Annotated in this window: 51 protein-coding genes, 1 tRNA gene and 1 pseudogene (2 of these 53 running past the window's edge); 11 read left to right on the top strand and 42 right to left on the bottom strand. The window is 47.6% G+C overall.

Annotated elements, in window-relative coordinates:
• From O9X78_RS11375 to O9X78_RS11360, 4 genes are all read right to left on the bottom strand, one after another.
• On the bottom strand, positions 1-3,288 hold part of the coding region annotated (locus O9X78_RS11375) for a cadherin-like domain-containing protein (RefSeq protein ID WP_269619803.1) (this coding region is incomplete at its 3' end). The annotated region extends 73 nt beyond the left edge of the window; 3,288 of 3,361 annotated nt are visible.
• Between the two features lie 60 nt (positions 3,289-3,348).
• On the bottom strand, positions 3,349-4,812 hold the full coding sequence (locus tag O9X78_RS11370) for an HlyD family type I secretion periplasmic adaptor subunit (protein ID WP_269619802.1): 1,464 nt from the start codon (positions 4,810-4,812) through the stop codon (positions 3,349-3,351).
• Entirely contained in the window at positions 4,809-6,941 is a 2,133-nt protein-coding gene (locus tag O9X78_RS11365; protein ID WP_269619801.1) for a type I secretion system permease/ATPase, read from the bottom strand. The genes O9X78_RS11370 and O9X78_RS11365 overlap by 4 nt, the downstream gene beginning before the upstream one ends.
• Before the next feature lie 66 nt (positions 6,942-7,007).
• Complete coding sequence (locus O9X78_RS11360) at positions 7,008-8,792, bottom strand: TolC family outer membrane protein (RefSeq protein ID WP_269619800.1); 1,785 nt, start codon at positions 8,790-8,792, stop codon at positions 7,008-7,010.
• 314 nt (positions 8,793-9,106) lie between these two features.
• Here O9X78_RS11360 and O9X78_RS11355 point away from each other — a divergent pair.
• Positions 9,107-9,343: pseudogene (locus O9X78_RS11355) on the top strand (DnaB-like helicase C-terminal domain-containing protein); the annotation flags it as partial.
• Between the two features lie 392 nt (positions 9,344-9,735).
• Here O9X78_RS11355 and O9X78_RS11350 read toward each other — a convergent pair.
• Genes O9X78_RS11350 through O9X78_RS11340 form a run of 3 tightly spaced genes read right to left on the bottom strand, consistent with a single transcriptional unit; the run spans position 9,736 to position 11,754 of the window.
• The gene (locus tag O9X78_RS11350; RefSeq protein WP_269619799.1) at positions 9,736-10,284 is read right to left on the bottom strand and encodes a hypothetical protein; all 549 of its coding nucleotides are present in this window, start codon (positions 10,282-10,284) and stop codon (positions 9,736-9,738) included.
• Positions 10,284-11,525: a site-specific integrase gene (locus tag O9X78_RS11345; protein ID WP_269619798.1), complete on the bottom strand. Its 1,242-nt coding sequence runs from the start codon at positions 11,523-11,525 to the stop codon at positions 10,284-10,286. The genes O9X78_RS11350 and O9X78_RS11345 overlap by 1 nt, the downstream gene beginning before the upstream one ends.
• On the bottom strand, positions 11,518-11,754 hold the full coding sequence (locus O9X78_RS11340) for a hypothetical protein (protein ID WP_269619797.1): 237 nt from the start codon (positions 11,752-11,754) through the stop codon (positions 11,518-11,520). Before O9X78_RS11340 ends, O9X78_RS11345 begins: the two co-directional genes overlap by 8 nt.
• A 123-nt stretch (positions 11,755-11,877) precedes the next feature.
• Here O9X78_RS11340 and O9X78_RS11335 point away from each other — a divergent pair, with 123 nt between their 5' ends.
• Entirely contained in the window at positions 11,878-12,117 is a 240-nt protein-coding gene (locus O9X78_RS11335; protein ID WP_269619796.1) for a helix-turn-helix domain-containing protein, read from the top strand.
• Positions 12,118-12,280: 163 nt separating this feature from the next.
• On the opposite strand, the gene O9X78_RS11330 is transcribed toward O9X78_RS11335, so the two are convergent.
• The 18 genes from O9X78_RS11330 to O9X78_RS11245 form a co-directional block, all read right to left on the bottom strand.
• Positions 12,281-12,355, bottom strand: a tRNA-Lys gene (locus O9X78_RS11330).
• 70 nt (positions 12,356-12,425) lie between these two features.
• Positions 12,426-13,103, bottom strand: a complete 678-nt coding sequence (gene queC / locus O9X78_RS11325) for a 7-cyano-7-deazaguanine synthase QueC (protein ID WP_269619795.1) — start codon at positions 13,101-13,103, stop codon at positions 12,426-12,428.
• 45 nt (positions 13,104-13,148) lie between these two features.
• Positions 13,149-13,799, bottom strand: a complete 651-nt coding sequence (gene queE / locus O9X78_RS11320) for a 7-carboxy-7-deazaguanine synthase QueE (RefSeq protein WP_269619794.1) — start codon at positions 13,797-13,799, stop codon at positions 13,149-13,151.
• 67 nt (positions 13,800-13,866) lie between these two features.
• The gene (ybgF, locus tag O9X78_RS11315) at positions 13,867-14,673 is read right to left on the bottom strand and encodes a tol-pal system protein YbgF (protein ID WP_269619793.1); all 807 of its coding nucleotides are present in this window, start codon (positions 14,671-14,673) and stop codon (positions 13,867-13,869) included.
• Positions 14,674-14,689: 16 nt separating this feature from the next.
• Entirely contained in the window at positions 14,690-15,184 is a 495-nt protein-coding gene (locus O9X78_RS11310) for an OmpA family protein (protein ID WP_269619792.1), read from the bottom strand.
• Between the two features lie 85 nt (positions 15,185-15,269).
• Positions 15,270-16,562, bottom strand: coding sequence for a Tol-Pal system beta propeller repeat protein TolB (gene tolB, locus O9X78_RS11305; protein WP_269619791.1), 1,293 nt, complete (start codon positions 16,560-16,562; stop codon positions 15,270-15,272).
• Positions 16,562-17,323: an energy transducer TonB gene (locus tag O9X78_RS11300; protein WP_269619790.1), complete on the bottom strand. Its 762-nt coding sequence runs from the start codon at positions 17,321-17,323 to the stop codon at positions 16,562-16,564. The genes tolB and O9X78_RS11300 overlap by 1 nt, the downstream gene beginning before the upstream one ends.
• A gap of 5 nt (positions 17,324-17,328) precedes the next feature.
• Positions 17,329-17,772, bottom strand: a complete 444-nt coding sequence (gene tolR / locus O9X78_RS11295) for a protein TolR (RefSeq protein WP_269619789.1) — start codon at positions 17,770-17,772, stop codon at positions 17,329-17,331.
• 11 nt (positions 17,773-17,783) lie between these two features.
• Complete coding sequence (tolQ, locus tag O9X78_RS11290; RefSeq protein WP_269619788.1) at positions 17,784-18,458, bottom strand: protein TolQ; 675 nt, start codon at positions 18,456-18,458, stop codon at positions 17,784-17,786.
• 39 nt (positions 18,459-18,497) lie between these two features.
• A complete protein-coding gene (gene ybgC, locus O9X78_RS11285; RefSeq protein WP_269619787.1) occupies positions 18,498-18,890 on the bottom strand; it encodes a tol-pal system-associated acyl-CoA thioesterase in 393 nt (130 codons plus the stop codon).
• Positions 18,890-19,930, bottom strand: coding sequence for a Holliday junction branch migration DNA helicase RuvB (gene ruvB / locus O9X78_RS11280; protein WP_269619786.1), 1,041 nt, complete (start codon positions 19,928-19,930; stop codon positions 18,890-18,892). Before ruvB ends, ybgC begins: the two co-directional genes overlap by 1 nt.
• Before the next feature lie 15 nt (positions 19,931-19,945).
• The gene (ruvA, locus tag O9X78_RS11275; RefSeq protein WP_269619785.1) at positions 19,946-20,545 is read right to left on the bottom strand and encodes a Holliday junction branch migration protein RuvA; all 600 of its coding nucleotides are present in this window, start codon (positions 20,543-20,545) and stop codon (positions 19,946-19,948) included.
• Between the two features lie 12 nt (positions 20,546-20,557).
• A complete protein-coding gene (gene ruvC, locus O9X78_RS11270; protein WP_269619784.1) occupies positions 20,558-21,082 on the bottom strand; it encodes a crossover junction endodeoxyribonuclease RuvC in 525 nt (174 codons plus the stop codon).
• A gap of 234 nt (positions 21,083-21,316) precedes the next feature.
• A complete protein-coding gene (locus tag O9X78_RS11265; protein ID WP_269619783.1) occupies positions 21,317-22,081 on the bottom strand; it encodes a YebC/PmpR family DNA-binding transcriptional regulator in 765 nt (254 codons plus the stop codon).
• Between the two features lie 115 nt (positions 22,082-22,196).
• Positions 22,197-23,972, bottom strand: coding sequence for an aspartate--tRNA ligase (gene aspS / locus O9X78_RS11260; RefSeq protein ID WP_269619782.1), 1,776 nt, complete (start codon positions 23,970-23,972; stop codon positions 22,197-22,199).
• A gap of 90 nt (positions 23,973-24,062) precedes the next feature.
• Entirely contained in the window at positions 24,063-24,314 is a 252-nt protein-coding gene (locus O9X78_RS11255; RefSeq protein WP_269619781.1) for an FmdB family zinc ribbon protein, read from the bottom strand.
• A 193-nt stretch (positions 24,315-24,507) separates the two neighbouring features.
• Complete coding sequence (locus O9X78_RS11250) at positions 24,508-24,939, bottom strand: HU family DNA-binding protein (protein WP_269619780.1); 432 nt, start codon at positions 24,937-24,939, stop codon at positions 24,508-24,510.
• A 293-nt stretch (positions 24,940-25,232) separates the two neighbouring features.
• Positions 25,233-25,661 carry an HIT domain-containing protein gene (locus O9X78_RS11245; protein WP_269619779.1) on the bottom strand — a complete coding sequence of 143 codons (429 nt, stop codon included), beginning with the start codon at positions 25,659-25,661 and terminating at the stop codon, positions 25,233-25,235.
• Positions 25,662-25,740: 79 nt separating this feature from the next.
• Here O9X78_RS11245 and O9X78_RS11240 point away from each other — a divergent pair, with 79 nt between their 5' ends.
• Positions 25,741-27,465: a proline--tRNA ligase gene (locus O9X78_RS11240; RefSeq protein WP_269619778.1), complete on the top strand. Its 1,725-nt coding sequence runs from the start codon at positions 25,741-25,743 to the stop codon at positions 27,463-27,465.
• A gap of 132 nt (positions 27,466-27,597) precedes the next feature.
• Positions 27,598-28,125, top strand: coding sequence for a lytic transglycosylase domain-containing protein (locus O9X78_RS11235; protein ID WP_269619808.1), 528 nt, complete (start codon positions 27,598-27,600; stop codon positions 28,123-28,125).
• A gap of 1 nt (position 28,126) precedes the next feature.
• Here the strand turns inward: O9X78_RS11235 and O9X78_RS11230 are convergent, their stop codons facing one another.
• The 6 genes from O9X78_RS11230 to O9X78_RS11205 all read right to left on the bottom strand — a co-directional run bounded on the left by O9X78_RS11230 (position 28,127) and on the right by O9X78_RS11205 (position 31,722).
• Positions 28,127-28,612 carry a periplasmic heavy metal sensor gene (locus tag O9X78_RS11230; protein WP_269619777.1) on the bottom strand — a complete coding sequence of 162 codons (486 nt, stop codon included), beginning with the start codon at positions 28,610-28,612 and terminating at the stop codon, positions 28,127-28,129.
• On the bottom strand, positions 28,609-29,043 hold the full coding sequence (locus tag O9X78_RS11225; protein WP_269619776.1) for a hypothetical protein: 435 nt from the start codon (positions 29,041-29,043) through the stop codon (positions 28,609-28,611). Before O9X78_RS11225 ends, O9X78_RS11230 begins: the two co-directional genes overlap by 4 nt.
• Positions 29,040-29,576, bottom strand: a complete 537-nt coding sequence (locus tag O9X78_RS11220) for an RNA polymerase sigma factor (RefSeq protein ID WP_269619775.1) — start codon at positions 29,574-29,576, stop codon at positions 29,040-29,042. The genes O9X78_RS11225 and O9X78_RS11220 overlap by 4 nt, the downstream gene beginning before the upstream one ends.
• Positions 29,577-29,613: 37 nt before the next feature.
• Positions 29,614-30,060 (bottom strand): EF-hand domain-containing protein, encoded by a 447-nt coding sequence (locus O9X78_RS11215; protein ID WP_269619774.1) that lies wholly within the window; start codon positions 30,058-30,060, stop codon positions 29,614-29,616.
• A 125-nt stretch (positions 30,061-30,185) separates the two neighbouring features.
• On the bottom strand, positions 30,186-30,854 hold the full coding sequence (locus O9X78_RS11210) for an NUDIX hydrolase (RefSeq protein ID WP_269619773.1): 669 nt from the start codon (positions 30,852-30,854) through the stop codon (positions 30,186-30,188).
• Positions 30,855-30,873: 19 nt separating this feature from the next.
• Positions 30,874-31,722 (bottom strand): peroxiredoxin family protein, encoded by an 849-nt coding sequence (locus O9X78_RS11205; protein WP_269619772.1) that lies wholly within the window; start codon positions 31,720-31,722, stop codon positions 30,874-30,876.
• 263 nt (positions 31,723-31,985) lie between these two features.
• Here O9X78_RS11205 and O9X78_RS11200 point away from each other — a divergent pair, with 263 nt between their 5' ends.
• From O9X78_RS11200 to O9X78_RS11190, 3 genes are all read left to right on the top strand, one after another.
• Entirely contained in the window at positions 31,986-33,395 is a 1,410-nt protein-coding gene (locus O9X78_RS11200) for a wax ester/triacylglycerol synthase family O-acyltransferase (protein ID WP_269619771.1), read from the top strand.
• Positions 33,396-33,439: 44 nt separating this feature from the next.
• Positions 33,440-35,428 carry an SDR family oxidoreductase gene (locus tag O9X78_RS11195; RefSeq protein ID WP_269619770.1) on the top strand — a complete coding sequence of 663 codons (1,989 nt, stop codon included), beginning with the start codon at positions 33,440-33,442 and terminating at the stop codon, positions 35,426-35,428.
• A gap of 246 nt (positions 35,429-35,674) precedes the next feature.
• Positions 35,675-36,976: a GntP family permease gene (locus tag O9X78_RS11190; RefSeq protein ID WP_269619769.1), complete on the top strand. Its 1,302-nt coding sequence runs from the start codon at positions 35,675-35,677 to the stop codon at positions 36,974-36,976.
• A gap of 69 nt (positions 36,977-37,045) precedes the next feature.
• Here the strand turns inward: O9X78_RS11190 and O9X78_RS11185 are convergent, their stop codons facing one another.
• From O9X78_RS11185 to bioB, 11 genes are all read right to left on the bottom strand, one after another.
• On the bottom strand, positions 37,046-37,234 hold the full coding sequence (locus O9X78_RS11185) for a DUF3094 family protein (RefSeq protein WP_269619768.1): 189 nt from the start codon (positions 37,232-37,234) through the stop codon (positions 37,046-37,048).
• A gap of 117 nt (positions 37,235-37,351) precedes the next feature.
• Complete coding sequence (locus tag O9X78_RS11180; RefSeq protein WP_269619767.1) at positions 37,352-39,142, bottom strand: acyl-CoA dehydrogenase C-terminal domain-containing protein; 1,791 nt, start codon at positions 39,140-39,142, stop codon at positions 37,352-37,354.
• Between the two features lie 64 nt (positions 39,143-39,206).
• A complete protein-coding gene (locus O9X78_RS11175; RefSeq protein WP_269619766.1) occupies positions 39,207-40,994 on the bottom strand; it encodes an acyl-CoA dehydrogenase C-terminal domain-containing protein in 1,788 nt (595 codons plus the stop codon).
• A gap of 245 nt (positions 40,995-41,239) precedes the next feature.
• On the bottom strand, positions 41,240-44,731 hold the full coding sequence (locus tag O9X78_RS11170) for a thrombospondin type 3 repeat-containing protein (RefSeq protein ID WP_269619765.1): 3,492 nt from the start codon (positions 44,729-44,731) through the stop codon (positions 41,240-41,242).
• 29 nt (positions 44,732-44,760) lie between these two features.
• Positions 44,761-45,816, bottom strand: a complete 1,056-nt coding sequence (locus O9X78_RS11165) for an OmpA family protein (protein ID WP_269619764.1) — start codon at positions 45,814-45,816, stop codon at positions 44,761-44,763.
• A gap of 367 nt (positions 45,817-46,183) precedes the next feature.
• Positions 46,184-46,873, bottom strand: a complete 690-nt coding sequence (gene bioD / locus O9X78_RS11160) for a dethiobiotin synthase (protein ID WP_269619763.1) — start codon at positions 46,871-46,873, stop codon at positions 46,184-46,186.
• A 35-nt stretch (positions 46,874-46,908) separates the two neighbouring features.
• Positions 46,909-49,032, bottom strand: coding sequence for a YjbH domain-containing protein (locus O9X78_RS11155; protein ID WP_269619762.1), 2,124 nt, complete (start codon positions 49,030-49,032; stop codon positions 46,909-46,911).
• A gap of 117 nt (positions 49,033-49,149) precedes the next feature.
• On the bottom strand, positions 49,150-50,061 hold the full coding sequence (locus O9X78_RS11150) for a hypothetical protein (RefSeq protein ID WP_269619761.1): 912 nt from the start codon (positions 50,059-50,061) through the stop codon (positions 49,150-49,152).
• A 535-nt stretch (positions 50,062-50,596) separates the two neighbouring features.
• Positions 50,597-52,177 (bottom strand): malonyl-ACP O-methyltransferase BioC, encoded by a 1,581-nt coding sequence (gene bioC / locus O9X78_RS11145; RefSeq protein WP_269619760.1) that lies wholly within the window; start codon positions 52,175-52,177, stop codon positions 50,597-50,599.
• Positions 52,174-53,364 (bottom strand): 8-amino-7-oxononanoate synthase, encoded by a 1,191-nt coding sequence (bioF, locus tag O9X78_RS11140; RefSeq protein WP_269619759.1) that lies wholly within the window; start codon positions 53,362-53,364, stop codon positions 52,174-52,176. Before bioF ends, bioC begins: the two co-directional genes overlap by 4 nt.
• A gap of 20 nt (positions 53,365-53,384) precedes the next feature.
• Positions 53,385-54,443: a biotin synthase BioB gene (gene bioB / locus O9X78_RS11135; RefSeq protein WP_269619758.1), complete on the bottom strand. Its 1,059-nt coding sequence runs from the start codon at positions 54,441-54,443 to the stop codon at positions 53,385-53,387.
• A gap of 84 nt (positions 54,444-54,527) precedes the next feature.
• Here bioB and O9X78_RS11130 point away from each other — a divergent pair, with 84 nt between their 5' ends.
• From O9X78_RS11130 to O9X78_RS11115, 4 genes are all read left to right on the top strand, one after another.
• Positions 54,528-55,247, top strand: coding sequence for a ComF family protein (locus tag O9X78_RS11130; protein WP_269619757.1), 720 nt, complete (start codon positions 54,528-54,530; stop codon positions 55,245-55,247).
• Positions 55,248-55,332: 85 nt separating this feature from the next.
• Positions 55,333-56,034 carry a molybdate ABC transporter permease subunit gene (gene modB, locus O9X78_RS11125; protein ID WP_269619756.1) on the top strand — a complete coding sequence of 234 codons (702 nt, stop codon included), beginning with the start codon at positions 55,333-55,335 and terminating at the stop codon, positions 56,032-56,034.
• A complete protein-coding gene (gene modC / locus O9X78_RS11120) occupies positions 56,031-57,128 on the top strand; it encodes a molybdenum ABC transporter ATP-binding protein (protein WP_269619755.1) in 1,098 nt (365 codons plus the stop codon). The genes modB and modC overlap by 4 nt, the downstream gene beginning before the upstream one ends.
• Positions 57,125-57,671 carry the 5' portion of a serine/threonine protein kinase gene (locus tag O9X78_RS11115; RefSeq protein WP_269619754.1) on the top strand. It continues 443 nt past the right edge of the window, so only the first 547 of its 990 coding nucleotides appear in the window; its start codon is at positions 57,125-57,127; its stop codon lies beyond the right edge, outside the window. Before modC ends, O9X78_RS11115 begins: the two co-directional genes overlap by 4 nt.

Here is a 57,671-nt window from a genome sequence, read left to right as displayed (position 1 = left end):
GATTGCCGTGATCGTCTCAGCATCATTATCAGCTTGCGCTGCAATCACGCCAACTTGCGTTGGCGCATCATTCGTACCCGTGATGGTCACGGTGATGCTGGCTGTAGATGTACCGCCTTCTCCATCAGACACGGTGTAGTTAATCGTGCTGGTTTCTGTCTCGCCGGCCGCTAAGTAATCAAACTCGCCATTCGGATTAAAACTGTAGCTACCATCCCCATTAACGGTAAATTCACCGTTGCCTGTGCCGCTACCATTGCCCGCTACCGCCGTCGCCAGGTTGCCGGCATCGCCCGCAACTTCACTCACCACTAAGGCGTCGCCATCCGCGTCCGTGTCGTTGCTCAATACCCCGTTCGCAGCAACTGTCAATGTGCTGTTTTCTGTCGTGGCACCTGTATCCGCAACCCCCACTGGCGCCGGATTCGTCACCGTCCAATCAAAGCTTTGATCAGCCGTGCTCGTGCCATCGCTTGCCGTCACTACAACGCTGTAAACACCCGCCGCACCGCCTTGGCTCGCTGAGTTATCAACCGTTCCACTGATCACACCCGTGTTCACATCGATCGTCAGACCCGCCGGTAATCCCGTCGCGCTGTACGTCAACGTGTCGCTTAAATCCGTATCGGTAAACGCGCCACTGGTCGCCAATGACACAACATCCGCATCCGCATCCGCTTGATTGGTAATCGTTCCCACCGCAGTCGGCGCATCGTTGGTGCCCGTAATCGTTACCGTGATACTCGCGGTTGAGGTTCCACCGTTACCATCAGAGATGGTGTAGTCAATCGTGCTCGTTTCGGTCTCGCCGGCCGCTAAGTAATCGAACTCGCCGTTCGGATTGAAGCTGTAGCTGCCATCAGGGTTTACCGTGAACAGACCATTGCCTGTGCCACTGCCATTACCCGCAGCGTTGGTGATTTGAGTCACCACTAACGTGTCGGTGGTGTCTGGGTCGGTGTCGTTGTTCAAGACACCATCAGCAGCAACATTCAGGATGCTGTCTTCTGTCGTCGCCCCCGTATCCGCAACCGCCGTCGGACCGTCGTTCGTGCCCGTCACCGTGATCGTCAGCGTCGCCGTATCCGTGCCGCCTTCGCTATCTGTAACCGTGTAAGTCACCTGCGTGGTGGTGCTTTGACCAACCGCTAAGGCTTCGAAGTCGCCATTGTCATTGAACGTGTAGCTGCCATCGGCATTCAGGATGAAGCTACCGCCATTCGTGCCGGCAACCGTCCCGCTAACATTACCCGCAGCACCATTCACTTCACTGACCGTCAGCGTATCGCCGTCCGCATCCGTGTCGTTAATCAATACGCCATTCGCCGCATTCACGACCAGCTGCGCCGCATTTTCATCGGTGGTATTGGTATCTGCCACCGCGTCAGGGGCAGGGTTACTTACCGTCCAAACAATTCCCTGCGTTGCCGTCGCGCCAGCATCATCTGTCGCCGTCACAACAACGTTGTACACCCCGTTCGTGCCGCCTTGGCTCGCCGACGGATCGATCGTGCCACTGATGATACCCGTCGCTGGATCGATGCTTAGACCCGCAGGTAAATCCGCAGCGCTATACGTTAACGTGTTGCTTAAATCCGCATCGCTAAACGCCGTACTCGTGTCGATTGCCGTGATCGTCTCAGCATCATTATCAGCTTGCGCTGCAATCACGCCAACAGGCGTCACTGCATCAAGGATATTGGAAGATACGCTACTTTTACTGCTGCTGATTTGTAAGCTTTCAAAGCCTAGAGCTATACCTTGGTTATCTTGCACACTTGTTATCGTGGCGTTCAGCGGCTCACTGTATTCAACAAGATTGTCGATCAGTGTTTCTACATAAAACACGACTTCTGAGCTACCGGCACCGATAGTTACAGATGCAGGTAGCCCAGCAAAATCCTTTATATCGTCGATCGTCGCCGCTAGGCCGCTCCAGTTAAGATCAACGGTTATAGTTTGCCCAGGAGCAACAATTACAGCATTGCCAGTTTCATCAACTAACCCTACCGTGTACTGAAGAACACCGCCTTCGAGTACAGAATCTTGGTCGACAGTAATTTGTGCATACACCGCATCAATAGAATCTAAAACTGTCACTGTCGACATGTCAGTCTGAATTAGATTTTCAAAGTTGCCGCCCGTAGTCCCAGTGATACCTATGCTATAGGTTTCTCCATCAACAAAAACATCGTCACTTTGAATCACGAAAGCATTTGAAGCGCCGCTGCTCGCGCCCACGGCGATGGTGATTTCTTCACCATTACTTAAGGTGATAACAAGATCGCTACCTGTTACAAGGTAATCAACGGACGCAGTGATGATATGACTCTCACCTTCTGTTCCATTCACATCACTTAGCGTGATAGTCGCCGCCGTCACTGTATCGCCGATAGTGACATCGGTGCTGCCATCAATCGGCGTTAGCTTTTCCACGTTGCCGTCATTGCCACTGACAACGAAGTCAGTTACTGATACAACGAAATCAGGTTCGACATACGCATCACTGTCCGGATATCCCGTTAATGCGATGGCACTTGAGTCGGCTCCAGCCCCCCATCCGAAAGTAATCGCACCGGTTGTAGCGCCGGCCACCACATTGAGCTGTGAACTCTGGCCATTACTCAAAGTGATATTAAACAATTGATCTGTCTGCAGGGCGTTATCCAACGTAACGGTATAAGTAATAGAACCGTTGTCTTCATCACCATTGCCCGCAGAGGTCAATGTGGCATTAGTGTTTTCAGTGTCCGGCTTGTTGAAACCTATATTGGGTACCCGAAAATCTATACTATTATCTCGTGAAAAACTTTCCGTTCTAAAACTGGAATTTAATAGCGTGGATTCATCAAGCATCATCCCTAATGGACTCAATACCTCTTGGATCCTAGCGACAGTGAAAGGGGTAATTCCATCGGCTTCAATAATTTCACCAATACGAACTAACTGTACAAAGTTGTGCCCTTCCATTACCCCGCTATTAGAACCACTGAAGTCAGTAGCGATTGGCGAAGTAGGGTCTTTAAATTCCCGCTCGGATATCTCAGCAGGTGTTTCTCCAATTTTCTCTTTAATAGAAAACACTTGATCGCCAGAAATTTGTTGGTTACCAAGTAAAGTAATTTGCTGGTTACCACCAAAATCAAGGTCGATACGTGCACCCGATTCAACAATTAAGGTTTCGTCAAAACCAACACTATCACCCACTTGAAGGACACGCAGTGTCCCGTCAACTGCTTTCGCCCAAGCCTTTCCAACTAGTGATACAACGATTGCTAAAGTATTCATGAGGGTCTCTCAAATTTTCTATTCATGCCTGACTTTTCAGGCACACTATGATTTTCCCGTCTAGCGTTCGCTTAAAGCATTGGCTTTAGCACGCAGCAGCGGCTTTAGTAAATATGACAAAATGCTCTTTTTCCCTGTCATAATGTCTAACTGTGCAGTCATTCCAGGGATAACTTGGAGGTGCTGAGCTGAGTCTTTTTCGGTGGTGATAGCTCTGACCAAGTAATATGTGTTATCGCGCTCATCGGTAATGGTATCAGCACTAATATGTTCCAACGTTGCCGAAATACCGCCGTATATTGAAAAATCATAGGCATGTAATTTTATTGTTGCCGGCAATCCTGGACGTAAAAAAGCGATGTCTTTAGGCGAAATCTTAGCCTCTACTAATAGCCTGTCGTCGCTAGGAACAATTTCTACTACTGCATTGCCTGGCTGCACTATCCCGCCAATAGTATTGAGTAAAACTCGTTGCACTGTACCGTTCACCGGCGAACGCAACTCAGAAAATTTCACCCTATCGGCCAGTCCTACTACATTTTTACTAAGACTATTTAATTGCGAGGACGAATCACTCAACTCTGCTCGCCATTGATTTCGAACGGTAGTACCAACCTCCAACAACTTAGACTCAGCTTCTTGAATACCGGCGCTGACCTGCCTTGCTCTGGCGGCAGCCTGAAGCCTCTCACCATTTGCAGCCGATTGATCTCGTTGCAGGCGCAAAATATCTATCTCTGATACAGCACCAGACACTAGCAGCGGCCTAGTGGCATCAAGCTCTTTAGTTGACATGCGGTATGCTTGCTCTGCGGCATTCAGCCTAGCATGAACCTCACTTAGTTCTTGCTTCCTCTGCGCCACTTGGTCACGAACAACTGCTAACCGCTCCTTTAACTCTTTCAAACTCGCTAAGTAATAATTTTGCTCTTGCTTTAATACTTGCTGCTGTTCTAGCGTGGCATCCTTATCAAAATCAAACGTAAGCTCTTCACCATTAATCTGAGCCCTTAACCGCTGCACTTTCGCACTTAATGCAAATGCTTTTACACTACCTTCTTGGAAATTCGCGACAAAACGAGTTGGATCTATACGTACCAACAAATCGCCTTTATGAACAATTGCGCCATCTTGAACAAAAACGTTCTCTATGACGCCACCATCCATAGACTGCACGATCTGCAATTGGCGTGACGGAATAATCTTACCTTCACCACGAGTAACTTCGTCAACCTCCGCCAACGCAGCCCAACAAATTATCAACGCGATTGTTACGGCAATACCATACAGCAACCCGCGCGCGCGAATAATCTGCTGACCAGCCATAGCTTGATTAGCATCAACAAGCCAATCTCGAGAGCCATTTTGAAACGCCGAAAAAAAGGGTTTAAACAAATAACCGACAAAACGATGCCCTTTCTCACCAGCAGCGCCTAATAAGCCTAATTGCTCAAAAGCCTGCTGTTCTATTTGCTTCTCGACCGCCACTTCCTGCGGCAATTGTGAGCTCTTATCAGTACTCACACACCACCCCTCGGAATTGCTCCCTTGGCAAGCGCCTGCAATACAGTATCCTTTGGCCCGTCAGCAACAATACGCCCAGCGTCCATCACAATTAACCTATCGACCATATCAAGTAAACTCGAACGATGGGTAATCAATAGAAGTGTTTTATCTTGGCTAAACTGATTTAAGGCGTTGTTTACATGCGCTTCCAAATTGCTATCCATAGCACTTGTTGGCTCATCAAATAACAAGATACTGCTATCAGCCATCATCGCGCGAGCAACGGCAATGGTTTGCCGCTGCCCGCCAGACAACCTGCCCCCAGCTTCCCCCACCTCCATGGACAAACCGTCGGCATGATTACCGATCAAACTACTAAGGCCTGATAAATTTATCGCTTCCGTAAGTTTTGCATTACTTGGGTGATCTATACCTAAGGTTATATTGTCAAACACAGTGCCACTAAGTAACTGCACGTCCTGCGGGATATAGCCTATGTTCTGACGTAGCTCAGTGAGATCAATTTGCTCAATGTGCACACCATCTATTAAAATTTTCCCAGAGGTTGGCCGGTAAAGGCCCAAAATCAATTTTTCTAAACTGCTTTTACCCGACCCGACCCGGCCCAAAATACCAACCCTCTCCCCCGCTCGTATATGCAGAGAAACTTCAGATAACGCGAGCTCATTCTCATTAGGGTAAGAAAATGAAACATTACGCAACTCAATTTCACCACGAAGTTTGCCACGACTAACGATCTGCTTGCCGGTATTTCGCTCCTGCTCGGCGTTCATTATTTGTTCCGCCGACGTCAGTGCAATTTCCGCCTGATAATATTGCGTTAACAGTGATGCAGTTTGAGATATAGGTGCCATAGCACGAGAAGACAACATGTAAGCAGCAATCAAACCGCCCTGACTCATATCGCCATTAATCACCAAATAGACGCCAACAATTATCATCACTACAGCCACTATCTGCTGCACCCATGCCGCGCCTGCACCTACGGAAATACCTAACATTCTTTGTTTTCCGGAACATGCCGACAAAAACTGTGTGGCCTGCTCCCATCCACGCTGCATACGACTAGTCGCATTAAAACTTCTTAAAGTAGAAGCTGTAACTAAGCTTTCGATAAGTCCCGCATTACGTTGAGCGCTAGCTTGACTCATCGTATCGGACAACTTGTGCATCGTCGCCTGAACAGAAAGCGCATATAGAACGATAATCGCTGCACCGAGAATAACTGGGATAACCATGACCCAGGAAATTAGCGCAATAATGACAACAAAAAGTAGGAAAAATGGCAGATCTATAATTGCAGTAACCGTCATGGAGCCAATAAACGATCGCACCGACTCAAAAGATTGAACGTTCGACGCAAATGACCCCACTGATGCTGGCGAATGTTCAAGTCGACTGCCCAAAATACGTTCCATTATACGAGAAGAAAGCTTTATATCGGCACGACTGGCGGCAAGCTCAACAAACCAACTACGCAACATTTTAAGAAATAAATCAGCGCAAACTATGATCATCACACCGGCCGCTAGAACCCATAAGGTATCAGTCGCATGGTTAGGCACGACTCGATCATAAACGTTCATCACAAAGAGCGGCATAGCTAATGCCAATAAATTAATAAAGAATGCGGCAATTAAAATATCGCGATAAACCGGCCTATTTAACCTTACAACACTCCAAAACCAGTGATTATCATCACGTTTATTAGAGCCAACCTCTGATGTACTTTTATCGGGTATAAATTCCGGACGGCAGTATATTGCAACGCCAGAGTAGTTTTTCTTAAAATCATCTAAGGAAAGAATATGCGGCTGCATATCAAATTCTGGCAAGAGCACTGTCACCGCATTATTTTTTATATCAACTTTCTGCAGCAAACAGGCCTTATTACTCTCAAGTAAAACCACACAAGGAAGCAAAAGCACATTCAAACGTTCTAAGGACTGATGCGCAATATGGGCGATCAAATTAACTCTTGACGCAGCTCGGGAAAAAACACCAGGTGCCAAGCGTCCATCAACAAGTGGTAACCCATCAACAAGCGCACTATAGCTTGCCTTAGTGCCCTCTTCAGACGCCAACCACAACAAGCAAGCCGCCAGTGGGTCATCCACTACATCCATATTAATTTTACATCCTTAAAAAGTCCTACTTTGAACACACCTAACGTTTCTCACCTGTTATGATATTTACTTTCTCCCATGTACCACTCTTACTTCGACACGACGATTTGCACTTCTGCCTACAGCATTTTCATTACTAGCTATCGGATGTGCAGCGCCAACTCCTGACACCATTATTACCGTTTCATTTATGCCATTATCGATGAGCGCATCACGTACAGCTATCGCTCTTGATAACGAGAGGTCGCGATTCAACTCATCGCTTCCCGTACTATCAGTGTGACCGATAACACTAATAGCCTGCACAGTCCCTCGCTCGAGCAATTTTCTTGTAAAGTCTTGTAAGTGTGGCATTGCACCTGGATTCAACTCTGCGCTACCTATATCAAACAAGGTATCATTACTTAGATTTAAAACTTCTTCAGACGCAATAGAATCTAGATACCGTTCAAAACGAAAATCTGCGTCCTGCGGCAAAGTACAATATCTGCCTAAGCCTGGAGTTACTGCATTATTGATATCACCAAGATCAGGAAATGACTCATTCGCTATAGAAAATGTTTCAAGTAATTTCCCCATGCTATGCAAGGTCTTCAATCTATTTATTTGCAAGTCATACGAACCATTAACGTAAGCGCGTTCAGATTGAAAAAACTCATTTTCTGAATCGAGGACATCCAGCAATGAGCGGCGGCCAATATTAAATTGCTCACGATAAGCTTCCAACACACCCAAGGCATCATCGCGATGGTTTGCTAGTGATGACATTTTAAGCTGTAGATTCAACACATCTCCGTGGGAGATAGTGGCTACTTGCCGTAAATCTACACACGTTTTATCACGCAAACTTTCGGCCTGGCCAATCCTATTATTAGCAGCACGCTCTGCAGCCCGTTCACTACCACCTCTATATAAGTTATACCGCAAGCGAAGCTCTACAACGGACTCCGCGCCAAAGGAATCTTGGTCTGTCCGAGAATCAAAGCTATTGTTGTTTTTATAAAAACCGGTTCGCGCCCCAAATTCAACTGTCGGATAACGGCCAGATTTTACTTCTTTATATGACGCCTCAGAGGCCTGAATCTGTTCAAACGCTGCAAATAAAGCGGGGTTATTCGCGTAAACATCTGCCAATACTTGTGACAAATCATTCGGGACAATACCATCAGCGATATCGTAAGAGGAAAGCTCTTCAGCCGGCAACCTCCCTACCAAACGCTGAAAACGAGCTGTAACGCTTTGTAAATTGGCAATCTCTGTTAGCAAATTAGTTCTAGCAAGCGACACACGGCCATCAATTTGTTTTAAATCGGCTCTATTACTCACTCCACGGTTAGTTCGCTCACTTACATGACGCTGCACACGACGGTGGTTGGCGACATTATTTTGTGCTAATGAGACTAATTCACGATGACGTAATACACTTAAATAGGCTTCACTCGCTTCCAATGCTTTCGTTTCCGCCTCGTCTAGAAGTTCATAATAACGCCCTTGACTGGCATGCTTAGCCCGAGCAACCGCACTCCTTACACGAAAACCATCGAAGAGCATTTGTGTAAGTGAAAACTCAGCTAGCTCTCTATCGTATAGACCACGACTATCAAACTCACGATCAGCACGCCCACTAGAGAGATTCAGGTCAACTACTGGAAAATAACCACCCAAAGCCTCACGTTCATCATGAGTAGATGCCAAGAAAGCCTCAAGACGCACTTGAATTTCAGGATTAGTTCTCAGCGTCTCGTTCACAACACTTAACAAATCGTCTTTCTGCTCCCCTGCTGCACTCATTGAGCATATGGTCATAAAGCATACAAGGGCCACACCGGTGAAATTTGGGACTATTTTCATAACATCCTCTGTAGCTGAAATACCCCCTTCTGGGAGCCAAAGTTGCCAATACAAGGCACAGAATACAAATCTGAAGAATTTCTCCATTGTACTAGACAGGTTAAAAAGTTACAGCTAAAGGAACGGCAATCCTCCCACTTCTAGCCAATTCTTAAAGTAGACATTATGCGAGTTCTGTCGCATAAATCAATTGGAGCACTAAATTATCCATAAGAGCTAGGCATGATCACTTTCAAAGGTCAGCACACTCCCCCAAATCCATTATCCGTTGACATACGACAAAGCCACGTACCACTTACAAGACTGTTTTAGGGCCAGATAAAAGACCAAAAAACTCTGACCTACGTGAATCTGGGGCTATTGAACAAGATGCTGATGTAATAATGTTTATCTACCGAGATGAGGTGTACAACTCAAACTCTGAATTCAAGGGGATAGCCGAGATTATTTTAGGAAAGCAACGTAACGGGCCAATTGATACTATCCGGCTTTCTTTTGAGGGAGAATGTAGCCGCTTCAGCGATTTTCCTGGAACAAATAAAAGGCACTGAAGTAGAGGAGGGGTTCAAATTTTAGTGCAATTAAATGCAAACAGCCGCCCCATCAATTTTACCTAAAGGTGGACATCGACAACTTCACCGCCTTGATTCACGGATTGCCAAAGATAGTGCCGCTTCCCATTGACCGATTTAAAACTTCGTCAACGTAAAACGGATCACCACAACCCCGGTGACTCCGTCGCAATCGGCGCGTGTAAATAGCGCCAATTAAAGCACTAGAGCGTGATATCCTCAGGGCTAACAATGCTCTCACGCTCGGCCAGAAAATCCTCTGTATCACGGGAAAACCGGTGGCGATTGTATATATTTACCACCCTAAATTAGCAGAAACTTTGAGTTAACTTGGCAATACCATGTAAACGACTCCGCGCTATTCTGGCGGATCAAAATAACTTACCTGTGCAATTGAGCTCTTCCATCAAGCGCTGTGCCATCGGGAGTGTTAGTTCGCTCGGAAAATAGGTATAGACCGTTCCCTGCGAGGCAATCCAATCTGCAATTCGATCAATGACATTACCCTCGCCACCTAAAACCAAATTGATCAACGAATCTAAGTATGTTTTTTTAGCCTCCCCTAAAATAAGAAAGTAAATTGCACGAGAAATGCATCGCAGCTCTTGATCGTTCAGTAGTTTTGACTGTACAAAATCTTGTGGCGAGGGAATTTCTGAAATGGAGCCATCTGTGACTTCACTTCGTAAATCATTGAGATGTCGAATTAATGCCTCAGAAGTGTGCTCTATGATCGAGTCCACATGACTAACGTCAATATCGGTAAAACGAGACATCAACCATGACTGAATGGCCTTCTCATTACTGGACTCACGCCCAACACCAAGAATAGCGACCATATCATCGCCATGAATCGTCGATAGTCGACTATCAAGTACTTTTGCCAATGAACCTGCCGTTTCTTTTGTTAATGTTTTCATTATTCCACTCCCCCTCCCATTCGCTGTAAAAGCAATCGCTCAAAAGCTGATCCATCTTGACGAGTTAGATTGGGAACGTAGCGTGAGTAGACTTTAAACAGCATCTCCGTGCTGGTATGCCCCATCTGTCTAGCGATCCATTCTGGTGCCTCACCGGAGGCCAGCCATAGTGTTGCTGCCGTGTGACGGGTTTGATAAAAACGGCGGTCTTTCATGCCCAGCAGTTTTAGTGTTGGCTTCCAAATCCGCTTGTTAACATTGAGCGGATCAATCGGCGTACCAACGCGCGTACAGAACACATACTCACTCAGAGTACCCGACGCTTCGTATTGCGCCTTTAACGCCTGATAGACTGGTTCTGACATATGGACTTCACGCTGAGACCCATCGTTCTTGGTGTATTCACGACCTAAGTGGCTATAGGTTTCCCGAACTAAAATTTCGCGTCGCTCGAAATCGATATAGCGCCACTGAAGACCGTGTACTTCGCCGGTTCGTAATCCTGTAAAAAATCGGACGGTAAAGTACGGTTTATAATCTGTCCGAACATTAGCAATGAACTTCTCAACTTCATCAAACGACAGTGGGTCGATATGCACCTTCTGAGTCTTAAGCCGTTTTACGTTCTGCATAGGGTTAGGAAATTCATAACGATCCGCACCCTCCGCAAGAATCGCTCCTAGTATCTGCATAATCTCATTGACGGTTTTTGCAGAAAGCGTTCGCTTCTTCATACTGCCACCGGTTTTAGCGATATCAGCCCGAAACGCTAAACAGTCTGCTTTCAAGATTTGGTGTATCTGCTTATCAGCAAAACGCGGCAGCAGATAACCATTAACATGTACCTTTGTGGAGATCATGGTGTTCCTGCGCCAGACAGCGTCATTTTCTGTTAACCAAATTTCGGTGAACTCAGAAAAAGTTGGCGTAGCACGCTCCATTACCGCTGGTGGCACTAGAGCCGCGGCTACATCACCGCTACCCACACTAGGTATTACACCGACTGAGGGAGTCGATGGTGGGCTTCCGAACTGGCCTGCCCTACCGCTACCTGGAAAGAACGCACCGTAATCAAATGTCCCCGCCACGATTTCACGCTCAATACGCTCGAGGACTTTTTCCATTTTTCGTCGGTTAGCTTTTGTATCCTTAAGAGTAGTTTGTTCGCGGCAGCGAGAACCCCGATAGTTGAAATCAAAAAGAAGAGTTCCTGTTTCCTTTCTAACGCTAATCTTAGGCATTGCATACACCTCCCGAAGCAAGAGGAATTGAAATAAGATCTGCATTTGACGCAGCAGTCATATCTCGCTCAATGTTTTCCCAAATATAAAGAATCTTTCTGCCACCAAAAGGGCGGATATAGTGCGTCCCTTCGAATAAAACCGAATCCTTAAGGCAAGAACGAATTGTGGTTGGCTCGTAGTGAATTCGAGCAGCTAGCGCATCAGTAGTAAGGTACGTATAACTCATGTATATTTCCTCTAAGTTGCCTATCCAGTTAGAAGTTAGCCTATACGCCAACTTATTTGCAGGATATACGCACAATAAGACGCATGTCAACATATTAATTAGCTTATAGGCCAATTTATTAACATGATAAGAGTCCGTTTAAAGGAAATGCTTGCAGACAAAGAGTTTCGCGAAGGCAAATCTGCCACTATGGTAGAAGTGTCGGAGGCAACTGGAATCCATCGAGCAACACTTTCGAAGATTGGAAAAAATAGAGGCTACAATCCAACGTTAGATATTATTGATCGGCTTTGTGAGTACTTTGATTGTGATATTAGTGACTTGTTAGTGCGCTCTAACAATAGCGTGACAAGTGATGACTAACAGGTCAAAACAGCATGTTTTTATCTCAAAGACGATAGCTATTTTTGTCACAGATTTGGCACGGATCTGTCACAGATCCGTCACAGACACACTAAAACCAAAAAGTAGAGACGAAAAAAAAGCGCTGCACATCTGCAACGCTTTGATTTTCTTCGGAATTTGATGGTGGGCCGTGATGGATTCGAACCATCGACCAATTGGTTAAAAGCCAACTGCTCTACCACTGAGCTAACGGCCCCGAAAGAGGCGCTTATAATACGGATTTCCAAATAAAAAACAAGCACCTACACATAAAAAAAGCAGTTTTATTAGGGCTTGCTATATCGCGTTGGATCGACTACCCCAGCTTGCTCAAAACCTTCACGACGAAGATAGCAGCTATCACAGCGCCCACAGGCCTCGCCCTTGTCATTAGCGCTGTAGCACGACACAGTTTGTGCATAGTCTACGCCGAGGGCTGTGCCCGCCTTTACGATATCAGCCTTACTGAGCTTCATTAGCGGCGTGTGGATATGCATACCATGGCCTTCCACACCGGCCTTGGTCGCAACATTCGCCAAGGTTTCGAAGGCCTCTATAAATGCAGGCCGGCAGTCTGGGTAGCCCGAATAATCAACAGCATTGACGCCAATAAAGATATCGTCGGCATTGAGCACTTCTGCCCAGCCAAGTGCGATTGATAAAAATACCGTATTACGTGCAGGCACATAGGTCACTGGAATACCGAGTGCACCAGCATCTGGCACAGCAATATTCATATCAGTTAACGCAGAACCACCAATGCTACTTAAATCGAGGTGAATAATTTTAAATTCAGCGGCGCCACCTGTTTCGGCGACACGCTTCGCAGCGACCAATTCAGCACGATGACGCTGCCCATAATCAAAGGCCAGCGCATAGCACTGGTAACCTGCCGCTACAGCCTGGGCCAGCACTGTGGCACTGTCTAAGCCGCCGGATACAAGAACTACTGCTTTTTTTGCCAAAACTATTCCTCAACGTTTTTTCATTGCGTCACTCAAACGCATATCTCAATGTCCTGCAGCGTCGTTCCATAGCAATTTATGCAACTGCATTTGAAAGCGTACGGGCAAATTATCTTCAATAATCCAGTTTGCTAAATCAGTTGCATTTAACTGACCAAAGCTTGGCGAAAACAAAACTTCACCCGCTTTTTCCGCAAGTTTATAGGCATCTAACTGAAAACGTGCCCAGTCGTAATCTTCACGATTACACAATACAAACTTAATTTGGTCGTGACGTCCGATAAAGCCGATATTATCCACAAGATTACGATTCACTTCACCCGAAGCGGGTGTTTTCAAATCCATAACCTTAGAAACTCGTGGATCGACATGCTCTACGCTCAGCGCACCACTGGTTTCTATAGACACTTCATATCCGGCATCGCAGAGAGCTGTAAGCAAGGTATGGCATTCTGGCTGAGCAAGGGGCTCACCACCAGTAACGCATATATAACGGGGCTTATACGTGGCTACTTCTGCGAGGATGTCATCAATCTGACGGCGCTCTCCGCCATGGAAGGCGTATTCTGTGTCGCAATATACGCAACGGAGTGGGCAGCCCGTCAAACGTACAAATACGGTAGGCAAGCCAAGTGTTCGCGACTCACCTTGAAGTGAATAGAAAATTTCGGTGATACGTAGGGTATTCGCATTCATGAGAGCAGACTGCCGGATACTGGTTTATTACCGGAGACCAGCCGCGCCAGCTTTGCCCCGCGAAAAATTAAAAATTCTTACGGAGAAATTCCCGCGATTTATTGACTGCGGAATTACCTGTACTGCCGTAACGGTCAATCACATGGGTTAGCATTTCCTGGGACTTTTTCTTATCGCCATTCAGAAAATATACCGTACCCAGCTTGTACATTGCAGCAGGTACTTTTCCGTGATCCGGGTAATCTGTTAAGAGTCGCTGGAATGCTTTTGTGGACGCGTCCAAATTCTGCGGCTTTATCGCGACGTATAATTCGCCAAGCCAATACCACGCATTTGGCGTATAACGGCCAGAGGGATACTTTTCAACATAGGCCGCAAAGGCGGTAACTGCCTGGTCGTATGACGCGCTCTTAACGAGGTCATACGCTTTGGAGTAATCAGATGACTCATCACCATCTAATAAAGCAGGTGTAGTGCCAGCGACTACCACAGCATCATCTGTAGTTTCAGTAGCTGGAATAGCTGCAGCATTATCGGTGGCGGCAGCTTCTGAGCCCGCAGTAATTGCAGCCCCCTCAATGCCTACCCCGACAGAACCAGCAGCGGTAAGACGGCGATCGAGATCAATATAGCGATCCAAACCTTGTTGTTTAAGCTGGCGTAACTGATACCCCTGTTCTTCCACTGTTCCCCGCAACGCCATAATCTCTTGGCGAAGCAGTTGCAGCTGCTGGTACATTTCCCCCTCCATATTGCGGCCCGACTGAGAGTCAGACCGAGGAGAGCCAACATCAACAACTGGGGCTTGCGCCCAAAGCTGCGCCGACAAACACGCTGCCGACAGCAGCAAGAACAGTGGTTTTAAAAACTGCATCAGTACGCCTTTTAAATTACTTCAGTTCTACGCGACGGTTTTGTGCGTAAGCTGATTCAGACTGACCAAATGCAACTGGACGCTCTTCACCGTAGCTTACTGTTTCTATACGGTAGCGTGGAATGCCATTGATTGCCATGTAATCAGCAACAGAAATTGCACGACGCTCACCCAATGCGATGTTGTATTCGCGGGTACCACGCTCGTCAGCATGACCTTCCAGACGCACAGGACCAGTAGTCTTTTTCAGACGAACAATTTGTGCGTCCAATGCTTTACGCGCGTTCACAGTCAGTGTTGCTTGATCGAATTCGAAATAAAATACAGTTTCGAGGTTCGCCATATCTTCAGAATTATACTGATCTTTCATAGAATCAGTAGATTCAGTATACGTGCTTACTGTGTCAGCGCCTTCCTGACCACTGCTATCGGTGTCTGTTGAAGCACAACCCGCTAAAAAGGCACTAAAGAAAGCTACACCCAAAAACATATTCTTTGCTTGGTATTTCATGGCATTTTCCCGTCAAGTTTTGATTACACATTTCCGACCACACAATATCCATTGTCTGCTCGGTATTTCTTTCCCGGCTACTACTTCATTGAAGAAAAGGCGACCAAGCCGGTTCGCGCACATCCCCGAATCGCGACGGCAGTCTATACTTTACACCGCCGTCTATCGATACTGCCGCCAAGACCCCCTTGCCATCATACTGCGTAGCATACAATAGCATACTGGCGTTTGGCGCCACACTAGGTGACTCGTCCAAATTAGTCGTAGTGAGAATTTCGACACGGTTACGCTTCATATCCATTACCGCAATATGAAAATTACCGTTCTCTCTATGCACCATGACTAACCCTAACCCATCTGCCAGCACTCTCGCCCTGGCATTATAGTCACCTTCAAATGTAATCCTTTCCACTGACCGGCTGGCTACGTCCACTTTATATATCTGTGGCTTGCCACCGCGATCAGAGGTAAAAACAATCGATCTACCGTCGGGCATCCAAGCCGGCTCGGTATCGATGGCAAAGTGATTAGTGATTCTCTGCAAATCACCACTTGCCAAATCCATTACATAAATGTCGGGGCTGCCATCCTTCGACAACACCATCGCCATTTTTGCTCCATCTGGCGAAAACGCCGGAGCACCATTCAATCCGCGAAACGAGGTAAGTTGCGTACGCGCATTGGTTCGCAGATCCTGTATGTAAATAGCAGGACGCGAAGTTTCAAATGATACGTATGCAATTTTCTGACCATCGGGCGACCACGTCGGCGCCATAATTGGCTCTCGACTGTCGAATAACACCGATTCATTGGCTCCATCGATATCGCTTTTCAGCAAACGGAAGCGGGTTCGGTTACCCCCTTCGCGAACAGCGGAAACATAAAGCAATTGAGTACGGAAAGCACCACGAATATTTGTGAGTTTTTCATATATTTTATCGCTCACTGTGTGAGCGAGGTAGCGAGGCTGGTCAGTACTTACCGATTCCTTACCCGTGAGAATTACACGCTGGGTATTTACATCTAAAAGCTCATAATTTGCCGTTACCGTACCAGTGACTTCCTGCGACAGCGAACCAACAACAACGTAGTCAACGCCAAGGCTTTTCCAATCGCGATAATACACTTCTGTGGAATTTCGTGGCCGCCCCAACATATCAGAACGACTCAGAGGGTCAAACTGGCCACTGCGGTGCAAATCACTTTCTACTATCGATGCAATATCTTCCGCAACGGTAAGACCTGCTTGCCAACCGAAGGGTACAATCGCAATGGGTACGGGATCGTCTTTACCTTTATTTATTTCAATAGTGAGATCAGCCATAGAAACACTGCTGGCCGCCAGAAATATTAGTACTGTAAAAATCCGTATCAACATTACCGCCTCAAATCTTGGGGAGAGAAATTAATTGTAAAGCGCCGAAAGTTCTTCTCGTACGCACCTATATCTTCTTTAGCCAATTGCGCCAGCTCTTCAATTTTACCCAAACGCGTCACCGCGCGGGTTACCGACAAATCAAACGCCGCATCGCCACTACCTTTAGTAATTTGATGACCAACAATTTCGCCTGTCGGCGTCGTCATAATTTGAATCGTCGCCTGCATGCCGTTTCGCGCAGACAATGGCCGTGACCAATTGTCTTGAATCAACTTACGAACTAATTCGCCATAGGTTGACGCCAGCTCACCCTCCTCGACCAAATCATCTTCAGACGCTAAGGCATCAGCCAACTCTTTTTGTTGTTGTTTCCGTATTTCCTCTTCTAAGGCACGCTGTTTAGCAACTTCCTTCGCTTTTTCTTCAGCTTTCTTCTTTTTTATTTCCTCGGGCGTCGGCCCTTTCGGTGTTGGCTTTGGCGTAGGCTTAGGTTTTACTACCGGTTTAGGCTCGGGCTTCTTCACTGGTTCCGGTTTGACCACAGGCTTGGGTGCTGGTTTCGGTATAGGCTTCGGTGCAGGTTTTGGCTTCGCTGGCCGCGTAACCGATTTTTCGATAACCAATTTAGCTTGGATGGCCAAGGGCTTTGCTTTTAACTCTAGCACCCGATTATCTTTCGGAATACCAAACAGCAAGAAAGCAATCGCCACACCGTGTAAGACTATCGTTACCGCCGCAGGCACCAGTTTAAAATCACGCATCGCGCTTATTTCGCTCCACTGCGCGACTGTGGTTCCTCGGTAATCAAACCGATCGACGTTGCACCGGCACCCTGCAGGGCAGCCATCGCAGCGACAACACTTGCATAGTCAACCGCGCCATCCCCCTTCACCATGACGGGTGTCTTTGGTTTATTGCGCAAAATTTTGCCCAATTTATCACTAATGTCAGCAAGCTCCACCGGCTCACCCTGTTTATCAGGATCGCCCAGCGTCACATAATATTTACCCGCCTTATCTACCGAAACAACAATAGGATCGTCATCGGTTTGCGGAACTGGCTCTGTAGACGCTTGTGGCAAATCAACCTGCACACCCTGCACCAGCAATGGCGCCGTCACCATAAAGACAATTAGTAGTACCAACATGACATCTATATACGGAACAACGTTGATGTCAGACATCGGTTTGCGTTTATTTCGCCGAGACATAGCCAGTGCTCCTAATCTCGCGAATGAATTTGGCGATGAAGAATACTGGAGAACTCTTCAGAGAAGGTATCGTACTTGCCCGCGAAGGAATCTACTCGCGACGAGAATCGGTTATACGAAACAACCGCAGGAATTGCCGCAATCAAACCCATTGCTGTTGCCACCAACGCTTCCGATATTCCTGGCGCTACTGTCGCCAATGTTGCCTGTTGAACCTGACCAAGGCCATGGAAGGAACCCATGATTCCCCAAACGGTGCCGAGCAAACCAACATAGGGGCTGGTTGAACCCACGGTCGCCAAAAACGGTAAGCCGTTTTCCATGGCTTCTTCTTCACGAGATAGCGCAACGCGCATTGAGCGTTGGCACGCCTCCATCATGGCATCCGAATCCAATTTCTTTTTGGACAAGCGAGTAAACTCTTTAAAGCCAGCTCTGAACACGCTTTCCATACCGATCACGCCGCGTTTATCAGCACCTTCAGTATATAAAGTATTCAAATCCGTACCGGACCAAAACCGAGATTCGAAACGAACCATCTCAGCCTGTGCCTGATTAAAATACATCACGCGCTGAGCAATTCGATACCAAGACACCACCGAAGCTAGCACTAGTATCAGCATGATAAGCTGCACAAACAAACTGGCTTGGCTAACTAATTGCCAAATGGAAAGCTCTTGTCCCACAGTTAACTCCCGTCGTTTCTTGTTTTCACATTGTTGTATTTAAAGAGTAAGCACTGATAGCAATGCTTCCGGTAAACGTTTTGGCTTTAAAGTATCCCTCTCCACGCACGCCAATTTGACCTCCGCTTCACAGAGCACCTCATCACCGCGAATGACTTGTTGATCAAAGATAAGTGACGCTTTTGCCGCCGCTATGACTCTAGCGGTCACAATAAGTTGCTCGTCCAGCTTAGCTGGTCGCAAATATTTTGTAGTTAGATTCGTAACAACAAACATCAGCGAGTCATCGATAAACGCCGCTTTATGAAAGCCAAGGGCACGCATATATTCAGTACGTGCTCGCTCAAAAAATTTCAAATAATTAACATAAAAAACAATACCGCCTGCGTCCGTGTCTTCCATGTAGACCCGCAATGGCAACTTGAATTCCATTAGTCCGCACCACCCTTTTCGGTAATATCGCCATTTTTAGGCAGGTCCAAGCCAAAATGTCGATATGCGTGATTGGTGACAACTCTGCCGCGCGGTGTACGCATAATAAAGCCTTGCTGAATCAGGTAGGGCTCTAAAACATCTTCAATGGTGCCGCGCTCTTCACTGATCGCTGCCGCCAGACTATCTATACCCACCGGCCCGCCATCGAAGCGTTCGATCATCGCGAGTAATAAGCGACGATCTAAATGATCGAAACCACTACTATCTACATTAAGCATATTCAAGGCCTGATCAGCGATGTCTTTACTCACCACGCCATCAGACTTCACTTCGGCATAATCACGAACACGACGTAATAGGCGGTTAGCAATACGCGGTGTTCCCCGCGAGCGCAGCGCGATTTCATGCGCCCCCGCTACATCTAATTGCATACCTAGAATATTGGCAGAGCGCGCGACAATCGTCGCGAGATCATTTACGCCATAAAATTCCAAACGCTGCACTATGCCGAACCGGTCGCGCAATGGCGAGGTTAACAAGCCTGCACGCGTTGTTGCCCCCACCAAAGTAAAGGGCGGTAAATCCAGTTTAATCGACCGAGCTGCCGGCCCTTCGCCAATCATGATATCCAGCTGATAGTCTTCCATCGCCGGATACAGTATTTCTTCTATATTAGGACTGAGTCGATGAATCTCATCGATGAACAGCACATCACCCTCATCGAGATTGGTCATTAGCGCGGCAAGATCACCGGCTTTTTCAAGTACTGGCCCTGACGTTGTTTTAAGCGATACGCCCATTTCATTAGCTAAAATATTAGCCAGCGTGGTTTTCCCCAAGCCTGGCGGCCCGAATATTAAGGTGTGATCAAGGGGTTCATTGCGCATACGCGCCGCGCGCACAAATATATTCATTTGTTCACACACCACCGGCTGACCAATATAATCAGCTAGGGTCTTGGGCCTTATTGCGCGATCAAAGCGCTCCTCTAACGGCTCGCCGGCATCGGGTGCCACTAGGCGGTCTATTTCTATCATGTCAGATTAGCATCTTCACTTGATCATATTTTTAAGGGCAGCGCGAATCAATTCCTCGCTGCTTGCGTCATCGGTATTTAAAGAACTAATAGCCTTACTCGCCTCTTGGGGCTTATAGCCCAAGGCCACTAAGGCCGCCTCTGCTTCTGCAATATTTATCTTCGCCGCGGTGACGGTCGTTGCTAACTTGATACCCGATGCAGGCAATTCCCAGTCTTTCAACCTATCGCGCATTTCAATAACTAAACGCTCTGCCGTTTTCTTACCTACCCCAGGCAATCTCACCAAGGCTGCGGTATTGCCTTCTTGCACACATTTTACGAAGTCATCGCTATCGATACCCGACATGATTGTCAGCGCCAATTTAGGACCAACACCATTAACCTTGATCAAGTCACGAAACAAGCGCCGTGAGGTTACGTCACTAAAACCGAACAACTGCTGTGCATCTTCGCGAACTATAAACTGCGTGTAAAGCGACACAACTTGGCCCATGGCGGGCAAACCATAAAATGTGGTCATGGGCACAAGAACTTCATAACCCACGCCATTTACGTCTATCACTATTTCTGGCGCCTGTTTTTCTATCAGCACACCGCGCAATCGGCCAATCATCTCTATTTCCTGTTATTTAAGGCGCCCACGACGCAGGCGTAAGGCCGGCTCGGCGGACATACTTTGCAAGCCCTGCCGCGCATTCGCATGGCAAATTGCGGCCGCCAATGCATCTGCAGCGTCTTCTTGCGGCGCAGCAGGCAGATTGAGTAGTATTTTAACCATATGTTGAATTTGTGCTTTGTCCGCAGCACCGGTACCGACAACGGCCTTTTTAATTTGTCGCGCGGTGTATTCGGCAACCAAGACATTATGACTGACACAGGCCACCACCGCCGCGCCCCGCGCCTGGCCCAACTTGAGTGCAGAGCCCGCACTCTTTGCCATAAACACTTCCTCTACCGCCGCTTCAGCGGGAGAGTACTCGGCAATAATACTGCTTAAGCTTCTAAAAATAATGTCGAGACGCACAGGCAATGCGCCCTGAGGTAAACGAATGACACCGCTGGTAATGTAGCGGTGATGATTTCCCGTCACCTCTATCACACCAAAGCCGGTTTTTTGTGACCCGGGGTCGACCCCCAAAATAATTGTCATAGCCCCTACAAATGCGCCTTTTTACTCTATTCACGAGCAAGTTGCGTAAATACGCCCGGCCGAATAGTCCATCGCGATGTCTGAAACAACGCAATATGAAGAAATCTGCCAAACATATAACTGCGTGAAAATCGGGACGACAAATACGCGCTTATAACGCAGGCCACCCGGCGACTATTATGCACAGATTTGAATGAATAATGACATGTTCAGTCGAGCAGCAAGTAGCGTAAATTAGCGTGATTGGCCCTCACCTGCCATTTCGGCAAGGATCACGTCGGGAATATCAGCATTGGTGTAGACATTTTGAACGTCATCAAGATCTTCCAATGCATCCACCAAGCCAAGAATAGATTCCGCACCGACCATATCTAGCTCAATAGAGGTTGCGGGCAACATGTGAATATCGGCATGTTCGTGCTCAAAACCCGCGCTCATCATGGCGTCTTTTACCGCCATAAAATCTGCGAATTCGGTCTGCACCTCCGCGGCCCCATCCTCATAAACCACAACATCGATAGCACCAGCATCAAGTGCTGCTTGCATCAAATCATCTTCATCGAGACCAGGCGGGTATTGAAGCTGACCTATACGGGTAAAAAGATAGGCCACCGAGCCATCGGTACCGAGATTGCCCCCGCGCTTATTAAAGGCATGACGAACATCCGCAACTGTTCGGTTACGATTATCAGTCATACATTCAACCAATACCGCCACACCACCGCTGCCATATCCTTCGTAGGTCACTTCATCATAATTATCGGTATCCGTATTACCTGCACCACGAGCAATGGCTTTGTCGATAGTATCGCGCTTCATATTGGCGGTTAGCGCCTTATCAACAACCGCACGTAAGCGCGGATTATCTTCAGGCGCAGGGCCACCCGCCCGAGCAGCGACGACTATTTCTCTAATGAATTTAGTGAACACCTTGCCGCGCTTGGCATCTTGCCCCGCTTTGCGGTGTTTTATATTGGCCCACTTACTGTGACCTGCCATATCAGCCTCTCTATAAGTAACATTATGCTATTACTTAAGCCGACGACGCAGTTGAAGTTACGTGATAACACCCACTACCTTGGGGAAGTGGGTGTCGGTACTGCGGTCAACGCGACTATTTTTCTTCTTCTAATTTACGCAAACGGATATTCAGCTCGGTCAGCTGCTTGCTCTCGACTACACCTGGCGCATCGGTCATTACACAAGCCGCGCTCTGGGTTTTCGGGAAGGCGATTACGTCGCGAATTGACTTGGCGCCGGTCATCAACATTACCAAACGATCCAATCCAAAAGCCAAACCGCCGTGTGGTGGAGCGCCGTATTTCAACGCGTCTAACAGGAAGCCAAACTTCTCTTCAGATTCCGCCTCGCTAATACCCAACACGCGGAATACCGCTTGCTGCATATCACTGCGATGAATACGTACCGAACCACCACCTAACTCAGTGCCGTTGAGCACCATATCGTAGGCGATAGACAATGCCTCACCCGGCGCTTTTTCAAGTTCTTCAGGCGTGCACGAAGGCGCTGTAAACGGATGATGCAAAGACGTCCAGTTACCGCTGCCGTCCTGTTCAAACATGGGGAAATCAACCACCCACAAAGGTGCCCATGTGCAAGTGTAAAGCTTAAGGTCTTCACCCAATTTGCAACGCAATGCGCCCAGCGCCTCGTTAACAACTTTTGTGGTGTCGGCGCCAAAGAAGATAAGGTCGCCGTTTTCCGCTTCCAGGCGAGCTAAAATCGCTTCGCGCACTGGCTCTGGCAAAAACTTCACAATCGGCGACTGTAAGCCATTTTCTAAATCAGACTTGTCGTTAACTTTGATATAAGCCAAGCCCTTGGCACCGTAAATGCCCACGAACTTGGTGTATTCGTCTATTTGCTTACGGGTCAACGCTTCGTTGCCACCGGGTACTTTTAATGCTGCAACGCGACCATCGGCGCTGTTAGCCGGGCCGGAGAATACTTTAAATTCAACGCTCTGCATTAAGTCGCCAACATCCACCATTTCCAGCGGAATACGCATATCTGGCTTATCGCTACCAAAGCGAGACATGGCGTCTGCGTACTTCATGGTTGGGAACGTGCCGAGATCAATATCCATCACTTCTTTAAACAGATCGCGGATCATGCCTTCTGTGACAGCCATGATTTGCTTGTCATCCATGAACGACGTTTCGATATCGATCTGGGTAAATTCTGGCTGACGGTCTGCACGCAGATCTTCATCACGAAAGCACTTCGCAATTTGGTAGTAACGGTCAAAGCCAGACACCATTAATAGCTGTTTAAATAGCTGGGGTGACTGCGGCAAAGCAAAGAACTTACCTGCGTGGGTACGACTTGGCACCAAATAGTCACGCGCGCCCTCTGGGGTAGCACGGGTCAGTATGGGAGTTTCAATATCGAGGAAGTTCTGTCCGTCCAAATAACGACGCAATACCGAGGTTATCTTGGCGCGCAAACGCAATTTGTCTGAAATCTGCGGGCGGCGCAAATCTAAATAGCGATAGCGCAAACGGACGTCTTCGCCCACATTGGTGTGGTCGTCAAGCTGGAACGGCGGAGTTTCCGACTCATTAAGAATCTCTAGCTCTTTACCCAACACTTCAATCTGGCCGGTTTTCATATTGGCGTTAACAGTCGCACCGGCGCGAGCACGAACGCGGCCGCGAATACGCAAAACATACTCACCGCGCACACGGTCAGCGGTGCGGAAGTGTTCTTCGGTATCGGGATCGAACACAACCTGCACTATGCCTTCTCGGTCTCGCATATCTAGGAAGATAACGCCACCGTGATCGCGACGACGGTCAACCCAACCACACAATGTGATTTCCTGATCTATATGCTCACTACCCAAGCTGCCGCAATAATGACTGCGCATGTGTTCACGTCTCTCTATATCAAATGTGTATCGATGTTATCCGAGCGCGCTGGTTCTCATCAGCCCACAGGGTTTGCAAATTATGTATTCTTAGCTCTTTGCGTCTGACGACCCGCCAGCCGGGCTAGCGCTCTCGCCTGCCAAATTCTTCTTTTTACTGCCGCTCTTAAAATCAGTTTCGTACCAGCCTCCGCCTTTTAGACGAAAACCCGCCGCCGAAATCTTTTTAACCAAGGCCGCAGCACCGCACTCGGGGCAATCTACAAGCACAGGATCACTCATTTTCTGAAGCGCTTCATGCTCATGGTGACACGATTGACACTGATATTCATAAATAGGCATTGGAAAACTCCCAGAACTCAAAGCACACGTAAAGAAGTCATATAGAGCCAAGTGGCGCAAAAGGAGCGGGATTATAACGCAAAGCGGGGCTGGCAATAAACGCAACAACGAATTTGAAAGGGAAATAAATGGCTTACGAGGGATAAATCAGCCCCGAACACATTAAAAATGCCGGGGCTGGAGAAAATCAGACTTAAATAGCGAAGTCTTTTAGCTTTTTCAGTGGGCGAACCTTAACGGCAACGCTCGCTGGTTTGGCTTTAAAGGTTGTTTCTTCACCGGTAAATGGGTTAATCCCTTTACGTGCCTTAGTTGCGGGCTTTTTAACAGTGGTGATTTTCATCAAGCCGGGAATTGTAAACTCTCCTAGCGCGCGTTTTTTCACACTGCGCTCGATTAGCACTTCCAATTCGTCAAGAACCTCGCCAACTTGCTTACGAGTCAGATTGGTATTCTCAGCAATCTCGGTAAGAATTTGAGTTTTGGTCATTTTCTCTGAGATAGCGGTAGTTTTGCGCTTAGGTGCAGCGGGAGCAGCAGCAACTTTGGCTTTCGCAGGAGCCTTTGCTTTAGCTGGAGCCTTTTTTGGGGCAGCTTTTTTGGGAGCAGCTTTTTTTATCGCCATTAGAATATTCCTGTTTCACACGTTAAGTTTTATTGGCCTAAATACGGTTCTAAGCACTAACCAGCAAGTACGGCATGCTAATCAGAATCTGTGCCTGCGCCTATCTATAGTAGATTGTGCGAATCAATACAAGAATTAAGCGTTTTTTTCGCTCAAAACACTGTAAAAAAGGCATTTTTTGTATGCCAAGCACCTAATTTCCGCAAGCTCGACTAACAATACCCAGACTGACAGCTATCGTAAGGTTAACCGCCAATCGGTCAGCTAATCGCAAGAAGAGCCTGCCAACTTAATCACCCAGCCAAGAAATCAACATCGCTATTAGCGTAGGCCGCACGTAGCTGACTAACCCGATTTGCCAGCGCGATGCTGTCATAAGGTATGGCGGGGAGCTGCCCCCACACTGGCTTTGGCCAAGAACTGTCGGCCGCAAATCTTGCAATGTGGTGTATATGCAGCTGCGGCACCATATTTCCGAGGGCGGCAACATTGAGTTTCTCTGCCTTAAATTCGCTGCGTAAAACTGAACAACTGATATTTGATTCCTGCAAATACACTAGTTGATCAGCGTCGCTCAAATCGCAGACTTCACGCAGCTCATCTCGCCGCGGCACCAATATCAACCACGGATACTGACTGTCATTCATCAACAACACTCGACACAGCGGTAAATCACCTATTAACACGCAATCTCGCGTTAAAGCTTCATGTAATTTGAACATCACTCCTCCTGCGGCCTGTACCGCGCTGGCGATCAATCGTAAAATGCGCAAACTCTGATAAACAAGGCCAACATTTACCATGCGCGCGAGCCAATTCCTTATTGCCACACAAAAAGAAACTCCAGCTGATGCAGAAGTTATCAGTCATCAGCTCATGCTGCGAGCAGGCATGATACGCAAGCTCGCCACAGGTCTCTACACATGGCTGCCGATGGGCCTGCGTGTGTTGCGTAAAGTTGAAACGATTGTTCGCGAAGAAATGAATCGCGGCGGTGCCATGGAAGTTATGATGCCAGTTGTTCAGCCCGCCGAGCTTTGGCAAGAATCTGGTCGCTGGCAGCAATACGGCCCAGAGCTTCTGCGTATCGGTGATCGACATGGTCGTGATTTTTGCCTTGGTCCGACCCACGAAGAAGTCATTACCGACCTGATTCGCAATGAAATTAAAAGCTACAAGCAACTGCCAGCGAATTTCTACCAGATTCAAACAAAATTCCGCGACGAAATTCGCCCCCGGTTTGGCGTAATGCGTTCACGTGAATTTATTATGAAGGACGCCTACTCCTTCCATAATGACCAAGAGTCGCTGCAAGAAACCTATGACGTGATGCATGCGACCTACACACGCATTTTTACCCGTCTGGGCTTGGACTTCCGTCCCGTTATTGCCGACACCGGCTCGATCGGTGGCAGCGGCTCACACGAATTTCATGTTCTTGCCTCTTCTGGCGAAGACGACATCGCGTTTTCTGATACCTCAGATTATGCCGCCAACGTAGAAATGGCGGAGGCACTTGCCCCCGCAGGTGAACGTCCAGCACCGAGCATGGAAGTAGAAAAAATAGCCACACCTGGCGCACATAGCATTGACGAGGTTAGCGCCTTTTTAAAGGCTCCGGCCAATCACATACTGAAGACCCTAATTGTCTACAGCGACACTGACGACAATGGCAAACGAGATCTCATCGCACTTATCGTGCGGGGAGATCACAACTTAAATGAGATCAAAGCTGAAAAAATAGCTGGTGTCGCTTCGCCACTAACCTTCGCCAGCGAAGAAGACATTCAATCGCAACTGAAATGTAAGCCCGGCTCAATTGGCCCAGTAGGTTTAACTATTCGTGTGATTGCAGATCGCAGCGCTGCACATAGTGCTGATTTTATCTGCGGAGCAAACGAAGATGGCTTCCATCTGAGTGGCGTGAACTGGGATAGAGACGCGAGCTTTGCCGAAACAGCAGACCTTCGCGACGTTGTTGAAGGCGACCCAAGTCCAGACGGACAAGGAAGCTTGCTGATTAAACGCGGTATTGAGGTTGGTCATATATTCCAGCTTGGCACAAAGTACTCGGAAGCAATGAAGGCCACGGTGCTGAACGAAAATGGTAAAGAACAAACCATGATCATGGGCTGTTATGGTATTGGTGTTACCCGCGTTGTCGCTTCAGCCATTGAACAAAATAACGACGACAAAGGCATCATCTGGCCAGCCAGTATTGCGCCCTTTGAAATTGCCATTGTGCCCTTGAATATTCAAAAATCTGAGCGCGTCCGCGAGCAGGCCGAACTGCTCTATGCAACACTGCGCGGCCTCGGCTATGACGTATTGCTGGATGATCGCAATGAGCGCCCAGGCGTAAAATTTGCCGACATGGAGCTTATCGGTATTCCCCATCGCATCGTCATCGGTGACCGGGGATTGGATAACGGCATGCTGGAATATAAAAATCGCAGCGCGATCGACAACGAAGATGTCGCACTCGACGATATTGTCGACTTCATTCAGCAGCAACTGCCACGTTAAATGGTTGATGTAAAGGCCAAATCCACAGCGCTCGGAGTCTTTATTTCGGGCGTCGTTTTGGCCCTTGTTGTACTCAACTCTTCATTTAGTTATGGGAACGCTGAACTCAGTGTAAACCGAACGCCAGCATCGATCACATCGGAAGAGGAAGAGCACAAAGAATTACGAGACTTTCTAAAACAGGCCATCGCTAACGCCAGCAGCTTTAAAGATCGTTTCGACGCAGAAGTTTGGTTATTCGATATGTCTGGACGCATGACACGCTATATGGAAGATCCGCAGGAGCGATTAAACTTCCTGCGCAGCGTGCATCGTGAAGCTAGTGCAGCTGGCTTAAGCCCAGAATTAGTATTGGCGCTTATCGAAGTCGAAAGCTATTTCGACAGATTTGCTGTATCACGCGTCGGCGCACAGGGACTGATGCAGGTAATGCCCTTTTGGAAAAAAGAAATCGGTCGTCCCGACGACAACCTAACCAACGCCGACACCAATTTACGCTATGGTTGCCATATTCTGCAGTTTTACTTACAAAAAGAAAAAGGCAATCTTCACCGCGCACTGGCTCGATACAACGGCAGCCTCGGTAAAAACTGGTACCCTGAACGGGTGTTTGATAGATGGCGCCGACATTGGTATAACGGCGAACTTAAAATTTACTAAATTAGCGCGGCGGCCCTTCACCAAAGCGCTGCGTACCATCTTGTCTTGGTGGTGGTCTCTTTTGCATCCGCCCCAATTCTCGCATCGCAAAATCTAATCGCTGCTCTGGCGGCAGCGTTGCCAATATGACCGATAACACCTCATGACTTACCTGCTTTAAGTTATTGTCTGCCACACGTATAGCCGCAAACCCGCTATTAATTTCCTCTTCCGTTGCGACTGGCTGTTTTAAAATACTCACCATCTCACGACGCGCCGAACGAAGGCTTCGATAGGCCTTGACCATATCCTTGCGATGCAATTCCAATACATGACGCATCGGTTCAGCGAGTTCCTTTGGTTCATCTCGAAGAAGCTGCTTCGCCATACCATGCATAGCGTGGCGCTCCTCTCCCATTAACCGGTGACCAACAAACAAGCCAACTAAAACACCGTTAAGCACCAATGAAATAAATAAAGCGATAACAATGGCTTTGCGTGAATTCATAAATCCGCACCTGCAATCCAATTACTAACTTCATAACTGGCGGTTGCATCAAAGGTATAAGTATCTGGGTCGGTGTAATCTGCAAAATAACCACCCGCGCCAAGCACAACGCCCAATAGGGCCGACGCCATAGCCGTTGCAAAACTCCATCGCCAAACGGGAATGAATGGCTCACGTACTAATTGCTTGCGAGGCTGAGCAATAGACGCTAAACGCGCTTGCAAACCAGCGCTTGGCTCCAGCTCGGGCAAAGTGTTGGCGTATACATTCCTCAAGCCTTCTTCTTCAACTTGCGCCGCTCGCCAACACCGAGAACAAGACTCAATACTCAGAAACACTGGAAGCAATATTCTAAGCAGATAGGGCCACTGCACAGATCGCGTTCCATGACGAGCTATTAGCCCGGAAAATAGCCTTTCAACCAGTGTCATTTCCGCCCTCCTATACTTAGGCGAAGCTGATTTTTAGCTCGGCTAAGTAATGATTCCACCGCCTTAGCTGACAAGCCCATAATGGCAGCAATTTCTTTCACTGGAATTTCCTGATAAAAACGAAATGCCATTGCCGCGCGCTGATTATCAGGCAATGACGCCAATGCGTCTAAAACAACTGAGTCGTCATCCTGATTTGTGGAGAATTCTTGCGCATCGCTATCAACAATAAACTCCACTAAATCTTCATCCAACACATGACGCCGCTGAACTCGCTGCCGAAAATTTAACGCCGAATTATTTGCGACCCGATATAACCATGTTGTTAGCTTTGCCTCATCCCGCCACTCAGGCGCCTGCTTCCACAGTCGCTCAAACACTTCTTGGCATAAATCTTCCGCATCATCCCGCGACAAGACGATGCGATAAACGAGGTTCAATACCATTTTGCTATGACGATCCAATAGCGTCGAAAATGCCAATTGATCGCCATCCGCCACTCGCCGCATCAGTTCAAGGTCAGATAACTGCACAGAACATCCTATTGAATTAGCGAGGACGACGATTCAATTACAAATCACCAGAACCATGCACACCATCGCGGCGATCACCGTCCCGGTCGCGCATTGCTTTGAACATCTCTCGCCGATCGACATTGCCGTCGCCGTTGCTATCCATTCGCTTAGCCATCTCATCGGAAACTGCGGCAAACTCCTGTGCAGATACTTTCCCGTCGTGATTAGCGTCAGCACGATCAAAACGGTCCTTCTTGTTTGCCTCTCTCTCAGCCTTCATTTTTGCTTTAAATTCAGCCACTTCGTCACGGGTCAAATTGCCATCGCTATTTGAGTCCATTTTTGCAAACATCGCCTGGCGATGTTGAGACAGCTCCTCAGTACTGACTGTACCGTCTCCATTCAAATCAAACTTAGGGTGCTTACCACCTTCACCCGCAATAGCGGACATCGCTGCCAAAGATACGATAACACTAAGTATTTTTTGTGCTGTGTTCATCATTGCTACTCCCAAGATTCACTATCAAATATTTTGCTGCATTGTTACGGCCGTTAACGATTAAACACAGCAAACAGAAAAATCCTTCGCGGGAAATAAAAAAAACATGAAAACAATCTCAGCTAAAACTACTCGGCCCTATACTCGTAACGCCAAACACCACTCTCTAAATAGCAGCGATTCCGCGCGCCAATCAACGCAGGATCTACTGCTTCATATCCGGCATCACCGCGATATAACATACACGGCACATCATTATGGGACGTTATCAACGGCTCGAAATACGGTACCTCTCGGCTGCGATAGAACTCCGTCGCCTCTCGCTCAGTATGACAAGCAGCCAACTCCGTCAACGTAACGACGGTTGGTGGCATTAACGCCAACTCTCCCCGACGATGTTGATCTAAAAAATACGCTGGTGTTCCCCAGCAAAAATCATCCATCTCCTCACCGTCGACAATGACTTCTGCATTATCGCCTTTAACAAGATAGAACCATGTTGAAAAGCGCCGCCCCATCGCCGGCGGTGTTGTCCAATGTGACAGGAATAGCAAGTCTTCAACCCGCAAAAATATACCGGCCTCTTCCTCGGTTTCTCGCACCGCAGCCACTCTCGCCGCCTGCTCTTTATTCTCCGTACCGAGGTAATCCTCGGGGTCAACAGTGCCACCGGGAAACACCCAATGTCCGCCGCCAACCTTCAGCTGCTTATGTCTGCGCAATAGCAGGGTTTCTATTCCACATTCAGTATCACGAATAATCACCGCGGTAGCGGCTGCACGTATATCTGTCGTCATTATTCTCACTTCCGTTGCGCTATGCCCAAACTTCGTCCAAGGCATTTATCAATGTTTCTGCTTGCGGTCTATATCTGAAATTGTCGGTTAAATCCGCATAAGCTATCACGCCGTTTTCGTCTGTTAATAACACAGTTGGTAAGACGGTATCGTGCCCATAGCCAAGCATCCCCAACGGCACCCCATATCGATGAACAATACCAAGACGACAAGCAGCTTGGTTGTTCTCGTCTTCATAAAATTGCAGGTCTACGCCAAGACGGGATTTTTGCTCTTTGCTTTTTAATCGACTCTGCGGACTTATCAATACCACGTCGACGCCTCGTTTTTTAAACGCGTCATAGTGCTTTGCTATTCCCGCCAATTGAGCTTGGCACATAGGGCACCAATTACCACGGTAAAAAACCCAGAGCACTTTTCGACCAAGAAAACTCGACGAGGCAACTGGCTCGCCCTCTAAAGAATTCACCGTAAAGTCAGGCAGGAGGTCACCTTTATGCAGTAAAACATTGTCGCTGCGATCTAAGTAGGTGTACCAGAACACGTATACCAGCACACCACCTAGACCAAAAAACATCGTGTAAAAAGTAGGTAAAGGCCGCATTTCAACCACCGCCAAGACTGCGCCGATTAACGCCATTACCACAGGAGTCGCAATAAACTGCACGAAGCGAGTATAGGGAAAGCTGTACACCATACTCATAAATAATACCAAGGGCACAACCGCTACCGCAGCGCCTAACCATGACAAACTCAATTTATCGTCATTAAACAGGTGCGAAATGCTTTGTATCGACACGGCAATACAAGTAAGTAAGTACGGTATCGCGTACCAGCGTTTTAAGCGCGAAATAAGCCCCTTTATCATTACTTGTTATCCCGACTATTCGCCATTTAGCGTGGTGTTTCTCTATGAAAATTGATGAATGTATTGTAGCTTGAGCTTACAGCATGTCCTTAAACCATTGACCGAAATTCTTCGTAGGAGAAATTTCAGGCAATAGCCAATAAAAACATTAGGTCATAGACTGACGCTGCATTCAATCACATAGCTTGCGATGTGGCATCGCCTGAATTACTCAACAAAGCTGGCTATATCAAATAGTTGCAATAATAAGGTGTGGATACCTCATGGCAAAACTTTCGATAATGGATTTGGCTTTTTTCCTGACGGAAACCGACGCGAGCCCCAAACATGTTGGCGGCTTACTGATGTTTCGCAAACCCAACAACGCACCAGCAAACTATGTTGAACAGCTCGTTGACGAGTATGCCGGTAACATTGACGAAATTCGCGCACCGTTTAATCAAATCATCAAATTTTCCGCATTTAGTGCGCCTCACTGGATGTCTGATACGAACTTTGACATTGCGAATCACGTATTTTTTCACAATATAGACGGCAGTGATTTTCGAGAATGCCTATACGACTTAGTCGGTAATTTGCATAACATCCGTATGAATCGCGAGCGCCCCATGTGGGAAATGCATGTAATCCAAGGCATTGACGAGAATCGCTTTGCAATTTATACAAAACTACACCATGCCTACGCCGACGGTGTAACGATGTCATCATGGCTAGTGAATAGCTTGAGCACCTCCGCTCGAACAAAGTCAGTAACACCTATTTGGTCCGTACTGCCACAAAAACGTCTGCAAAATACCGCCGACAGTATTTCTATTATGAAGGTACTCACCCAGCTTGGCGGACGCTCTAGCGATTATATTAAGGGGATCGCCGGTCTGAGCAAGCTCACCACACAGCTAGCGCTTGAAACATTGAATTTAACTAAAAACGCCGTCGCAGTGCCGTTCAGGGCAAATAGCTCAACGCCTCTAACCGGACAAGTAAGTGCGGGACGTCAAATAGCCACCGCCGCAGTTGATATGGAGCGCGTCAATCGCCTGCGGAAACTCACTCGCTCTACGCTAAATCATATTGCCCTGACTTGCATAGACGGCGCCTTACACCGGTATTTACAAGAGTGTGGCGCCGACATTAACGAACCCATCACCATTCAAATGCCGGTAAATTTACGTAAGAGCGGTGACGATAGCCTGGGCAACAAAATCGGCATTGTCCTCGTCGAACTGGCCAACAAAACCACTGATCCTTATGAAAGACTCCGCGAAATCGGCTTTACACTGCGGAATGTACGCTACCAGATAGATGGTGTGCCGCCCGCTTCTGTGATGGCATACACAGTCTTACTCGGCGGCGTATCGTTGATCGGCGAAGCACTCAAACTCGGCGACGTGCTGCCGCCGCTAGGGAATACCTTAGTATCGAACGTTCCTGGGCCAGCGAAAGCGCTGTATCTAAAAGGCGCTAAATTAGAAGAAATGTACCCGATTAGCGCCCTAACACCCAGCAACCACCTCAATATTACGCTATACAGTTATGACGGACGCTTGCAATTTGGTTTGGTAGCAACCACCGCGATGCCAAACTTGGGGGTTCTTGGCGACTATATTCACGATGCATTCGATGATCTTGAAGAAGCTGTTTCGCCGTCTGTACTTAGAAAAGAGAAAAAATAAAGACGATATAAATATAACGAAGCAAAACACTTGGAGATTTACCCATGAGCTATTTTGTCACCGGCGGTACCGGCTTTATTGGTCGCTTTTTGATTGAACGCCTCGCGAAACGAAAAGGTACTATTTATGTATTAGTACGCCGAGGATCAAAACAAAAATACAAAGATCTATTAGAAAGAACCGGCCTTACTAGTGACCGATTAATCGCCATTAACGGGGATCTATCTAAACCTCGCCTAGGTATTAGCCCAAAGGATATGGCGACGCTAAAGGGTTCGGTGAAGCACTTTTACCACTTAGCCGCTATCTACGACTTAAAAGCGGACGCCGCTAGCCAAGAAATTGCGAACGTTCAGGGTACCAAAAACGCGATTGCCGCCGCCGAAGCAATGGCGGCAAAATGTTTTCACTTAGCGAGCTCAATTGCTGCTGCCGGCCTGTACCGGGGCACATTCAGAGAAGATATGTTCGAAGAAGCCAAAGGGCTTGATCACGCGTACTTCCGTACCAAACATGTATCCGAGGGTTTAGTTCGCAACGAATGCAAAATACCCTACCGCATCTATCGGCCCGCCATGGTTGTTGGCGACTCCAAAACCGGCGAAATCGATAAAATTGACGGCCCATATTACTTTTTTAAATTGATTCAAAAGCTCCGCAACCGTATTCCGCAATGGGTGCCGCTAATCGGCGTTGAGGGCGGGCAAATGAATATTGTGCCGGTGGACTACGTTGCCGACGCAATGGATTTTCTCTCTCACAAAACGGGGTTAGACGGCCGCTGCTTCCACTTGGTGAACACTGAGTCTCAGCAAGTTGGCGAAGTACTCAATATATTTTCAGAAGCAGCGCATGCACCCCGCTTTGCACTGCGTATAGATATGCGCATGTTTGCCTTCATTCCCGCATCAATTCTTAATCTACTGAAAGGTCTGCCGCCGGTTCGCCGAATCATAAGCGCGATATTAGCGGATTATCATATCCCGCAAGATGCCGTTGGATTTATGAATATGCCCACGCGGTTTGATACTCGCGAAACCCTTAAAGCCTTAAAAGGAAGCGGTATTTCACCACCAGCCTTAGCAGACTATGCGAATAAAATTTGGGACTACTGGGAGCGCAACCTAGATCCTGACCTCTTTAAAGATCGCTCATTGCGCGGCAATGTAAAAGACAAAGTTATTGTGATTACCGGCGCATCATCTGGCATTGGTAAAGCAGCCGCAATTAAGCTTGCCTCGGCGGGCGGGAAGGTCGTTCTCGTTGCGCGGTCACTTGAAAAACTCGAAGAAACACAAAAAGAGATTTCTGAAAAAGGTGGCACCAGCTATGCTTATAGCTGCGACGTGTCTGACCTAGAATCCTGCGATAAATTAGTGGCGACCTTACTAGAAAATCACGGCCAAGTTGACGTTTTAGTGAACAATGCAGGGCGCTCAATACGTCGCTCACTAGAACTAACCTTTGACCGCTTCCATGATTTTGAACGCACCATGCAGCTTAACTACTTTGGCGCGATTCGCTTAATCATGGGCTTGGCGCCCTCAATGTTAGAACGCAAAGCCGGTCATGTAATCAATATTTCGTCGATTGCGGTTATTGTCGGCACATCGCCAAGATTCTCGGCTTATGCGGCATCTAAGTCTGCGTTAGACGCGTTCTCACGAGCAGCGGCTGCGGAGTTCTCCGACCGAAACATTGCCTTCACAACCATCAATATGCCACTGGTTAGAACGCCGATGATTGGACCAACATCGATCTATAACTCGGTGCCAACGCTATCACCGGATGAAGCTGCCGACATGATCTGTAATGCCATCATCCGCAGACCCAAACGAATTGCAACTGGTCTGGGCATTACTATGCAGGTTCTAAATGCGATTATGCCAAAAGCTGTAGAAATCACCATGAACACGGTTTTCCGCACTTTCCCTGACTCTTCGGCCGCGAAAGGTGAAGGCGACGAGAAGAAAACCGAAGCGTCATCGGAGCAAATTGCGCTGGCGGCGGTATTGAAAGGAATTCACGTCTAAATTCTGCACATCGTTGACGAGGGGGCAACTCCCTCGTTAACCCTTTTTCGAGCTACTCCCTTCTTTGTACTAGACCTATCTAGCCCTCCTAAAATTAATCGCCCCCAAAATAGACAGCTACACGTGGTGACGTAATATCGATCATAGACTCAAAATAATTCAGTTTTATATTCGCAGTTTCTTGCCCTCCTCAGTTAGGATAGATCCCTTAAAAAAAGACGACCTAATACGCTTTAGGAGCAATTCATGATCAGCATGATCGGCTTAGTCGGCGGCTTACTGTTACTAACAACCCTCGCCTTACGCGGCTGGAATCTATTTATTGCCGCCCCATTGTGTGCCCTAATTGTTGGACTAAGCGGCGGTATTCCGGTATTTCCGGGCGATAGCCCGAACGCCTTCGTAACCACTTATATGAATGGCTTTGCGGGCTTCGTCGGCGCATGGTTTCTAATGTTTTTATTGGGTAGTTTGTTCGGTAAATTTATGGAAGATACCGGCACCGCAGACAGCCTAGCACGCTGGATTATCAGTAAAATAGGCATGAAGCACGCGGTTGCAGCGATAGTTCTGGCCTGTGCGGTATTAACCTATGGCGGGGTGAGTGTTTACGTTGTTGCTTTTTCTGTTTATCCAATGGCATTGGGATTGTTTAAAGATGCCAATTTACCAAGACGTTTTATACCTGGCGCCTTAGCGTTTGGCTCAATCACCTTTACGATGACAACGGCAGGTTCACCGGAAATTCAAAACTGGATTCCCGTTAAATTTTTACACACCAGCCCCTATGCAGCATGGGAAGTAAGTTTTATCGTCGCAATATTTATGGCCGTCTGCGGGTTCATCTGGATTACCCGAATGATTCGCAAAGCAATTGCGAATGGCGAACACTTTGAGCATCGTGACAGCGATCCTGATATTCCTGAACGCGAATACCCAAACCCCATCTTCGGCCTTCTACCCTTGCTGGTTGTACTCAGCGTCTCGTTTTTCTTTCACGAATCACTGCAGCAATATGCGCTTATTCTCGCCTTACTCGGCGGCTGTATTTGCATAGTCGCGATCAACTTTAAGCACTTTCACAATATGAACAGGGCAATTAATGAGGGCACAACGGGAGCCTTAATAGCTATTGGGAATACCGCAGCGGTTGTTGGTTTTGGGACTATGGCAAAAGCGTCACCTGCTTTTGCTGTCGCGGTAGATGCTATGACGGGAATACCGGGGAACGAGTTAATCGGCGCAGCCGTCGCAGTTACTACAATAGCAGGGCTCACCGGTTCGGCATCCGGGGGCTTATCCATCGCTCTACCGGTGCTGGCACCTCATTACACTGATTTAGGCGTGAACCCAGACCAACTCCACAGAATCTCGTCCATTGCATCAGGCGCACTAGATTCACTCCCTCACAATGGCTATATCGTAACAACGGTTAGAGCGATTTGCGGAGAAACACATAAAAGTGCTTATTGGCCAATTGCCGCGCTGACGATAGCAATTCCTACCGCAGGCTTAGTATTGGCCGTCACGCTAATGCAATTTTTCTAGGAGCTTTGCCACGCATCTTTATATCTTATTCGGCAAAAGATACGTGATGGACAATAACGATCGGCAGAGTTAATGGATACCGCTCATCCATGCTAGGACCAAGGCGCCAGCGGAAATGGTAGACACCATGATGAGCAAAATACCCAACAACTTGAATGGTCGATAAGGTTTACGCTCAACGTTGTTATAACCCTGCTTCAAGAAAGCATCTACTTTTGCTTGATCTTCTGGGTATAGTTTATTGTGTTCGTTTTCCATTGATTCACCACTAAAGTCACGAATGGCACTACCCCTGTTTAAGCAGGCAACAAAAAAGGCGGCTCTATTATCGCAAGACGCCGCCTTATTCACCAGTTTTAACGCGTGGACATCAAATTAAGCGAACGCCTCCTCTGGAATGTCCATTAAGCTAGCACTACCGTTGCGAATAGATTCACTCAACCCCTTCGCTTGTGGGAGCAAACGCTGAATAAAGAAACGCGCTGTATGTATCTTCGCTTGGCCAAACGCATCACCCAGCTGGCTTTCGCCACTGAGTACCGTGCGCGTCATCATTGCCCACATGTAGGTGTATAGCGTAAAGCCCATCACGTGCAAAAATTCGACAGACGCCGAACCAATCGCATTCGCATCGCCAGCTTGCGCCTGAGCCAAAACGAATTCAGCCAATGATTCAAGATTATCGACCGCATCGCGTAATGGCCCCAAGAACTCATCCATACCGCTAACTGACGACGCTGACGCTGCAAACTCACGCATTTCGGCTATCAACACATTCAAGTTTTGACCGCCGTTAGCTGCAATTTTGCGCCCCATCAAATCAAGCGCTTGAATACCGTTTGTACCTTCGTAGATTTGGCTAATGCGTACGTCTCGCACTAATTGTTCCATACCCCATTCGCGCACATAACCGTGGCCACCGAAGACTTGCTGACCAGCAACGGTACCTTCAAGTCCCTTATCAGTAAGGAAAGCTTTGGCGATGGGGGTCAATAATTCCACCATACCTTCCGCCTTGCCCTTAACGTCACCACTGCCGAACTTAGATTCATCTAGCTGTTTGCCAACGTAAACCGCAAAGGCACGTCCAGCTTCAACATAGGCCTTTTGTGTTAATAGCATACGACGGACGTCTGGATGGACAACAATAGGATCAGCGGCACCAGCGGAATTCACCGGGCCTGATGGCGCGCGACTCTGTATACGCTCTCGGGCATAAATTGAGGACCACTGATACGCAGCTTCCGCAGCGCTCAAGCCCTGAATACCAACAGAAAGACGTTCGTAATTCATCATGGTAAACATACCCTGCAAACCACGATTAATCTCGCCAACAAGGTAGCCCTGAGCGCCATCGAAGTTCATCACGCAGGTTGCAGAGGCATTGATCCCCATCTTGTGTTCAATACTTCCGCAGTGAACACCGTTGTTTTCACCAACACTGCCATCTTCATTCACTTTCATCTTAGGAACGAGGAATAAAGAAATACCTTTTGATCCCGCTGGCGCATCAGGTAATTTTGCCAACACTAGGTGAATAATATTCTCAGTTAAGTCCTGGTCTCCACCGGTAATGAAAATCTTGGTGCCGGTGATGCTATAGCTACCATCAGCGAGCGGCTCCGCTTTGGTTCGAATCATACCGAGATCAGTACCAGCGTGGCTTTCCGTCAAGCACATGGCACCAGCCCATTTACCGGAATACATATTTGGTAGATATTTAGTCTTAAGCTCGTCGGTAGCGTGGCTATCTATTGCCAAGGCGGCGCCCGACGTAAGGGTTAAATACAAGCCCATGGCGATATTTGAGGAGTACAGCATTTCCTCGAATAACAGCACCAACATCTTAGGCATTGTTTGCCCGCCATATTCAGGCGCGCCCGAAAGACCACCCCAACCGCCTTCAGCGAGTTGACGAAATGCCTCTGGGTAACCCTTTGGCGTGGTAACCACTCCATCAGTCCATTTAACGCCCTCTTCGTGACCGGGCTGACTTAAAGGTGCCACCAAAGACTCATTTATCTTAGCGCCTTCCTCAAGAATGGCGTCTGCGAGTTCGCGATTCACATCTTCCATAGCAGGCATGGTTTGCCAAAGATTTTCTGCTTTGAAAACCTCGTGTAAAACAAACTGCATATCGCGTAGGGGAACTTTATATTCGGGCATAATCTGCTCCTGTTAAATTATCACGGTGGCCAAAAGGCCGTCGTTAACCTCGTAGGAAAGGGAATTAAAATGCGAACGACGCTTCGGGCATTGCCATCACACTTTCCGCGCCATTCAACATGGCTAATTTGTGTGACTCGGTCCGCGGCAGCAATCGCTGGTAGTAGAATTGCGCTGTTTGAATCTTAGCTTTGAGGAAGGCGTCGTCAGCATCTCCGTCCAAAGCAACAGAAACCATACGAGCCCACATATATGCCAAAGATACATAACCTGAGTACATCAAGTAATCAACTGACGCTGCACCAACCTCATCTGCATTGCTCATGGCTTTCTCACCTAATTTACCAGTGATGTCGCCCCACTCTGCATTTAGCACAGCCAATTTTTCAACAAATGGCGCCATGCCGGGCTTTTCTTTTTGATCTTTACAGAATTGATGGATTATCTTCGTGAAAATCATCAATTGCTTACCGCCGCTACCCATAACTTTACGGCCAAGCAAATCTAATGCTTGAATGCCCGTGGTACCTTCGTAAAGAGTGGAGATACGCAAGTCGCGGACAATTTGCTCCATTCCCCATTCGGAAATAAAGCCGTGGCCGCCATACACTTGCATACCGTAATTCGCCGATTCTAGACCGGTTTCGGTTACGAAGGCTTTGGCAATTGGGGTTAACAGCTCTGAAAGCTCCTCTGCATCGCGACGCGCTTCCTCGTCACCCGAGAAATAAAAGGTATCAACCAGTTGAGCGACCCAATAAATAAATGCGCGGCTGCCTTCGGCAAAGGCCTTTTGAGTTAATAGCATGCGACGAACATCCGCATGAACAATTAACGGATCGGCAGGACCGTCTGGATTTTTGGGTCCACTCAACGAGCGCATTTGCAAACGATCACGGGCGTATTCTAACGCGCCTTGAAACGACGCTTCGCCGGCAGACAAACCCTGTAAAGCCGTACCTAGACGAGCCGAGTTCATCATATGGAACATCGCGTTCAAGCCGCGATTTTCTTCACCAACCAAAAACCCTTTTGCGCTGTCAAAGTTCATGACGCAGGTAGCAGAGGCTTTAATCCCCATTTTGTGCTCAATACTGCCGCAATGAACGCCGTTGCGCTCGCCAACTTCACCGTTCTCATCAGGCAGAAATTTTGGTACTACAAACAGGGATATACCCTTCGTTCCAGATGGCGCTCCTTCTACTCGAGCCAACACAAGATGGATGATATTTTCCATCATGTCGTGCTCACCACCGGAAATGAATATCTTGGTGCCGGTCACGTTATAACTGCCATCAGCATTCATATCTGCTTTCGTTCTCAACAAACCCAAGTCTGAACCGCAGTGAGACTCGGTCAGACACATAGTGCCTCCCCAAACTCCACTGGTCATTTTCTCGAGGTATGTTTCTTGCAATTCATCACTGGCGTAAACTTCAAGCAAACGGGCTGCAGACTGAGATAAACCGGTATACATACCCCAAGACCAGCATGCCGAACTTACCATTTCGGTCACAACAAGACCCAATGAGTTAGGCAATCCCTGACCACCGAATTGCGGGCTAGCCGTCATTGATGGCCAACCGCCTTCGGCAAATTGTTGGTAAGCCTCTTTAAAACCCTCAGGGGTTTTCACGCCAGACTCAGACCATGTGCAACCCTGCTGGTCGCCAACCTGATTTAACGGAGACAGCACATTCTCTGCAAACTTTGCACCTTCAGAAATAATGGCGTCCATCAAGTCTTCACTCACCTCTTCGCGGGTAGCAAGACTGGCAAAATGTTTGTCGCTATTAAGTACCTCTTTCAGTACAAAATTGATATCGCGAAGTGGGGCTGTATATTGCGGCATGATAATGACCTCATGAACAAAAATATCGCGGGCAGCTATACACCCGCCAATGTTGACAGTGACAACTATAGCGATTTTATTACGTCTTGCAAGTTATTTTGGATTACGTAACCCTAGAAATATGCGGAGCACTTAAGCGCTCGCCTTTATAAAAACGAAGATAATCAGAACATTAGAAACTTCAGGCAAAAAAAACCCCGGAAGACCGGGGTTTTCTAATCAATAATTACTTACTTCAAATGGCATCAACCGCCGCCCAAAAGCCCCGCCAGCAAAGTAGCAAGAGAAGCGGGATCAGCAACCAAGCCAGCAATGGCATCACTTACCGCAGTCGGGTCAGCCAAATCGGTCAATGTTCCTATCAATGCTGCCTGATCACCGGCAGGAAGGCCAGACAATAGACCAACCAAGTCTGCTTGATCTGCGCCCGGTATACCGGCAAGTAAATCAGTCAAGGCTTGTGCGTCAGTTGGCAAACCACCATCCGCCAAGCCTGTCAAAATACCGATCAAGTCAGCTTGGTCCGCTCCCGGTAAACCTGAAAGCAAATCTATCAATGCTTGCGGATCAGTCGGCGCACCGCCATCAGCCAAGCCAGTCAGAATACCTATCAAGTCAGCTTGGTCCGCTCCCGGTAAACCTGAAAGCAAATCAATCAACGCTTGCGGATCAGTCGGCGCACCACCATCAGCCAAGCCAGTCAGAATACCTATCAAGTCAGCTTGGTCCGCTCCCGGTAAACCTGAAAGCAAATCAATCAACGCTTGCGGATCCGTTGGAACATCGCCATCAGCCAAACCAGTCAGAATACCTATCAAGTCAGCTTGGTCCGCTCCCGGTAAACCTGAAAGCAAATCAATCAACGCTTGCGGATCCGTTGGAACATCGCCATCAGCCAAACCAGTCAGAATACCTATCAAGTCAGCTTGATCTGAACCCGGCAGACCTGATAACAGGTCAATCAAAGCCTGCGGATCTGTCGGTACATCACCACCAGCTAAACCAGTCAGAATTGCGATGAAATCCTCTGGGCTAGGTGCTCCGTTGCCACCGTCCCCAGCAAGTCCTGCCAATACAGCCAAGAAATCTTGAACCTCTTGAGGAGAACCGGCTATCAGCATATCGAATACTGCTTGTAACTGCTCTGGATCTGGATTTGATAATGCGTCAACCAGTGGCTGCAGTTCTTCCGGAGCATTGTCAGACAACATTGCAATTACACCGGCTACCGCATCTGGATCAGCAATAGTTTCAAACAAGCCCTGTAGCTGCGCTGCAGGATCACCGCCACCACTTCCAGGTACTGTAGGATCAATTGCTCCTGTAGGTGCTGCAGCCACACAGGTTTCATATACCTTCACCGCTTCAGTTAAATCAACGGTTAGTAACTGCGCATCAATAACCAGCTCTATACGGTCGTAGTCATTAGGCGCAATAAAACCCAACAGATACTTAGTTTCATTATTTGATGCGCTTGGATCTGGGAAGCTAAACGCGCCCGGGTCGAATGAGGACGCGGGATCTTGGGGGTCAAACGCTGGGAATAGCGCGTCGTTGGTGCGAAGTAAACCCTGCCCAAGCAGCGCAATTTGACTATTTTCACCAATGCCAGCACCACCGTTCTGCACACCGTTTAAGTATGTTTTAACGCTAACACGACGCGTAATACTTAAATCAAGCGTACTATTAGGAATGCTAATAATGAAGCCAGCAACCTGACCAGCAGGAATCGCAGCCGGCATATTGACTTGCAAGGTTTGTGAACCCGTTAAGCCTAAACCGCCATCGCCAAGTAAAGGCGCATCAAGCACACCAATATCGTAATTAATGATCGCAAATGAGCCTAAATCTAGGTCTATTGCATTGTCTGCCGACACTACCGAGCACCCGTCCAACAACGGCGCAGTTATATCAGTAATCGTACAAATCAAACCAGTTTCAATTGCAGCGACACTTGAACCCGCTGGAGCGCCAGCAGTACATTCAAAGTTTTCAGCAATCACTGTCGGGTTACACGCTACCGCATTTCCGCTGCCATCAACTTCTTGGCCTGGATTAGGTAGCGGGCAGTTATCTGCGGCATTCGGTACCGTGTCACCATCTATATCATCGTCACATACGTCACCAATACCGTCGCCATCAAAGTCAGCTTGATCGGTATTTGCAACAGTTGGGCAATTATCAACGTCGTCTAAAACGTTGTCGGCATCGTTATCCGCTTCACAGGCATCACCAACACCATTATTACCAGCGTCATCTTGATCCAAGTTTGGCACTAATGGGCAGTTATCTACTGTGTCTAATACACCATCACCATCGTCATCGATATCACAGGCATCACCTTCGCCATCACCATCAGTATCGACTTGGCTAGTATTGGCAACGAGTGGGCAGTTATCTGCGTTATCCACTAGGCCATCTGTATCAGAATCATCACAGGCATCACCAATACCATTAACAGTAACTGTATCTGCCTGATCAAAATTAGGTGTATTTGGGCAGTTGTCATTTACGTTAGCGATACCATCGCCGTCAGTGTCTGTCTGACAAGCATCACCGATACCATCCTTATCTGTATCAATTTGATTGGTATTTACAACAAGTGGGCAGTTGTCGACATCATTTTCTACACCATCGCCGTCTTTATCAGCATCACAAACATCACCTTTACCATCAGCGTCTAGATCTTGTTGACCTGAGTTTGCATTAACACGGCAATTGTCAACAGTATCTAAAACACCGTCCGCGTCTGAATCGTCACATGCGTCACCAATACCATCGCCATCTATGTCAGCCTGACTTGTATTTGCAACAAATGGGCAATTATCAAGGTTATTCAAAACGCCATCGTTGTCAGCGTCTGCCTCACACGCATCACCAGTGCCGTCACTATCTGAATCCAGTTGATTTTGATTAGCTACCAGCGGACAGTTATCTGCGCCATCTAAAACAGTATCATTGTCATCGTCACTATCGCAGACGTCACCTAATCCATCGTTGTCGGTATCAACTTGGCCTGGATTTGAGATCGCCGGGCAGTTGTCTACTAAATCAAAAACACCATCGGAATCTGTGTCTTCACAAACATCACCGATCCCATCATTATCAGCGTCTTCTTGAGTCGGGTTAGGTATTAGGGGGCAATTATCTACAGTATTGAGAACACCATCTCCGTCAGAGTCACCCTGGCAAACATCACCAACACCATCACCGTCTGCATCTTCTTGACCAGGATTAGATACCAGAGGGCAGTTATCAGCGCCATTGCCCTTACCGTCGTTATCGGCATCAAGATCACAAGCATCACCAAGACCATCAGAATCAGTGTCTCGCTGATTAACATTAGAAACTGAAGGGCAGTTGTCGGTATCATTGAAGACAGAGTCGTTATCACTATCTTCGCAGGCATCGCCAACACCATTATTAGGCGTAACCGCGTTTTCCTGCCCAGGATTTGCTACTAATGGACAATTATCATCGGCATCTAGAACGCCATCACCATCATTGTCTGAGTCACACACATCACCCAGCCCATCAGAATCGGTATCACGCTGATCAACATTAGATGTGCTAGGGCAATTATCGACAGTATCTAAAATACCGTCACTGTCGCTATCAGTCTGAGCACTCGGCGTACCTGTGCTAGATTTACCATCATTCGCTGACTTACACCCAGTCAACTGGAACGACGTGGCCATTACTATCAGCAATGCCACAACTAACTTCTGCATTTGCATGCCCTGCTCCTTCAAGCGATTTTATTAAATTATCGAGTCGTTAAACGGAATTCAACCCGTCGATTAGATGCTCGCCCAGTAGGCGTATCGTTACTTGCTATCGGTGCTGCTTCGCCATAGCCCCTTGCATCTAGACGGTATGATGCAATTCCGTTATCAACTAAAAACTGCTTCACAGAACCAGCACGCTGCTGCGATAGGTTCAAGTTATAGGCGTCCGAGCCTACACTGTCGGTATGCCCTGCTATTTCAATATTGACGTTTTTCTGACTTTCAAGAAAAGACACCGCCGACATCAAGGTATTCTTGCCAAGTGGTGTTAATTTGGCAGAGTTTGTTTCAAAGGTGATATTGGCAATATTAATAACTTGTTGCTCGATTACACAACCACGTCCGTCAACACGCGCACCAGGCAGGGTATTAGGACACTCATCAAATTGATCAACAACGCGATCGCCGTCGCTATCTTTAGGTTCAACAACGACCTGTTTGTAAACGACTTTCTCTACGATCACTTCTTTCTTCTGCTGTACCGTACCTAATGCAATTTCCAAACCCAGACCGAAACGGATATCTGAGCGACCGTCTAAGTAATCGTCCTGCACGTACCTAGCTTCACCGCGGTAACGCAGCCATTGCAAATCAAAAATGCGGCCAACAAAGCCGACGCCTACGTTCCAATAGAAAGAATCTTCATCTAGAGAATCCGGCACAACGTCATTCTCAGCAAACCCGATACCGCCTAAAATAAACGGGGTGAACTGCTCTCTATTACCAAATCCATACTGGAGATCTAACCCACCACCTGACTGATAGAAATCACTGCCGTTGTTGTCACCTGTCTCGAAGGTATTATCAAAATACAAACCTTCAATATATAAACGTTCAGACAAGGGATAGCCAAAACCTAGCTGCCATCCATTATTTGTAGACTCAACATTCCGATCAGAATCCGTGTTAGTCATCGTACCTAAGGCATATATATGGGGGTAATTGAGCTCATCCGCAGCAAAAACTGGCGTGGAGATGACGCTAAACATAGAAACAAACACGAACAAAAAAGCAAGACCAATGACTCTATACATCCTTAAACCCCGTTATTATCTCTACGTGTTTGTGTCCATGGAGCATTTATTTCTTAGCTATACCGACACCGGTATAGGTGGATATACCTATTGACCCCAATTATCGACAGAGTATTACGCATATTTAACTCCGTGTTAATGGCTAATGATAAAAATACCAATTTTGATCGGACTTTGGCGCATCAATAGATCTTTTTGCGACCAAACAGGCCTCGCAAATCCTTTTTGTGAAGCCACACCACATGGAAGGCACCCATAGAACGAGGTATCGCCTAGTCAATACGTGGAAAAACCAGCAACTTAGCTAAATAGTTATAACACTAAAGTTAATGCTAATTACAAAAATAGTGAGGAACTACGACGCGGATCACAGAATTGAGACATTTAAAAAACGTGCAACGTCAGAACCGTCGCGATCAGCAAAGCCCAAATAGGGAATGATGCCAACGCATGGGACGTCTAGCAGGGCTTTTAATGAGGACAGATTTTCTTCAAAACATAACATTTCTGGGTCAATTCGGTTAGCCACCCAGCCAGCGATACGCAGGCCATCAGCTCGAATAGCCTCTGCAGTAAGCAATGCATGATTAATACAGCCGAGCTTCATACCTACAACAAGAATAACAGGCGCCTGTAGCTCAACCGCCAAACCCGACAGAAACTCTTGGCGATTTAGTGGAACTCGCCAACCTCCCGCTCCTTCTATGAGAATAAAATCGGCAGGTTTTAGCATCACTCCGCGGCAGACGCCGGTAAGCTGCGAGACGGATATCCTCCTACTCGCCTGTTCCGCAGCAATGTGCGGCGCTATCGGCGGTTCCAACAATACCGGGTTCACCTGCTGGTAAGGCAATACCTCGGTCATCGCCGCCATCAACATAACGGCATCTTGGTTTCGCAAGCCATCAACCGTCTGCTCAGAACCTGCGGCGACTGGCTTTATCGCAAGCGTACGTAAACCCTTTGCCGCAGCAGCCCTAAGCAAACCGCAGGCAACCAAGGTCTTACCAACATCCGTGTCGGTGCCTGCAATAAAGAAATGCCGACTACTTGGCATAAGACGTATCAACCATCATCAGACCACGATTACTATTATTTCTCTGCCACGCCGAAAGTCTGCCATGCTTCACGCAAACGCTCTTGGTTTGCGCGAATATAAGCTGGACTTAAGCGGTCACCATTGAAGTAACCATTACGTAAATTGAAGAACTCCGTTGGAATAACATTGGGACCAAACACCAAACGGTTGCCCTGCTCACCCAGAATTGTATTAATATCGTAGCGCCAGCTTGGCGTACCCGTTAACTGCACCCCGGCAAACCGACCGACATCCTTGCGCGGTGTTAACGGTATTGTGAAACCAATACCAGCGAAGTTATTGCCCTCTGACTTTTTATAGATCAGGTGTAAGCGTGTATCACCGATGTGCTGGGTAAAATCAATTTTATAGCCGGAATCTTCGCTATAAAATTCACCCGCAGTGATATTGACCTCACTATTCGTACTTTGGAAAAAATAACGCCATGATGCCAAGCGCGCATTGCGAGTAATACGCGGATCATATTTATCTTCAAAATCCGTCAAAATCACACGGAAACGGTTCCTACCATCACCCGGCTCCCAGCGACTTTCGAGCGACACGCCGTCATTGACATTAAAAAATCGACCATAGGAAAGCATCGTTGTAAAACCACGTCCCAAACGAACTGTTTGGCTTATAACGCGATCTTTGACACCATCAGGGATTCTCTGCCCTCGAAATACACCGCCGAATATTCCATCTTTTGTGAAATCATCGGTTTCTTGAACAGACCAGTCCTTTGAGATATTAAACGCCGCACCTTGCCACAAAGGAACAACAACATCGGCTCTTGCAGCTAACGAATAATCAAATACACCAAACTCTGTACCCAAAGTCGACGAAAGGATTGGCTTGATCATTACCGTTGGGCGAAACGCGAGGTAATCCTTAACATCATTGAACGTTGATTTAACAAATCCACCGTCGCCACTGCGACGACGCAATTTATTTGTGGGAGCTGCAATCATCACCGACTCTGGCAAGCCACCACGGCCATTCATGAACGCATCCCAAGCACCCACTTCACCACCGAGACCAAAAACGGGAATACCGTACTTTTCAAGCTGTAAATAGAAGCGATCACCCTCGGGCAAAATTGACGCTGCAACACCAATCGCCACAGCCAAGCCATCAATAACGTTGTTGTTATAACTTAAATTTTCAAAGGCGATAATCCACTCACGCCCATAGCGCTGAACGCGAACTTTTTCCAAATTAGACGCGTTAAACTCACGCTTCAGTTGAGCCTCGTTCTCAATACGAGCGCGGATATTTGGATCTTGGATATTAGAATTTGGCGGATATAGCAAAGGGTTCTTTTCAAGCTCAGGATCTAAACCATATTGCTCTTCTAGAATCTCAACATGTCTCGGCGCAACCGCAATACGCGCCCGTTGAGACGGTAAAGCTCTCTCGTATTTTTGCCCAAGCGGTATCTTTACATTAAAACCATACCAATCATTTCGACCGTCCACGCCTTCTTCGCCAGACAGCATCCAAAGCATCGACGCCTTCCAGCCCTCGGGCAATAAGTAATCAGGAGTAGACAATCGCACACCAGTGTTTTGTGAATGCCCATCATCTTCAAACAACACACTCAACCAATCCGTAGCAGCATATTCAACACCGCCAAAAACTCCATCTAAACGTAAAGTTTGCCCAGCACGACCATCGTATTGTCCGTAACCTAAAGTAGAACGAAACTTGCCATATTGCCAGGTTGTTACCGCATATTTAGTATCGTATTCATTAACTGAACCACCGAAATCCTGCTCGCCTAAGGCGAATGACACACCGTGCAGCAGCTCCCAAGGTAACTGTACCTTAACATCAAATGACAAATCAGAACCACTGGTGGTGGTTCTGCCGGTCACATTTCTCCCTACAATTTCAATATGCGGAAAAATACCTGCGCCAAGATTGATGTCGTTACCTTGGTCATTTAATTTACGATTCCGCGAAAAACGCCCATCGATTTGATTATCCCATGCGACTAACGCAGTACCGTATTCCAAAACAGAGGCGTCGGGGACATTAAGTAAGCCACTCATACCCTGCATGTTCATATTTCCCTGAGCCAGCGCCGAGACTGGCAATGCAAGCAACAAGAACGAAGCTAAAATATCCCTTTTCAATGAACACCTCTTTTAATTTTGCAGGCTATAAGAATTAAATTCGTAAATGCATTATATACGGATAAAAAAAAGGGCGACTGCTTAGCCGCCCTTTTAAATTTACTGAACTAGCGAATATTAACCACCAGTTCCGCCAGCACCAGTACCACCGGTACCACCAGTCGCGCCAGTACCTGTAGTAGGAGTAGGCTTAACTGCAGCACCACCTGCGCCAGTTGTACCTGTACCAGCGGTCGTGCCTAACGCAGGATTTTTAGCTGTCGCAAATGTAGTTGTTTTAGCAACCAAATTATTAACAACTACTGGATCAATAGCTGTACCCGCCGCAACACTAGCAGCTAGCTGAGCGCCAAGCGTACCAGGAGAAACACCCTTATCCTTCGCAATCTGAGCCAAACCTGCCAAGTATGAGGCATACAGACCAGCAGGAGAGTTAGGCACAACAGACGTACCTGAAGATACTGGAGTTGGCGCTGCAAGAATATTAACACCACCACCATTTGCACCTAAAGCAGGAGCAAGAACTCTCACAATCTCATTTAAAGATGCGAGAGCAGTCTCTACAGTCTTGTTACCAGCAGGAAGGCTATTATAAAGCTCAACCGCCAAGTCAGTTAAAGTTGTAACAGCTAAATTATTACCGACTGAAGTAAGCGTCGCCAAATTAGGAACGATAGATTTTATCGTTGCCGTGTTTGGCGTAAACGCTGCTGCGTCTGGATTTGCTTCATCGAAATAACTACCGCCAGTACAAGACACAATCAGCGGGAAATCTCCATCTGTAGTTTCTAAATCAAGTGCGATGGTACCATCTGCGCTTGTTGTCACTGTAGTGAGAGCTGTTGCCGCAGCGTTTCTTACAACACAGGTCGCGCCCGACAACGCACCCAAAGCAGCTGTAAGACTGCCATTTGTCACTGTAGGCGTGTTCGCATTTGGCGAGCTATCGCTGCCACAACCAACCAATAAACTTGCTGACAATATCCCTGCCGCAAGCAACCTAAGCCGCATACTATTAAACATTTTCATATTAAACTCCATTTCCATTTCTAAGACAGATTATTGCCAGCTTTGACAGCAAAAATGCTGCCCACCCCTTTTGTGGAACAAGCCTAAAAGACTCCTCCCAAACATTCAATCTCTATACCGCAAAATATTTTGTCATCAGCGTGCACCATTGACAACCACATTGAACGGTACTACCACACAAATTAAGTAATGCGAGCACATTAACCAGCGAAGGCACTAGTTTCAAGGTTTTCCTTTTACTAAATGCCCCGCCACCTTACGCAGAACGAACGAAATCGGTTATCGTCTAACACTTACTGACAGATTTTGGCCAACAATACATGTGTTTGATGGCATTTAAATTAAACTTCGCAATTAAGCGCAAATAAGCAAAATTCACGCCAATAGCCAAGACAACAACTGCTGCATCTTATTTCTCGACAAAAGCGGCCGACTACAGGAATAAAATTGCCCCACACCATACTACGAAGATCATATTTTCGCACCAAAATAATGCTATTGCACCCTTATGATTCTAAAAATGGAGCAATATTGCTCAAGCCTTTCGACACCTCAGATACCAGACCTGATAACTCGCAGGCAACAAACCGTTATGCGTCCTAAAATGCTCATACTCTATTGTTAAAGATTGAATTCGTTTGCGGCCAGTTAAACCGCTGGGTCTGCCACTGTTTACATTATGAGCACCGATGCTTTTCAGCTCACGGGTTAGATCCGACAAACGCTCATACTCCATCAACTCTGTATCTTCCTGCCATTCGTCAATATGGAGACCAGCATATTGAATAGCAGACCGCACTTCTTCTCTCGCTGGAAATTTGTTCACATGTGAGTAGCCGTCTACCTTCCGCCATGCTTCGCGAAGCTCAAATAAAGTGCCTGGACCCAATGTTGCTAAAACAGCGATTCCGCCAGGTTTTAGTACCCGCTCAATTTCAGCATACGGTGCGGGTAAATTCTCGCACCACTGCAGCGCCAAACTGGAAAAAATTTGCCCAACGCTATTATCTGCTAGCGGCAAATCTTCAGCATCACCACATAGCCATGAACATGCTACATCCACATAATGATTTTTGGCATACGACAACATCCCTGGTGCAATATCCGCAGCAATTATCTCGCCATCACCCAGATATTGCCGCAGTGCGCCCAGACTGTATCCAGTACCACACCCCAAATCCATCAATGGCGCGCTTGAAGACGAAGGCAACAACGTTATTAGACGATCAGCTATTCGACGCTGCACCACTGCAGCCTCATTATAACTAGCTGCGGCTCGACTAAATGAGCGGCCAATATTCCCTTTATCCAGCAAATAAGACTGTGTTTCTTTGATTAAACACCGCGACGTCGCAAAATTTACGACGGTTGAAATAAACTCACTCGGCGATGACAAAAACGGTATATGGCCGCAGCCAGAGAAAATTGCGCACTCATGATTGGGATAAGCTGAATTCAGCTGCTCAGCGACGCCGCTTGGCGTAATGACATCCTCAGCGCCTAGAACATGCAAAACTGGACAGACAATTGCGTGCAAAGCATCTCGGTTATCAATACCAACTAACCACGCCAAACCTTGAAGCAAATCACATGACCTTGTTGAAACATTTCGATTGCTCAACACTGCCTGCACATTATCTGCGCGCTTATCACCGTGCAACTGTAGCAAATTAAAGCGGCGCAAACCTTTTGTCGCATTTTTTTCGATGGAGGCCTGAAATGCCGAGAAGTCATGCTGAGGCATCGCGGAAAGCCATTTTTCATCTGCCACAAATACCGCATTGGTCGCCACAGTAATCAAACCGACAACCCGCTCAGGATGATTCGCGGCAATAGCAGTGGCAAACATACCTCCCAAAGACCAGCCGCAATATATAGCGGACGCTGGCAACATGGTTAATAGTTGTTCAATGATTTCCTCTGCACTAGTGTCACTAGGACACCCTGCGCTACGGCCAAAGCCTGGCAGATCAATTAAGGTAATATGAAAATGTTTACGCAAGGCAGGAATAACACTTCGCCAAATTTCAGAGTCGCTAGCCCAGCCGTGAAGTAATACCAACTCAGTAGCATCACCTCGGTAGGCCGCTAAATACTCGCGAAAAATAGCTGTCATAATGCCTGCGAAGCAGAGCGCAGCTCAGCAGGAACAACGCGAGACAACGCACCCAGTAAGGCGTCAATATCTTGATACGAATGAGCTGCGCTTAGGGTGATGCGAAGACGAGATTGTCCGACCGCGACCGTAGGCGGGCGAATTGCAGATACCAGCACACCTTCTGCCTCTAAACTTTCACTAATCATCATGGCAAGTGATTCATCACCGACGAGTAAAGGTTGAATAGCAGTATTTGAGATCATTAGCGGCAAGTTTAATTGCGCTGCCCCCAAACGAAACTGTGCAATCAAATCCCGCAAATGATCGCGGCGCCAAGACTCTGTAGTGAGTAAATCGAGGCTCGCCAGCGTCGCTGCGGCCACCGCTGGCGGCATTGCGGTGGTATAAATATAGGGCCGCGCAAATTGGATAAGACTCTCAATTAAGGTATCACTGCCAGCTACAAATGCCCCGAAACTACCAATACCCTTGCCAAGGGTTCCCATTAAAATAGGCAACTGCTCCTGCCCCAAACCGAACAACTCACCACAACCCCCACCAGTGGCCCCGAGAACACCAAAACCATGTGCGTCATCGGCCATAAGCGTTGCATTGTATTTTGTCGCTAAAGCCGACAGCTCCCCCAAAGAAGCAATATCACCATCCATACTAAAAACCGCGTCGACTACAATTAAACGCTTCCCTTCAATAGGTAGCGATTGCAAACGACGTTCGAGGTCGGCCATATCGTTATGATGAAAGCGCTGAAATTTAGCCCCACTCAAGAGACCTGCATCGAGCAGAGATGCGTGATTTAAGCGATCTTCTAATATGTGGTCGCCCTTACCAATCAATGCGGTGACAGTGCCTAGGTTCGCCATATAACCAGTCGAGAACAATAAAGCGCGATCTCTACCCGTTACCTCAGCAAGCCGCTCTTCTAATCGATGATGCACCAAGGAATGTCCGCAGACCAAATGCGAGGCACCACCCCCAACACCGAATTCCTGAGCAGCATTTTGCATCGCGTTAATAAGCTGCGGATGATTCGCCAATCCGAGATAATCGTTGCTGCAAAACAGTAATAATTCACGCCCATCAACAACCACCCTCGGGCCCTGCGCCGACGCCAATACTCGCCGACGTCGATAGCGGGATTGTTCATGGCGCTCCGCCAGCCGACGCTGCAGAACATCATTTATCATGATTAGTTTACTGCCGAATATTAGGCCGTGGCGTCGTAAAAGTAGCGATCATTCTGAGCCTGCTCAACAGCACCTAACAACGCCTCACTTTGAGCTTCGTCATCATGATCGACATGACGCTCTTCCGGCTTAATTCCTAAGCGACTAAACAGCTCCATATCTTTATTGGCCCTGGGATTTGGAGTTGTGAGTAGTTTTTCACCATAGAAGATCGAATTCGCGCCTGCAAAATAAGCGAGAGCATGCATTTCTTCATTCATAGATTCACGGCCAGCAGATAACCGCACGTGCGACTGGGGCATCATAATCCGCGCAACCGCAATGGTGCGGATAAAATCAAAATGATCTAAGTCTGCGACATCGGCCATTGGCGTGCCTTCAACTTTCACCAGCATATTAATGGGCACACTCTCAGGTTGTACTGGCAAATTAGCTAACTGCAACAGCAAACCAGCGCGGTCTTTAATTGACTCGCCCATGCCCACAATACCACCGCTGCAGACTTTAATACCGGCGTCGCGAACATTCGCCAATGTTCCCAGTCGATCTTGATAGGTACGCGTGGTAATAATGTCACCGTAAAACTCGGGTGAGGTATCTAAATTGTGGTTGTAATAATCCAGCCCCGCATCGGCAAGCTCAGCGGCCTGTTCGCCGGTTAACATACCCAGAGTCATGCAGGTTTCAAGGCCTAATTCTTTTACGCCTTTCACCATCGCGGTCACGTAGGGCATATCTTTCTTTTTCGGCGAACGCCATGCAGCGCCCATACAAAAACGCGTTGTGCCAGACGCTTTAGCAGCGCGAGCCTCAGCCAACACCTTCTCCACTTCCATTAATTTTTCTTTTTCCAGCCCCGTATCGTAACGATTACTCTGGGGGCAATATTTGCAATCCTCTGGGCAGGCTCCAGTCTTAATTGACAATAAGGTACTAACTTGGACTGTGTTGGGATCAAAATTTGCGCGGTGCACGGTTTGCGCTTGAAACAACAAATCATTAAAGGGTTGGGCAAATAATGCCTGAACCTCTTCACTGGTCCAGTCGGTACGAATTGTCGTTAAAGAAGCGCTTGTCATGATAAAGTCCACGGTAATAATGGGGTTATTTCAATACGCCAATGATAAAGGCTTATAGCAAGCTGTCAACCTGCAAGGATGCTTATGGTTAACAGATTTAGAAAGAGCTACGTCCAAAAACTCACTTTTGCTCTTATTCCCGGTCGCTGCATTTTGTGCCAAAGCCCCAGCATGCGTGAGCTAGACCTTTGTCTTAGCTGCGAAAAGAGCCTGCCGTGGCTCGGAAACTGCTGTATACGCTGCGCGCTCCCCTTACCCGATAATCATCAGCACGCCCAATGCGGCAAGTGCCTTCGTAAACCACCGGCGTTTCACTCCTGCATCACCGCACTTCGCTACGATTTTCCAGTTGATAGACTCATTACCGGTTTTAAACACCAAAGGAAAATGCACCATGGCTCGGTACTCGCAGAACTGTGGTTACAACGATGCCAAGCTCAACTCGGCACAAAACCCGATGCACTTATACCCGTTCCAATCCACTGGCGACGCCGCCTATTTCGCGGATTCAACCAATCACTTGTACTCGCCAACGATTTAGGAAAAGCACTAGACATTAACGTCCTACACGCAATCAGCCACCCCCGCGCCACCCACTCACAACAGGGCTTAAGTGCAGCGGCACGCCGCAAGAATTTGCAGCGTGCATTTAGGTTTTTGGCAGACGTTGATATTAAAGGCAAGCACCTAGTGATCGTAGATGATGTCGTTACGACGACCGCGACAGCCAACACTATGGCCGCTATACTGGCCCGCAATGGCGCAGCACGTATCGACATTTGGTGCCTTGCTCGCACGCCATAAATTTGAATCCGCAGACAACACCACGTAGGGGGGACATCTCGATGCAAGGCCGATTCTCTCCACACTGCAATCTACGAGCATTCACGTGAGCCATAATGACTGGCTGGCTATTGGCCTAACAATTAAACTTGCGACGTTAACCACTGTTATTCTTTTAGCAATTGGTACGCCGCTAGCGTGGTGGCTAGCCAAGACACACATTCGAATCAAACCCATTTTAGAAGCGATAATCGCCTTACCACTGGTGCTACCACCGACCGTTCTCGGCTTTTATTTACTCATCGCCTTTGCGCCAGATTCAGCTGTCGCCCAATTTTGGCAATGGCTAACCGGTGGCACACTCGCTTTTAGCTTCAGCGCACTAGTCATTGCATCTGTATTGTATTCGCTGCCCTTTGTTGTCCAGCCGTTGCAAAATGGCTTTCAGCAACTACACAGCCCCTTGCTCGACACCGCTGCCAGCCTGGGCGCCGGCCCAATCGATCGTTTTTTTAGCCTTGTGCTACCCCTTTGTAGAAATAATTTCTTAGTGGCTAGCACGCTGGGATTTGCCCACACTGTAGGTGAGTTTGGCGTGGTATTAATGATTGGCGGCAATATACCAGGCCGCACGCAAGTGCTCTCAATTGCACTGTATGAACGCGTCGAGTCTCTGCAATACGAGACGGCTCACTGGTTGGCTGGTGGACTAATCACTTTTTCTTTAGTCGTGCTGAGCCTTGTGTATTTAGTGAACGGATATCGTGGCATTACACCATCCTTGAAGAGCAATGGGGCCACAAAATGAGCCTGCTTCTCTCCCTCCATTTAAAACGGGGTGACTTCAGTTTAGATGTTGATGCCGCTCTCCCATCTGCTGGCATTACCGCTATCTGCGGCCCTAGCGGCAGTGGAAAAACCAGTTTACTTCGCTGTATAGCTGGCCTAGATACAGCGCCAAAAGGGATGGTGCAATTTACCGGACAAGATTGGCAGACCGAACGACGCTTTGTAAGAACAGAAGAGCGCGGAATTGGTCTCGTCTTTCAAGAAGCCAATTTATTTCCCCATCTTACCGTTGCAGGGAACCTGAATTACGCGAGCAAACGTCAATTCAACACTACCGGGCCATCCGTCGACGAAGTCTGCACCTGGCTAAACATCACAACATTGCTAAAACGGTCAGTAAACAAGCTTTCTGGAGGCGAGCGTAAACGAGTTGCCATTGCCCGCGCCCTGCTTCGTCACCCGCAGTTACTATTAATGGATGAACCGCTGACCGGTTTGCACGACAGCGCGCGCGAGGAAATGATAGCCGTGTTGCAAAACTTGCCTAACCATTTAGCCATCCCAGTTTTGTATGTCAGCCACAGCTTTCATGAAATTAGCCGACTTGCCGATCACGTTGTTTTGCTAGACCAAGGCCAGCTAGTGGCTGAAGGAGACCTCATCACGCTAAGTACACGTCTCGACCTCCCGCTCAGCCATCAACAGGGCGCCGGTGCGGTGATCAATGCAATATTGCGCGAGCATGACCCTGACTATCAGCTCAGCACCCTGTCGATCGATACCGATCACCGGCTCAGCATCAATAAAATATCTGCCCAGAGAGGCCAAACAGTGCGCCTGTTTGTCGCTGCCCGCGATGTCAGTATTAGCCTAGATCCGCCACTACACAGCAGCATTTTGAACATACTTCCCTGTGAGATAGATACAATCGAGCAACAATCCGCATCATCGTTAAACACCCAACTCACCGTTCGCTTACGACTGAACGAACACTATTTACTGGCGCGTATTACCCGTAAATCCTGCGACCGCCTGCAACTGCAAGAAGGCCAGAGTGTCTTTGCGCAAATTAAAACCGTCGCCTTAATTAATGAATACGGGAATGCATCATGAGTACAACCGAACAAGTAGATTTTGCCAATCTCAACCCTGATCGCGTTATCGACGCGGTAGAAAGTCTTGGCTATACAAGCGACCTCAGAGTATTCGCATTAAACAGTTATGAAAACCGCGTTTACCAATTTGGACTCGAAGATAAAGAACCCGTGGTCGTGAAGTTTTACCGTCCCGAACGTTGGAGTGACGAGCAAATACTTGAAGAACACCAATTCACTCAGCAATTAGCCGACACTGACATTCCCGTCATTCCACCATGGAGAAATAAGGCCGACGACAGCCTTTTCCATTTTGAGGGTTATCGATTTGCCATCTACCCCCGCCGAGGCGGACACGCGCCAGCCTTAGATGACATGGACAACCTATTCCAACTTGGCCGTCTTTTTGGCCGCCTACATTTAGTCGGCGCAAGCATGGAGTATCAATTCCGCCCAAAACTAGACGTTGCTAGTTTCGGCGATAGCAGTCGCCACGACATACTCATCAACGTAATTCCTAACAATCTACAAGAGTCCTACGAGACCACCAGTGAAGATCTGC

The sequence above is a fragment of the Zhongshania aquatica genome, from assembly GCF_027257955.1.
Lineage (GTDB): Bacteria > Pseudomonadota > Gammaproteobacteria > Pseudomonadales > Spongiibacteraceae > Spongiibacter > Spongiibacter aquatica.
The sequence above is the reverse complement of the archived record's forward strand: the minus strand, read 5'-3'. Positions and strand labels throughout refer to the sequence as shown.

Bases quoted from the DNA above. Each gene is read 5' to 3' on its own strand.
- O9X78_RS11365 (WP_269619801.1), bottom strand. From the start codon at position 6,941: ATGGATGTAGTGGATGACCCACTGGCGGCTTGCTTGTTGTGGTTGGCG.
- O9X78_RS11360 (WP_269619800.1), bottom strand. From the start codon at position 8,792: ATGAAAATAGTCCCAAATTTCACCGGTGTGGCCCTTGTATGCTTTATG.
- O9X78_RS11350 (WP_269619799.1), bottom strand. From the start codon at position 10,284: ATGAAAACATTAACAAAAGAAACGGCAGGTTCATTGGCAAAAGTACTT.
- O9X78_RS11345 (WP_269619798.1), bottom strand. From the start codon at position 11,525: ATGCCTAAGATTAGCGTTAGAAAGGAAACAGGAACTCTTCTTTTTGAT.
- O9X78_RS11340 (WP_269619797.1), bottom strand. From the start codon at position 11,754: ATGAGTTATACGTACCTTACTACTGATGCGCTAGCTGCTCGAATTCAC.
- O9X78_RS11335 (WP_269619796.1), top strand. From the start codon at position 11,878: ATGATAAGAGTCCGTTTAAAGGAAATGCTTGCAGACAAAGAGTTTCGC.
- queE (WP_269619794.1), bottom strand. From the start codon at position 13,799: ATGAATGCGAATACCCTACGTATCACCGAAATTTTCTATTCACTTCAA.
- ybgF (WP_269619793.1), bottom strand. From the start codon at position 14,673: ATGCAGTTTTTAAAACCACTGTTCTTGCTGCTGTCGGCAGCGTGTTTG.
- O9X78_RS11310 (WP_269619792.1), bottom strand. From the start codon at position 15,184: ATGAAATACCAAGCAAAGAATATGTTTTTGGGTGTAGCTTTCTTTAGT.
- tolB (WP_269619791.1), bottom strand. From the start codon at position 16,562: ATGTTGATACGGATTTTTACAGTACTAATATTTCTGGCGGCCAGCAGT.
- O9X78_RS11300 (WP_269619790.1), bottom strand. From the start codon at position 17,323: ATGCGTGATTTTAAACTGGTGCCTGCGGCGGTAACGATAGTCTTACAC.
- tolR (WP_269619789.1), bottom strand. From the start codon at position 17,772: ATGTCTCGGCGAAATAAACGCAAACCGATGTCTGACATCAACGTTGTT.
- ybgC (WP_269619787.1), bottom strand. From the start codon at position 18,890: ATGGAATTCAAGTTGCCATTGCGGGTCTACATGGAAGACACGGACGCA.
- ruvB (WP_269619786.1), bottom strand. From the start codon at position 19,930: ATGATAGAAATAGACCGCCTAGTGGCACCCGATGCCGGCGAGCCGTTA.
- ruvA (WP_269619785.1), bottom strand. From the start codon at position 20,545: ATGATTGGCCGATTGCGCGGTGTGCTGATAGAAAAACAGGCGCCAGAA.
- ruvC (WP_269619784.1), bottom strand. From the start codon at position 21,082: ATGACAATTATTTTGGGGGTCGACCCCGGGTCACAAAAAACCGGCTTT.
- O9X78_RS11265 (WP_269619783.1), bottom strand. From the start codon at position 22,081: ATGGCAGGTCACAGTAAGTGGGCCAATATAAAACACCGCAAAGCGGGG.
- aspS (WP_269619782.1), bottom strand. From the start codon at position 23,972: ATGCGCAGTCATTATTGCGGCAGCTTGGGTAGTGAGCATATAGATCAG.
- O9X78_RS11255 (WP_269619781.1), bottom strand. From the start codon at position 24,314: ATGCCTATTTATGAATATCAGTGTCAATCGTGTCACCATGAGCATGAA.
- O9X78_RS11250 (WP_269619780.1), bottom strand. From the start codon at position 24,939: ATGGCGATAAAAAAAGCTGCTCCCAAAAAAGCTGCCCCAAAAAAGGCT.
- O9X78_RS11245 (WP_269619779.1), bottom strand. From the start codon at position 25,661: ATGTTCAAATTACATGAAGCTTTAACGCGAGATTGCGTGTTAATAGGT.
- O9X78_RS11240 (WP_269619778.1), top strand. From the start codon at position 25,741: ATGCGCGCGAGCCAATTCCTTATTGCCACACAAAAAGAAACTCCAGCT.
- O9X78_RS11230 (WP_269619777.1), bottom strand. From the start codon at position 28,612: ATGAATTCACGCAAAGCCATTGTTATCGCTTTATTTATTTCATTGGTG.
- O9X78_RS11225 (WP_269619776.1), bottom strand. From the start codon at position 29,043: ATGACACTGGTTGAAAGGCTATTTTCCGGGCTAATAGCTCGTCATGGA.
- O9X78_RS11215 (WP_269619774.1), bottom strand. From the start codon at position 30,060: ATGATGAACACAGCACAAAAAATACTTAGTGTTATCGTATCTTTGGCA.
- O9X78_RS11210 (WP_269619773.1), bottom strand. From the start codon at position 30,854: ATGACGACAGATATACGTGCAGCCGCTACCGCGGTGATTATTCGTGAT.
- O9X78_RS11205 (WP_269619772.1), bottom strand. From the start codon at position 31,722: ATGATAAAGGGGCTTATTTCGCGCTTAAAACGCTGGTACGCGATACCG.
- O9X78_RS11200 (WP_269619771.1), top strand. From the start codon at position 31,986: ATGGCAAAACTTTCGATAATGGATTTGGCTTTTTTCCTGACGGAAACC.
- O9X78_RS11195 (WP_269619770.1), top strand. From the start codon at position 33,440: ATGAGCTATTTTGTCACCGGCGGTACCGGCTTTATTGGTCGCTTTTTG.
- O9X78_RS11190 (WP_269619769.1), top strand. From the start codon at position 35,675: ATGATCAGCATGATCGGCTTAGTCGGCGGCTTACTGTTACTAACAACC.
- O9X78_RS11185 (WP_269619768.1), bottom strand. From the start codon at position 37,234: ATGGAAAACGAACACAATAAACTATACCCAGAAGATCAAGCAAAAGTA.
- O9X78_RS11180 (WP_269619767.1), bottom strand. From the start codon at position 39,142: ATGCCCGAATATAAAGTTCCCCTACGCGATATGCAGTTTGTTTTACAC.
- O9X78_RS11175 (WP_269619766.1), bottom strand. From the start codon at position 40,994: ATGCCGCAATATACAGCCCCACTTCGCGATATCAATTTTGTACTGAAA.
- O9X78_RS11170 (WP_269619765.1), bottom strand. From the start codon at position 44,731: ATGCAAATGCAGAAGTTAGTTGTGGCATTGCTGATAGTAATGGCCACG.
- O9X78_RS11165 (WP_269619764.1), bottom strand. From the start codon at position 45,816: ATGTATAGAGTCATTGGTCTTGCTTTTTTGTTCGTGTTTGTTTCTATG.
- bioD (WP_269619763.1), bottom strand. From the start codon at position 46,873: ATGCCAAGTAGTCGGCATTTCTTTATTGCAGGCACCGACACGGATGTT.
- O9X78_RS11150 (WP_269619761.1), bottom strand. From the start codon at position 50,061: ATGAAAATGTTTAATAGTATGCGGCTTAGGTTGCTTGCGGCAGGGATA.
- bioC (WP_269619760.1), bottom strand. From the start codon at position 52,177: ATGACAGCTATTTTTCGCGAGTATTTAGCGGCCTACCGAGGTGATGCT.
- bioF (WP_269619759.1), bottom strand. From the start codon at position 53,364: ATGATAAATGATGTTCTGCAGCGTCGGCTGGCGGAGCGCCATGAACAA.
- bioB (WP_269619758.1), bottom strand. From the start codon at position 54,443: ATGACAAGCGCTTCTTTAACGACAATTCGTACCGACTGGACCAGTGAA.
- O9X78_RS11130 (WP_269619757.1), top strand. From the start codon at position 54,528: ATGGTTAACAGATTTAGAAAGAGCTACGTCCAAAAACTCACTTTTGCT.
- modC (WP_269619755.1), top strand. From the start codon at position 56,031: ATGAGCCTGCTTCTCTCCCTCCATTTAAAACGGGGTGACTTCAGTTTA.